This window comes from Herbiconiux oxytropis, from assembly GCF_024979315.1.
Classification (GTDB): Bacteria; Actinomycetota; Actinomycetes; order Actinomycetales; family Microbacteriaceae; genus Herbiconiux; species Herbiconiux oxytropis.
This window is the reverse complement of record NZ_JANLCK010000008.1, coordinates 1-55923: the sequence shown is the minus strand read 5'-3', so window position 1 is coordinate 55923 and position 55923 is coordinate 1. Positions and strand designations below refer to the sequence as shown.

The 55923-nt window shown below is 70.8% G+C and carries 55 protein-coding genes, 1 tRNA gene and 1 pseudogene (1 of these 57 only partly in view); 22 read left to right on the top strand and 35 right to left on the bottom strand.

Annotation, left to right across the window (positions count from 1 at the left end; genetic code table 11):
* From N1028_RS14210 to N1028_RS14185, 6 genes are all read right to left on the bottom strand, one after another.
* Positions 1-199, bottom strand: the 5' portion of a protein-coding gene (locus N1028_RS14210) for a Dabb family protein (RefSeq protein ID WP_259530022.1). It extends 101 nt beyond the left edge of the window; the window shows 199 of its 300 coding nt (coding positions 1-199); its start codon is at positions 197-199; the stop codon falls past the left edge of the window.
* Positions 196-459: a glutaredoxin family protein gene (locus N1028_RS14205; protein ID WP_259530021.1), complete on the bottom strand. Its 264-nt coding sequence runs from the start codon at positions 457-459 to the stop codon at positions 196-198. Before N1028_RS14205 ends, N1028_RS14210 begins: the two co-directional genes overlap by 4 nt.
* Before the next feature lie 36 nt (positions 460-495).
* Positions 496-804 (bottom strand): hypothetical protein, encoded by a 309-nt coding sequence (locus N1028_RS14200; protein ID WP_259530020.1) that lies wholly within the window; start codon positions 802-804, stop codon positions 496-498.
* 86 nt (positions 805-890) lie between these two features.
* Positions 891-989, bottom strand: a complete 99-nt coding sequence (locus N1028_RS14195; RefSeq protein WP_003792170.1) for a 30S ribosomal protein bS22 — start codon at positions 987-989, stop codon at positions 891-893.
* Between the two features lie 83 nt (positions 990-1072).
* Entirely contained in the window at positions 1073-1267 is a 195-nt protein-coding gene (locus tag N1028_RS14190; RefSeq protein WP_259530019.1) for a helix-turn-helix domain-containing protein, read from the bottom strand.
* Between the two features lie 78 nt (positions 1268-1345).
* Positions 1346-1807: an ArsR/SmtB family transcription factor gene (locus N1028_RS14185; RefSeq protein WP_259530018.1), complete on the bottom strand. Its 462-nt coding sequence runs from the start codon at positions 1805-1807 to the stop codon at positions 1346-1348.
* 192 nt (positions 1808-1999) lie between these two features.
* On the opposite strand from N1028_RS14185, the gene N1028_RS14180 reads away from it, so the two are divergent.
* Entirely contained in the window at positions 2000-3406 is a 1407-nt protein-coding gene (locus tag N1028_RS14180; RefSeq protein WP_259530143.1) for a TrkH family potassium uptake protein, read from the top strand.
* A complete protein-coding gene (locus N1028_RS14175) occupies positions 3399-4070 on the top strand; it encodes a potassium channel family protein (protein ID WP_259530017.1) in 672 nt (223 codons plus the stop codon). The genes N1028_RS14180 and N1028_RS14175 overlap by 8 nt, the downstream gene beginning before the upstream one ends.
* Before the next feature lie 27 nt (positions 4071-4097).
* Here N1028_RS14175 and N1028_RS14170 read toward each other — a convergent pair whose 3' ends face one another.
* Positions 4098-4913, bottom strand: a complete 816-nt coding sequence (locus tag N1028_RS14170) for a GAP family protein (RefSeq protein ID WP_259530016.1) — start codon at positions 4911-4913, stop codon at positions 4098-4100.
* A gap of 215 nt (positions 4914-5128) precedes the next feature.
* Between N1028_RS14170 and N1028_RS14165 the strand changes: the two genes are divergently transcribed.
* A complete protein-coding gene (locus N1028_RS14165) occupies positions 5129-6451 on the top strand; it encodes a sensor histidine kinase (RefSeq protein WP_259530015.1) in 1323 nt (440 codons plus the stop codon).
* Entirely contained in the window at positions 6448-7137 is a 690-nt protein-coding gene (locus tag N1028_RS14160) for a response regulator (protein ID WP_259530014.1), read from the top strand. The genes N1028_RS14165 and N1028_RS14160 overlap by 4 nt, the downstream gene beginning before the upstream one ends.
* A 53-nt stretch (positions 7138-7190) precedes the next feature.
* Here the strand turns inward: N1028_RS14160 and proC are convergent, their stop codons facing one another.
* Positions 7191-8126 carry a pyrroline-5-carboxylate reductase gene (proC, locus tag N1028_RS14155; protein ID WP_375163438.1) on the bottom strand — a complete coding sequence of 312 codons (936 nt, stop codon included), beginning with the start codon at positions 8124-8126 and terminating at the stop codon, positions 7191-7193.
* A 50-nt stretch (positions 8127-8176) separates the two neighbouring features.
* On the opposite strand from proC, the gene N1028_RS14150 reads away from it, so the two are divergent.
* The gene (locus N1028_RS14150; RefSeq protein WP_259530013.1) at positions 8177-9139 is read left to right on the top strand and encodes a cation diffusion facilitator family transporter; all 963 of its coding nucleotides are present in this window, start codon (positions 8177-8179) and stop codon (positions 9137-9139) included.
* The gene (locus N1028_RS14145; RefSeq protein ID WP_259530012.1) at positions 9136-9939 is read left to right on the top strand and encodes a glutamine amidotransferase-related protein; all 804 of its coding nucleotides are present in this window, start codon (positions 9136-9138) and stop codon (positions 9937-9939) included. The genes N1028_RS14150 and N1028_RS14145 overlap by 4 nt, the downstream gene beginning before the upstream one ends.
* Here N1028_RS14145 and tadA read toward each other — a convergent pair.
* Positions 9918-10379 carry a tRNA adenosine(34) deaminase TadA gene (gene tadA, locus N1028_RS14140; protein WP_259530141.1) on the bottom strand — a complete coding sequence of 154 codons (462 nt, stop codon included), beginning with the start codon at positions 10377-10379 and terminating at the stop codon, positions 9918-9920. The two genes, N1028_RS14145 and tadA, sit on opposite strands and share 22 nt — an antisense overlap.
* Positions 10380-10558: 179 nt before the next feature.
* On the opposite strand from tadA, the gene upp reads away from it, so the two are divergent.
* Entirely contained in the window at positions 10559-11191 is a 633-nt protein-coding gene (upp, locus tag N1028_RS14135) for a uracil phosphoribosyltransferase (protein WP_259530011.1), read from the top strand.
* A 158-nt stretch (positions 11192-11349) separates the two neighbouring features.
* Here upp and N1028_RS14130 read toward each other — a convergent pair whose 3' ends face one another.
* Positions 11350-12885, bottom strand: a complete 1536-nt coding sequence (locus N1028_RS14130; protein WP_259530010.1) for an MFS transporter — start codon at positions 12883-12885, stop codon at positions 11350-11352.
* Positions 12886-13233: 348 nt separating this feature from the next.
* Between N1028_RS14130 and N1028_RS14125 the strand changes: the two genes are divergently transcribed.
* From N1028_RS14125 to N1028_RS14105, 5 genes are all read left to right on the top strand, one after another.
* A complete protein-coding gene (locus N1028_RS14125; RefSeq protein WP_259530009.1) occupies positions 13234-13947 on the top strand; it encodes a winged helix-turn-helix domain-containing protein in 714 nt (237 codons plus the stop codon).
* 267 nt (positions 13948-14214) lie between these two features.
* Positions 14215-15825: an amidohydrolase gene (locus N1028_RS14120; RefSeq protein ID WP_259530008.1), complete on the top strand. Its 1611-nt coding sequence runs from the start codon at positions 14215-14217 to the stop codon at positions 15823-15825.
* A gap of 90 nt (positions 15826-15915) precedes the next feature.
* Entirely contained in the window at positions 15916-16359 is a 444-nt protein-coding gene (locus N1028_RS14115) for a MarR family winged helix-turn-helix transcriptional regulator (RefSeq protein ID WP_259530007.1), read from the top strand.
* A gap of 92 nt (positions 16360-16451) precedes the next feature.
* On the top strand, positions 16452-17834 hold the full coding sequence (locus N1028_RS14110; RefSeq protein WP_259530006.1) for a cryptochrome/photolyase family protein: 1383 nt from the start codon (positions 16452-16454) through the stop codon (positions 17832-17834).
* Between the two features lie 129 nt (positions 17835-17963).
* Complete coding sequence (locus N1028_RS14105; protein WP_259530005.1) at positions 17964-19013, top strand: arsenic resistance protein; 1050 nt, start codon at positions 17964-17966, stop codon at positions 19011-19013.
* A gap of 29 nt (positions 19014-19042) precedes the next feature.
* Here N1028_RS14105 and N1028_RS14100 read toward each other — a convergent pair whose 3' ends face one another.
* From N1028_RS14100 to N1028_RS14075, 6 genes are all read right to left on the bottom strand, one after another.
* On the bottom strand, positions 19043-20554 hold the full coding sequence (locus N1028_RS14100) for a ferredoxin--NADP reductase (RefSeq protein WP_259530004.1): 1512 nt from the start codon (positions 20552-20554) through the stop codon (positions 19043-19045).
* Positions 20551-21477 carry an FAD:protein FMN transferase gene (locus tag N1028_RS14095; RefSeq protein ID WP_259530003.1) on the bottom strand — a complete coding sequence of 309 codons (927 nt, stop codon included), beginning with the start codon at positions 21475-21477 and terminating at the stop codon, positions 20551-20553. Before N1028_RS14095 ends, N1028_RS14100 begins: the two co-directional genes overlap by 4 nt.
* Before the next feature lie 2 nt (positions 21478-21479).
* Positions 21480-21980, bottom strand: coding sequence for an FMN-binding protein (locus N1028_RS14090; RefSeq protein WP_259530002.1), 501 nt, complete (start codon positions 21978-21980; stop codon positions 21480-21482).
* A gap of 183 nt (positions 21981-22163) precedes the next feature.
* Complete coding sequence (locus N1028_RS14085; protein WP_259530001.1) at positions 22164-22838, bottom strand: trimeric intracellular cation channel family protein; 675 nt, start codon at positions 22836-22838, stop codon at positions 22164-22166.
* Between the two features lie 28 nt (positions 22839-22866).
* The gene (locus N1028_RS14080) at positions 22867-24486 is read right to left on the bottom strand and encodes a carboxylesterase/lipase family protein (protein WP_259530000.1); all 1620 of its coding nucleotides are present in this window, start codon (positions 24484-24486) and stop codon (positions 22867-22869) included.
* Positions 24487-24534: 48 nt separating this feature from the next.
* Positions 24535-26142, bottom strand: coding sequence for an FAD-dependent oxidoreductase (locus tag N1028_RS14075; protein WP_259529999.1), 1608 nt, complete (start codon positions 26140-26142; stop codon positions 24535-24537).
* 100 nt (positions 26143-26242) lie between these two features.
* On the opposite strand from N1028_RS14075, the gene N1028_RS14070 reads away from it, so the two are divergent.
* The gene (locus tag N1028_RS14070) at positions 26243-26434 is read left to right on the top strand and encodes a hypothetical protein (protein ID WP_259529998.1); all 192 of its coding nucleotides are present in this window, start codon (positions 26243-26245) and stop codon (positions 26432-26434) included.
* A gap of 93 nt (positions 26435-26527) precedes the next feature.
* Here the strand turns inward: N1028_RS14070 and N1028_RS14065 are convergent, their stop codons facing one another.
* Positions 26528-27421, bottom strand: coding sequence for an SDR family oxidoreductase (locus N1028_RS14065; protein WP_310795599.1), 894 nt, complete (start codon positions 27419-27421; stop codon positions 26528-26530).
* A 50-nt stretch (positions 27422-27471) separates the two neighbouring features.
* On the opposite strand from N1028_RS14065, the gene N1028_RS14060 reads away from it, so the two are divergent.
* The gene (locus N1028_RS14060; RefSeq protein ID WP_375163437.1) at positions 27472-29388 is read left to right on the top strand and encodes a glycoside hydrolase family 15 protein; all 1917 of its coding nucleotides are present in this window, start codon (positions 27472-27474) and stop codon (positions 29386-29388) included.
* 17 nt (positions 29389-29405) lie between these two features.
* Here N1028_RS14060 and N1028_RS14055 read toward each other — a convergent pair whose 3' ends face one another.
* The 5 genes from N1028_RS14055 to N1028_RS14035 form a co-directional block, all read right to left on the bottom strand.
* The gene (locus N1028_RS14055) at positions 29406-29837 is read right to left on the bottom strand and encodes a hypothetical protein (RefSeq protein WP_259529996.1); all 432 of its coding nucleotides are present in this window, start codon (positions 29835-29837) and stop codon (positions 29406-29408) included.
* A complete protein-coding gene (locus tag N1028_RS14050) occupies positions 29827-31140 on the bottom strand; it encodes an MFS transporter (protein ID WP_259529995.1) in 1314 nt (437 codons plus the stop codon). Before N1028_RS14050 ends, N1028_RS14055 begins: the two co-directional genes overlap by 11 nt.
* A gap of 55 nt (positions 31141-31195) precedes the next feature.
* The gene (gene epsC / locus N1028_RS14045) at positions 31196-31828 is read right to left on the bottom strand and encodes a serine O-acetyltransferase EpsC (protein ID WP_259529994.1); all 633 of its coding nucleotides are present in this window, start codon (positions 31826-31828) and stop codon (positions 31196-31198) included.
* Between the two features lie 30 nt (positions 31829-31858).
* On the bottom strand, positions 31859-32797 hold the full coding sequence (gene cysK, locus N1028_RS14040; protein WP_259529993.1) for a cysteine synthase A: 939 nt from the start codon (positions 32795-32797) through the stop codon (positions 31859-31861).
* A gap of 111 nt (positions 32798-32908) precedes the next feature.
* Positions 32909-33337, bottom strand: a complete 429-nt coding sequence (locus N1028_RS14035; protein WP_259529992.1) for a DUF4190 domain-containing protein — start codon at positions 33335-33337, stop codon at positions 32909-32911.
* A 128-nt stretch (positions 33338-33465) separates the two neighbouring features.
* Here N1028_RS14035 and N1028_RS14030 point away from each other — a divergent pair, with 128 nt between their 5' ends.
* Positions 33466-34401, top strand: coding sequence for an aldose 1-epimerase family protein (locus N1028_RS14030; protein WP_259529991.1), 936 nt, complete (start codon positions 33466-33468; stop codon positions 34399-34401).
* Here N1028_RS14030 and N1028_RS14025 read toward each other — a convergent pair.
* Positions 34398-35825, bottom strand: a complete 1428-nt coding sequence (locus N1028_RS14025) for an MFS transporter (RefSeq protein WP_259529990.1) — start codon at positions 35823-35825, stop codon at positions 34398-34400. The genes N1028_RS14030 and N1028_RS14025 overlap by 4 nt on opposite strands.
* A gap of 212 nt (positions 35826-36037) precedes the next feature.
* Here N1028_RS14025 and N1028_RS14020 point away from each other — a divergent pair.
* Positions 36038-36319 (top strand): annotated as a pseudogene (locus N1028_RS14020) (TMEM175 family protein); the annotation flags it as partial.
* A 217-nt stretch (positions 36320-36536) separates the two neighbouring features.
* Here the strand turns inward: N1028_RS14020 and N1028_RS14015 are convergent.
* A complete protein-coding gene (locus N1028_RS14015) occupies positions 36537-37496 on the bottom strand; it encodes an alpha/beta fold hydrolase (RefSeq protein ID WP_259529989.1) in 960 nt (319 codons plus the stop codon).
* Between the two features lie 29 nt (positions 37497-37525).
* On the opposite strand from N1028_RS14015, the gene N1028_RS14010 reads away from it, so the two are divergent.
* Complete coding sequence (locus N1028_RS14010; protein WP_259529988.1) at positions 37526-37906, top strand: YchJ family protein; 381 nt, start codon at positions 37526-37528, stop codon at positions 37904-37906.
* Positions 37907-37936: 30 nt separating this feature from the next.
* Here the strand turns inward: N1028_RS14010 and N1028_RS14005 are convergent, their stop codons facing one another.
* A complete protein-coding gene (locus N1028_RS14005; protein ID WP_259529987.1) occupies positions 37937-39523 on the bottom strand; it encodes a helix-turn-helix transcriptional regulator in 1587 nt (528 codons plus the stop codon).
* Between the two features lie 137 nt (positions 39524-39660).
* Here N1028_RS14005 and N1028_RS14000 point away from each other — a divergent pair, with 137 nt between their 5' ends.
* Positions 39661-40005, top strand: coding sequence for a hypothetical protein (locus N1028_RS14000; RefSeq protein WP_259529986.1), 345 nt, complete (start codon positions 39661-39663; stop codon positions 40003-40005).
* 140 nt (positions 40006-40145) lie between these two features.
* Positions 40146-40790 (top strand): DUF5701 family protein, encoded by a 645-nt coding sequence (locus N1028_RS13995; RefSeq protein ID WP_259529985.1) that lies wholly within the window; start codon positions 40146-40148, stop codon positions 40788-40790.
* A gap of 101 nt (positions 40791-40891) precedes the next feature.
* Here the strand turns inward: N1028_RS13995 and N1028_RS13990 are convergent.
* Positions 40892-40968, bottom strand: a tRNA-Arg gene (locus N1028_RS13990).
* A 127-nt stretch (positions 40969-41095) separates the two neighbouring features.
* Between N1028_RS13990 and N1028_RS13985 the strand changes: the two genes are divergently transcribed.
* A complete protein-coding gene (locus N1028_RS13985) occupies positions 41096-44134 on the top strand; it encodes a DEAD/DEAH box helicase (RefSeq protein WP_259529984.1) in 3039 nt (1012 codons plus the stop codon).
* Positions 44135-44225: 91 nt separating this feature from the next.
* Here N1028_RS13985 and N1028_RS13980 read toward each other — a convergent pair whose 3' ends face one another.
* From N1028_RS13980 to ald, 3 genes are all read right to left on the bottom strand, one after another.
* Positions 44226-44765, bottom strand: a complete 540-nt coding sequence (locus N1028_RS13980) for a flavin reductase family protein (protein ID WP_259529977.1) — start codon at positions 44763-44765, stop codon at positions 44226-44228.
* Positions 44766-44783: 18 nt separating this feature from the next.
* Positions 44784-45335, bottom strand: a complete 552-nt coding sequence (locus N1028_RS13975; protein ID WP_259529975.1) for an NADPH-dependent FMN reductase — start codon at positions 45333-45335, stop codon at positions 44784-44786.
* Positions 45336-45538: 203 nt separating this feature from the next.
* Positions 45539-46645, bottom strand: coding sequence for an alanine dehydrogenase (gene ald / locus N1028_RS13970; RefSeq protein ID WP_259529974.1), 1107 nt, complete (start codon positions 46643-46645; stop codon positions 45539-45541).
* Positions 46646-46767: 122 nt separating this feature from the next.
* Here ald and N1028_RS13965 point away from each other — a divergent pair, with 122 nt between their 5' ends.
* Positions 46768-47274: an Lrp/AsnC family transcriptional regulator gene (locus N1028_RS13965; protein ID WP_259529973.1), complete on the top strand. Its 507-nt coding sequence runs from the start codon at positions 46768-46770 to the stop codon at positions 47272-47274.
* Positions 47275-47283: 9 nt separating this feature from the next.
* Here the strand turns inward: N1028_RS13965 and N1028_RS13960 are convergent, their stop codons facing one another.
* The 5 genes from N1028_RS13960 to N1028_RS13940 all read right to left on the bottom strand — a co-directional run bounded on the left by N1028_RS13960 (position 47284) and on the right by N1028_RS13940 (position 53132).
* Entirely contained in the window at positions 47284-48402 is a 1119-nt protein-coding gene (locus tag N1028_RS13960) for a bifunctional 2-methylcitrate synthase/citrate synthase (RefSeq protein ID WP_259529971.1), read from the bottom strand.
* 11 nt (positions 48403-48413) lie between these two features.
* Positions 48414-49319, bottom strand: a complete 906-nt coding sequence (prpB, locus tag N1028_RS13955; protein ID WP_259529969.1) for a methylisocitrate lyase — start codon at positions 49317-49319, stop codon at positions 48414-48416.
* A gap of 185 nt (positions 49320-49504) precedes the next feature.
* Complete coding sequence (locus N1028_RS13950; RefSeq protein ID WP_259529967.1) at positions 49505-51040, bottom strand: MmgE/PrpD family protein; 1536 nt, start codon at positions 51038-51040, stop codon at positions 49505-49507.
* Positions 51037-51807: a GntR family transcriptional regulator gene (locus N1028_RS13945; protein WP_259529965.1), complete on the bottom strand. Its 771-nt coding sequence runs from the start codon at positions 51805-51807 to the stop codon at positions 51037-51039. Before N1028_RS13945 ends, N1028_RS13950 begins: the two co-directional genes overlap by 4 nt.
* Before the next feature lie 92 nt (positions 51808-51899).
* On the bottom strand, positions 51900-53132 hold the full coding sequence (locus tag N1028_RS13940) for an ATP-binding protein (RefSeq protein ID WP_259529963.1): 1233 nt from the start codon (positions 53130-53132) through the stop codon (positions 51900-51902).
* 131 nt (positions 53133-53263) lie between these two features.
* Between N1028_RS13940 and ypfJ the strand changes: the two genes are divergently transcribed.
* Entirely contained in the window at positions 53264-54148 is an 885-nt protein-coding gene (ypfJ, locus tag N1028_RS13935) for a KPN_02809 family neutral zinc metallopeptidase (protein ID WP_259529962.1), read from the top strand.
* Positions 54149-54487: 339 nt separating this feature from the next.
* On the opposite strand, the gene N1028_RS13930 is transcribed toward ypfJ, so the two are convergent.
* Entirely contained in the window at positions 54488-55828 is a 1341-nt protein-coding gene (locus tag N1028_RS13930; protein WP_259529961.1) for an HNH endonuclease, read from the bottom strand.
* Positions 55829-55923: the final 95 nt, after the last annotated feature.

Genomic DNA, 55923 nt, shown 5'->3' with positions numbered 1-55923 from the left:
CGAGCGTCTCGTAGTCGGCCACGAGCACGACGTCCCAGTTCTTCTCGAAGTACGCCATGTTCGCGCCCACGTCGAGCTCCTTCACCGACGGCACGGTCTCGCGAAGCGCCGACAGCACCCGCACGATCTCGGCGGCGTCGGCCTCCTTCTGAGCGGGATCGGTGGCACGGAGCTTCCAGGCGACGACGTGGCGGATCATGGGGCGGCCTCCAGCAGGGCGGTTCGGAGGCGGGCCGGCTCGACCCGCCAGATGGTGTGCACGCGCCCGCCGATCGTCACGACCGGGATCTCCTCGGCGAACTCGTCGAGGAGCGCCGGGTCGTCGAGGATCGACAGCTCGGTCATCGAGACATCGACCTCCCCGTCGAGCGAGGCGATCACGGAGCGCACGACCTCGCGGGCGTCGTCGCAGAGGTGGCACCCCGGCTTGCCGATGAGGGCGAGGTCGACGGTGGGCACGGTTTCAGCCTACCGAGCGCCGCCGAGCGTTCGGCCTCACAAGGTGAAGTCGGGCTTCACCGTCCACGCCGTGGCCTCCTCGAGCCGCGCGAGCAGCGCGAGCGCGCTCATGGCGGCGTGCTCGAAGCCGAGGCCCGAGTACACGTCGAGTGCGAGCGGCGGCGGCTCACCGAACTTCGGGATCTCGATCTCGACCCGGGCACCGCTCTCGAGCTCGATGAACGGATGCACGGTGCCGGCTCCCGACACAGGCCGGTCGACGGCGAGCGCCACGATCGCGAGCGCATCGAGCTTGGTCACCGCATCGCGGACGACCAGGGTGGCGCAGTACTCGGGATCAGCCATGGAAGGAGCGTGCACCGGGAAAGCAAAAAGCGCCAGGCCGAAACCTGACGCTCTGCTCGCGTAGCGCGCGAGACGTGAGTCTGACGCTACTTCTTGTTGCGACGCTGGTGGCGAGTCTTGCGAAGCAGCTTGCGGTGCTTCTTCTTCGCCATGCGCTTGCGACGCTTCTTGATTACAGAACCCACACAAACCTCACACGTATCAGGGAAGACCGCGCAGAACCGGCGGTCAGAGGCTGAAGAGCCTCGGAGAAGTGTAGCAGGAAGCGCTACGCCGAATCGGCGATGTGGTTCTTGACCGCCGACGCCACGGCCGATTCGGGCACACGGAACGAACGGCCGAAGCGGATGGCGGGCAGCTCGCCGGCGTGCACCAGTCGGTAGACCGTCATCTTCGAGACGCGCATCATGTCGGCGACCTCGGCGACGGTGAGGAAGCGCACGTCGTCCAGGTCTTCTGCCATGGCGAAACTATAGGGCCCAGGCACCCTCACGGGCAACAGGAGTCACACAGGTCCCACAAATGAACCGCACACACGCGGTCAGCGGCGGAGCTTCGACACCAGGTCGTCGGCGACGCTCTTCACGGCGTGCGAGGTGGCGGCCGCACGACGTCCGACGTTCTGGCCGAACGACGCTGCTGCCGACTTGACGGCATCCGAGGCGTTCTCCCACAGCTCGTCCTCCTCCGCGGTGTCGAAGTCGGCGGAGAGGAACGGGATCAGCCAGTCCTCCACGTCTTCCAGCGGTGAGACGTCGATCTTGTAGAAGCGGTGCTGGCCTTCTTCTCGCACGACGACGAGTCCGGTGTCGCGCAGCACCTTGAGGTGCTTCGACACGGTCGGCTGGCTCAGCTCGAGCTGGGCCACGAGCTCGGAGACGCTGTACTCGCCGTCTCCCGCTCCCGAGGCGCTCACCTGGTCGGTGGCGACGTAGCGCTCGAGCAGCAACGACAGGAGCTGGCGCCGCGTGGGGTCGGCGATCACGGAGAAGATGTCGGCCATTCCCCAAGGCTAGTGGGGTGGCTCCCGATCCGCGCCACCGCGAGTAGCATTGCACCGTTCACCGAGGGGCGGCCGACAGCCGGCGCCGATGCCCGGCCGAGACGAGGAACTGGGATGAGCATCCGCAGCAGCGTGGCGAGCCGCAACCCGTTCAATCGCAGCCGCACCTGGGCGGGCCGTTTCCGCCAGGGCATGCGCGAGTTCTCGGAGAAGTCGCCGTCGCGGTTCGCGATCCTCATCTTCGCAAGCCTCATCGTCATCTTCACGGTGCTGTTCTCGCTGCCGATCTCGAGCGCCTCGGGCAAGGTCACCCCCCTCGCCGACTCCCTCTTCACAGCCGTCTCGGTCATCTGCGTCACGGGTCTCGCGACCGTCGACATGGCCACCCACTGGTCGGTGTTCGGTCACGTCCTCATCTACATCGGCGTGCAGATCGGTGCTCTGGGCGTGCTCACCCTCGCGAGCATCCTGGGGCTCGTCATCTCGCGCCGCCTCGGCCTCCGCGCCCGACTCATCGCGGCCAGCGACACCAACCCGCTCCGGATGCACCACGGCCCGGTCGCCGAGGGGCAGGCCGTGCGCCTCGGCGAGATCGGCTCGCTGCTCGCCACCGTGGCCATCAGCGCCCTCGTGATCGAGCTCGTGATCGCAGCACTCCTGCTCCCCCGCATGCTCATCGACGGCATCCCGGTGGGCGAGGCCATCTGGCACAGCCTCTACTACTCGGCGATGGCGTTCACGAACACCGGCTTCGCGCCCAACGCCGAGGGGCTCACGCCGTTCGCCAACGACTACTTCTTCCTCACCATCCTCATGGTGGGCGTCTTCCTCGGTGCCATCGGCTTCCCCGTGATCTACGCGCTCGCCCGCACGCTCGGCGCCTGGCGCAAGCGCAAGAAGGGGCACGGGCCGGATCTCCGGGTGCGCTGGTCGGTGCACGTCAAGCTCACGCTCGTGACGAGCGCGCTCCTGATCGTGGCGGGCGCCGTGCTCTACATCGTGCTCGAGTTCGACAATCCGAAGACCTTCGGCACCCTCAACGCGGGCGACACGGTGTTCCAGAGCTTCTTCCTCTCGGTGATGACCCGCTCGGGCGGCTTCTCGACCATCAACATCCCCGACCTCAACGGCTCGAGCCTGCTCGTGACCGACATGCTCATGTTCATCGGCGGCGGCTCCGCGTCGACGGCAGGCGGCATCAAGGTCACGACACTGGCCGTGCTCTTCCTCGCCGCCTTCGCCGAGGCGCGCGGCGTGCAGGACATGGAGTCGTTCGGCCGACGCATCCCGGGCGACGTGCTGCGCCTCGGCGTCTCGGTGGTGCTGTGGGGCGCCACGACCGTGGCGGTCTCCTCCATCCTCATCCTGCAGATCTCGAAGGCGCCGCTCGACTTCGTGCTCTTCGACGTCATCTCGGCCTTCGCGACATCGGGTCTCACGACGGGACTCACCGCCTCACTCCCCGACGCCGGGGTCTACATCATGGCGGCCACCATGTTCATGGGCCGCGTTGGTACTGTGACACTTGCCGCAGCCCTGGCCGCCAGCCAGCGCCAGCAGCTCTACAAACGCCCGGAAGAGAGGCCCATCGTTGGTTGACCGCATCAAGCACGACGCCCCCGTGCTCGTGATCGGCCTCGGCCGGTTCGGGGCCGCGACGGCAGGCGAGCTCGACCGCCTGGGGCGCGAGGTGCTCGCCATCGATGAAGACGAGCGGCTCGTGCAGAAGTGGTCCGAGCGCGTGACGCACACGGTGCAGGCGGATGCCAAGAACGTCGAGGCGCTGCGCCAGATCGGTGCCGCCGACTTCCAGGTGGCGGTCGTGGCCGTCGGCTCCTCGATCGAGGCGTCGGTGCTCATCACCGCGAACCTCGTCGACCTCCGCATCCCGCAGATCTGGGCGAAGGCGATCTCGCGCTCGCACGGCAAGATCCTCGAGCGCATCGGCGCCAACCACGTCATCTACCCCGAGGCCGAGGCCGGCGAGCGCGTGGCGCACCTCGTCTCGGGCCGCATGCTCGACTTCATCGAGTTCGACGACGACTTCGCGCTCGTCAAGATGTACCCGCCGAAGCCCATCCGCGGCCTCAACCTCACGGAGTCGGGCGTGCGATCGAAGTACCACGTGACGGTCGTGGGTGTGAAGAGCCCCGGCAAGCCGTTCACCTACGCCACGGAGTCGACGGTCGTGTCGAACCACGACCTCATCATCGTCTCGGGCAAGAGCTCGGACATCGAGGTGTTCGCGGCGCTCGGGAACTAGCCCGGCGGAACAGCCTCGGGACCTAGCTCAGCTCCCGAGCTCCGACAGCGGGCCGAACAGCCCGAGCGCCACGGCGGCGTCGCGGGCGAGCAGGAACCCGACGATGCCCACGATCCAGGCGGTCGTCGAGGCCGCGTGCTTGGTCATCCAGTCGCTCAGCCGGCTCAGGGCGGGCTCCACCGCGCGCGCCGCGACGACCCGCGCGACCAGCAGCACGAGGGCCGGGAGCACCATCACACCGCAGTAGCCGGCGAGCAGCAGACCCGTCGTGGGCCACTCGAGGCCTGAGGTCGAGATCAGGCCGATGCCCGCGAGGTACGGGATCATGCTGCCGACCTCGATGGCGGCGGCCGCCAGCGCGAGGCCCATCAGGGCGAGGAGGCCGGTGGCCTGTGGGCGTGTGGCCTGGGGGCGGGTGGCCGCGGATCCGCTGTTCGCACCGGCCTCCGACACCTCGGGCGCTCCCATGGCACGCTCGCGCCAGCGGTGCACGCGCCCCGGCCCCGCTCCGGCGGCACGGGCACGGCGCTTCGGCGAGTCGATCCAGAAGCTCACGCCGAACAGCACCACCCCGAGCGCCAGCTGCAGGATGCGGGCCGCGGGGCTCTCGAGGATCGACGCGAGACCGCCGTCGAGCACGCCCGCGAGCACCTGGGCCCCGGCCAGCAGCGCCGTGCCGACCGCGAGGTAGAACACCGCGACCGTCACGAGGAACACCATCACCCGTTGCGGCCGGATGCGTCCGGGCGCCAGCATCAGCCAGACCGGGATGAGGAGGGTGCCGAAGCTCGTGCTGTCGATGAGGGCCAGCACGACGAGGGATCCGAGGAGTTCGATGCTCATGCTCCGAGCCTCGCGGGACAGCGGCGGCCTGTCGTCGTGCGAAGGAGGCATCCTGGGCTCGGATGCCGCCGCACCTGCATCCTTCGGAGGATGCGCGGGGTGGGTCGGTGTGGTGGGATGGCGGCATGGTCGCGAGCTCTCCGGATGTCCCCGGCTCGGCGGATCCCCGGTATGTCTCGGGCGTGACCGGCTCCGCGGGATCCGGGCTCCCGAGCGTGACCAGTTCCGAAAGGCTCCACGATCCTCGGAGCGGGGCCGCCTCGGCGGAATCCGCGACCCCGACCTGGGAGGACGCGGCCTCGGCCGGGATCGTGTTCGCGCTCGGAGTGCTCCTCATCGCGCTCGGCGCATCCGGGATGTGGTCGGATGCGCCGCGCTGGCTGGGCGACGACGCCTCGCCGTGGCTGCACCTCGTGCCGCTCGCCCTGGGCTGCGGCGCGATGCTGGTGAAGCGCCGCCTCCCGCTCACGATGCTCGGCGTCGGCATCCTCGCGGTGGCCGCCGACTGGGTGATCGGCGGCAGCATCGCCATGATCGTCGTGCTCTTCGATCTGCTCTACGCGGCGACCGCCTACTCCTCGCCGGGCCGACGCAAGCTCGTCGTGCGCGGCGTGATCGTGGTCATCGTCGGCACTGGGGTGGTGCCGCTGGTCGCCGGAGCACCCCTGCAGCTCACCGTGCTGCTGGTGCTGCAGACGATCGCTCTCCTCGTCGTGCCGGTGTGGTGGGCGCTGAATGTGGTGCAGAAGGCCGAGCTCGCCGCTCTCGCCGAAGGGCGGGCGGCCCTCGAACGGGACCGCGCCGATGCGCTCGAGCGGGTCGCCGCGGCCGACCGCGCCCAGGCGGAGCAGGTGGCCGCCACCGATCGCGCCGAGGCGGTCGCCGCCGAGCGGGCACGGATGGCACGCGATCTGCATGACACGATCGCGGGGCAGCTGTCGGTGATCGCGATCCGTGCGGAGGCGAGCCTCGCGCATTCGCCCGACCCCGTTCGCGACCGGGAGAGCCTCGCCGTGGTGCGCGAGTCGGCCGTGCGGTCGCTCGGCGAGATGCGGCAGATGATCGGGCTGCTGCGCGACGGCGGCTCCGATCCGCTCGCGACGGCTCCGGGGCTCGAGCGCCTCGGGGAGCTCGTCGAGGGCTCGAGACGATCGGGCATCGACGTGCGCGTCGACCCCCCGCGGTCGTTCGCCCGGGTGGGGCCGCCGACCGCCGTCGAGCAGGCGGCGTACCGGGTGGTGCAGGAGTCGATCGTGAACGCGGGCAAGCACGCTCCCGGGAGCGTCGTGTCGGTGCGCATCACCGACGACCTCGAGGGTGGGCGGCTCGTCGTGGAGGTGTCGAACGCTGCAGGCGATCTCGAGGGCGCGTTCGACGCGGCGACCCCTGTTCGCCCCACCACGTCGTCGGGGTTCGGGCTCGTCACCATGCGCGAGCGCACTCTCGCGCTGGGCGGTGTCTTCGCAGCGGGCCGCTCGGAGGGCACCTGGGTCGTTCGCGCCGAGTTCCCCACGCGCACCCTCGGGAGCCGCGCGTGATCCGCGTGCTCCTGGCCGACGACCACGCGATGATCCGCGCCGGGCTCCGGCTCATGCTCGAGACGGCCCCCGCCATCACGGTCGTGGGCGAGGCCGGCGATGGCGCCGAAGCGGTGCGGCTCGCGCGGAGGCTCGCTCCCGACGTCGTGCTGATGGACGTGCGGATGCCTGGGACCGACGGTATCGAGGCCACCCGGCGCATCGTGGCGGAGCGGCTCGCCGAGGTGATCGTGCTCACGACGTTCGATCTCGACGAGTACGTCTTCGGTGCCATCAGGGCGGGGGCGGCCGGGTTCCTCGTGAAGACCGCCGAGGCGTCGGCGGTGGTGACGGCCGTCGAGCGCGTGGCCGCCGGCGAGGGGATGCTCTCGCCCGAGGTCACGCGGCGCGTGCTGCGTGCGGCTGCCGGCGGCGGCGGTGACGGTGAGGGAACGGAGACCGGCGTGGGTGCACCGGTCCCTGCGTCTGCGCCTCGTACTGCCACCCCCTTCGACGAGCTCACCCCCCGCGAGCGTGCGGTGCTGGGCTGCCTCGCCGAGGGCCTCAGCAATCAGCGCATCGCGGAGCGCCTCGTCATCGAGGAGACGACCGCCAAGACCCACGTGAGCCGGGTGCTCGCGAAGCTCGGATGCTCGTCGCGGCTGCAGGCGGCGATGCTCGCCCGGGACGCGCGCTTCGAAGCCTGAGGCGACGCCCGACGGTGGTCTGAGACGGCGGTCCGTCTCAGCCCGCGTCCACCTCAGCCCGCGGCGAGCTCGCGGGCGCGGGCGAGTGCGGCGTCGGTGGCACGGCCGAAGAGCTCCGGGAGATCGGCCTCCTGCAGCACCGCGAGGGCGCGCTCGGTGGTGCCCTTCGGGCTCGTGACTTGGATGCGGAGGTCGGTGGGGGTCTCGCCGCTCCGCACGAGGAGCTCGGCGGCTCCCGCGAAGGTGCCGTTGACGAGCTCGGCGGCCTGCTCGGCGGTGAACCCCTTCTGCACAGCCGCCTCGGTCAGAGCCTCTATCAACAGATACACGTAGGCGGGGCCAGAGCCGGAGATGGTGCTGAGAGCATCGAGCTGTGATTCCGGCACCTCCACCACAGTCCCCACCGTCTCGAAGAGCGAGCGCACCAGGGCGAGCTCCTCCGCGCTCGAGCGGGTCCCCGCCGAGAGGCCGGTCACGGCCCTGCCCACGACAGCCGGCGTGTTCGGCATCGAGCGGATGACGGAGACCGAGGCGGGCAGGTGCTTCTCGAACGTGCTCACGGTCACCCCGGCCGCCACGCTCACCACGATCGCGCCGTCGTCGAGGGCGTCGGCGATCTCGTCGAGGAGGTCGGGGACCATGGCGGGCTTGACCGCCACGAGCACGATGGCAGCACCCGAGACGGCCTTGCGGTTGGCCTCGGGGTCGTCGTCGGTGGCGAACGCGGTCACGCCGGCCGTGCCGTCGAGGTCGGCGGCCTTGGCGGCCGAGCGGTTGGTCACGCGGATTCCGCCCTGCACCTCGACACCCGGCGCGAGCAGCCCGCTCAAGATGGCGCGGCCCATCGATCCGGCACCGAGGAGTGCAATCGAGGGGAGCGCTGTCGAGGGGAGCGCTGTCGAGGGGAGCGCTGTCGAGGGGAGCGCTGTCGAGGGCAGCGCTGTCGAGGGCGCGTGGTCGGACTCGTCGGTTGATGCGGCGGGGCTCATGCCCCCATCCTAGAATTGGCCGATCATCCGGCGACGAGGAAGAGGATTTCGTGAGCGCATCAGGTGGCACGAGAGCGATCATCGCGGCACTGCTGGCCAACATCGGCATCGCCATCGCCAAGTTCGTCGCGTTCCTCATCTCGGGCTCGTCGTCGATGCTCGCCGAGAGCGTGCACTCGCTCGCCGACTCGGGCAACCAGCTGCTGCTCCTGCTGGGCGGCCGCAAGGCGAAGAAGAAGGCCGACAAGGAGCATCCGTTCGGCTACGGCCGGGAGCGCTACGTCTACGCCTTCGTGGTGTCGATCATCCTGTTCTCGGTCGGCGGCGTGTTCTCGATCTACGAGGGCATCGAGAAGATCGAGAACCCTCACCCCATCGAAGCGCCGTGGGTGCCGATCGGGGTGCTCCTGATCGCGATGGTGCTCGAGGGGCTGTCGCTGCGCACAGGCATCAAGGAGTCGAACCACCACCGCGGCAAGCAGACCTGGGTGCAGTTCGTGCGCCGGGCCAAGGCGCCTGAGCTCCCCGTGGTGCTGCTGGAGGACACGGCCGCGCTCTGTGGCCTCGCGTTCGCCCTCGTGGGCGTGAGCCTCTCGGTGCTCACGGGCGACGGGCTGTGGGACGGCATCGGCACGCTCTTCATCGGCGCACTGCTCGTGCTCGTGGCCATCATCCTGGGCATCGAGACCAAGAGCCTGCTCGTGGGCGAGGGCGCGAGCGATGCGGATGCGGCGGCCATCGAGGCGGCCGTCGCCGGCACGCCCAAGGTCGACCGTGTCATCCACATGAAGACTCTTTATCTGGGGCCCGACGAGCTCCTGGTGGGGGCGAAGATCGCGCTCGCACCCGAGTCGGAGCTGCGCGACGTGGCGGAGACGATCAACGAGGTCGAGCGTCGCATCCGGGCGGCGGTGCCGGTGGCCCGCGTGATCTACATCGAGCCCGACGTGTTCGTGGAACCCCTCGAGGTCGAGGCCAACACCTCGGCCATCATCATCAAGAGCGCGGATTGAGCGCGGACGCGAGCGTGCGGGCCTCCCGCCGCGCCGCGGTCGTGCAGCACTCGGCGGCCGTGGGGCTCGGCAACTTCGGGCCCGTGCTGGAAGCGCGCGGCTACGAGATCGAGATCGTCGAAGTGCTGGTGGGCCACTCGGCCGACGAGGTCGGTGCGGCCCTCGAGCGCGTCGCCGACGCCGAGGTGCTCATCGTGCTCGGCTCGACGGCAGGCGTGTACGAGGCGGATCGGCATCCGTTCATCGCGCCAGAGATCGCCTTCGTGCGGGCGAGGCTCGAGGAGGAACGGCCGACCCTCGGGGTGTGCTTCGGCGCCCAGGTGATCGCGGCGGCTCTCGGCGAGGAGGTGCGACAGGGGCCTTCACCGGAGGTCGGCTACCGGTCTGTCGAACCGACCGCGGCCGGGCGGTCGTCGCCGGTGCGGCACGTGACCGGCATCCCGATGGCGCAGTGGCACGGCGACACCTTCGACCTGCCGGCTGCGACCACTCTGCTGGCGTCATCCGAGGCGTACGAGAACCAGGCCTTCGGGATCGGTGACTGGCTGCTGGCGGTGCAGTTCCATCCGGAGCTCACGGATGCGATGCACGAGGAGTGGCTGGCTGCCGACGCGGCCTACCTCCGGCGGCACGGGATCGACGCCGACTCGCTGCGGGCGGAGCGCGCCCAGTACGGAGCGGGGCAGCAGGTGGCGTCGGCGCGTCTGCTCGCCGAGTACCTCGACGGGCTCGAGCAGGGCGAGCGCGATGGGCGTGGCGGTCCCAGCGATTCGCGTACTCACCGGTCACCGGCGTCGTAGCCGAGGCCCCTGCCGGGCTCGCGGAAGAAGCGCGTGAGGAGGTCGCCGCACTCGTCGGCTTCGATGCCCGCCACCACCTCCACGCGGTGCTGCAGGCGGCGGTCGCGGAGGAGGTCGTGCACCGACCCCGCGGCTCCCGCCTTCTCGTCCCACGCGCCGAAGACCACCCTCGGGATGCGAGCGGCCAGGATGGCGCCCGCGCACATGACGCAGGGCTCGAGGGTCACCACGAGGGTGGCGCCCGGCAGCTGCCAGTCGCCGGTCGCGGCAGCGGCCTCGCGCAGGGCGACGACCTCGGCGTGGGCGGTCGGGTCGCGGTGCAGCTCGCGCTCGTTGCGTCCGCGGCCGATCACCGTCCCGTCACGATCGAGCACTACCGCGCCGACGGGCACGTCCCCGGTCGAGAGTGCGGAGCGGGCCTCCGCCAGCGCGAGCGCCATCCACTCGCCGAGCACGGCGTCGGAGGGCAGCGGGGGCACGGCGGCGGGCCCGCGCCCCGGTGCCTCGGCCGCAGATCCGCCACCCGTCGCCTCCGCCACGGGCCCGCGGCCAGATGCCTCTGCGGGGGCCGGATCCTCTGCCACAAGGCCCTCCCTCCGCCGTCCAGTAGATTGAGCCTATGCGAGTACACGTTGCCGATCACCCGCTCATCACGCACAAGCTCACCGTGCTGCGCGACAAGACGACCCCGTCACCCACCTTCCGCGCTCTCGCCGAAGAGCTCGTGACCCTCCTGGCCTACGAGGCCACGCGCAACGTGACCGTCGTGCCCGTCACGGTGAACACCCCCGTCTCGGAGGCGCAGGGCGTCGCCATCGCCGAGCCGCGGCCGCTCGTGGTGCCGATCCTCCGCGCGGGTCTCGGCATGCTGGAGGGCATGGTCAAGCTCGTGCCGAGCGCCGAGGTCGGCTTCCTCGGCATGGTGCGGAACGAGGAGACCCTCGAGCCCACCACCTACGCCGAGCGACTCCCCGACGACCTCTCTGACCGCCAGTGCTTCGTGCTCGACCCCATGCTCGCCACCGGCGGCTCGCTCTCCGCGGCGATCGAGTTCCTCTTCAAGCGCGGCGCTCAGGATGTCACCGCCATCTGCCTGCTCGGTGCCCCCGAAGGCGTCGCCGCCCTCGAGAAGGCCACCGAGGGCCGCGACGTCACCCTGGTCCTGGGCGCCCTGGACGAGAAGCTCAACGAGAAGGGCTACATAGTCCCAGGCTTGGGCGACGCCGGAGACCGGCTCTACGGCACGGTCTGACACCGCTCACGGTCGCGGCTCCAGAAGATCCCACAAAGCCGCGGGCCGTACCCGACGACCCAGAGTGAGGGCGCGGCCTCGAAGCGACCGCACCCGAACATGTGGCCCGCGCCGCAGAGGCGGCGGCGCGGAGAATAAGCGCGCGCGTCACCCGTCACTCATTCATCCGTAGCCACGGGATCCGCCACCGGCACCCCCGGCGCCGTGTCCGAGTCGGACGCGTCGTCCTCCGGGTCGTCGTCGGCCGCGCGCTTGCGGCGCAGCAGGTCGACGAGGCCGATCGCGAGGGCCACCAGGATGAGGCCGAGGGTCACGAAGAAGGCGTTGCGGAAACCGTCGTGGTAGACCTCGACGTTGTCGGGGTTGCCCGGGCCCTCGCTGTAGAGGGTGGCGAAGAAGATCGACGAGGCCGCAGCCACTCCCACCGCCGTGCCGACGCGCTGCCCCACCTGGGCCATCGAGCCCGCCACACCGCCCTCGGTCACCGGGATCTCGGCGAGCGTGAGCGTCTGGTTCGGCGAGATGACGAATCCGCCACCGGCCCCGGCCACCGCCATCGCCCCCGCCATGAACCAGATCGAGTACTCCGCGGGCGGCAGCACGGCGCCGAGCAGCACGAGCACGAAGCCGACGAACGCCACCACGAGCCCCATCACCACGAGCGAGCGCCCGTACTTCGAGACCAGTCGCCCACCGATCAGCGCCGTGGCGGCCGAGGTCAGGGCGAACGGGATGCTCACCATGCCTGCGAACACCGGCGCGTAGCCGAGGCCCTCCTGCAGGAACAGCGTGGTGAGCAAGAAGACCGCCGGGATCGCGGCGAAGTAGGCCGTGGCCAGCAGCAGACCGTTGCGGTACGAACCGAGCGAGAACAGCGCGAAGTGGATGGCGGGAGACTTGCCCGCCGCCTCGTAGCGCCGCTCCCAGGTGATGAAGAGCACCACCGCGACCGCGCATCCGAGAAGCGAGAGCCAGCGCCAGGGACTGTCGTCCGGCCCGCCCGTGGTGAGCACGAACGGCAGCATGAAGGCGAACACCGCGATGCCGAGCAGCACGATGCCGATGAGATCGAGGTTGCGGGCGCCCGGCTGGTGCGGCTGCGCCTTCGGCAGCAGCCAGGCGGCCAGGGCGAGCGCGATCACGCCGAGCGGCACGTTCATCCAGAACAGCAGCCGCCAGCCGTCGGTGGGGCCGCCGACCGCGATCAGGAGGCCACCGAGCGTGGGCCCGAACGCGGTCGAGATCCCGATCACGGCGCCGAAGAGCCCGAACGCCCGGCCCCTCTCCTCGCCTTGGAAGAGCTGCTGCACGAGCCCGAGCACCTGCGGCATCTGCACGCCGGCGGCGACTCCCTGCAGGATGCGCGCGATGAGCAGGGTCTCGATGTCGGGGGCGATCGCGCAGAAGACGCTCGCGAGGGTGAACCCGCTCAACCCGATGATGAACATGACCTTGCGGGAGTACAGGTCGCCCAGCCGGCCCGCCGGCACGAGCGCGAGGCCGAAGGCGAGCGCGTAGCCGGCGACGATCACCTGCAGAGCGGTCGAGTCGGCGCCGAGCGACTTCTCGATCGACGGCAGGCCCACGTTGACCTTCGACAGATCGAGGATCGTGAGGGCGGCCACCGCCACGCAGACTCCGAAGGCTTGCCAACGGGCGCGGGGCGAGATCGACGGGACCGCGGGTGAGCTCATACGGCAGACCCTATACCGGTGCTAACTATCCCGGATGCGCTCGGAGGGTTGACAATGCGCGCTCTGTTCCGGTTAGCTTCTACGCATGACTGACAACGTGCACGCCCTGACCTCCTTTGAGGCCCTCGGGGATGCCGGCATGATGATGGCCGGCAGCGTCGTCATGTGTTGTCGAATGTGTCGCTGACGAGAATCTCGCCCGCGCCGACCCCTCAGCCCTGACCGGGCTCAGCGAGAGTCGCGCTCTCGGTCCCTCTCTCGGGGCCGCTTCCGATCCGCATCCGGATCACGAGTACTGACACATCTTCCGGCCCGCATCTCCGGGCCGCTGCCTGAAGGACAACTCCCATGTCGATCGCCCACCTCGCCCCCCGCCCCACCGCCCTCTCGACTGCGGACGCCGCCTCCGCCGCCGTCGCTTCCGCCGCTCCCTCCGCTCCTGCCCGTATCCGCGCCGTGCCCGAAGGCACCGAGGCCCGTGGCTTCGTGCTCTACGTCGGCATCGACGAGGACAAGGCCGGCGCCGACGGCACCGACCTCGGCCGCATCGTCGAGGCGCTGAAGGCCCTCGCCGCCGAGATCGCCCCCTCGTCCGAGACCTACGCCGCCGTGGCGCTCGCCCCTCGCGGCGCCGGTGGCCGCGACGTCGACGTGGTGCGGCTCGCACTGCAGGATCCGGCCGCCCTCGCCAAGCAGCGCCAGGCCCCCGACGAGCAGGACCGCGCCCGCGACGGCGTTGTCGTCGACCTCTCGCGCAAGCGCGTGCTGCTCGACAACAACCCCGCCAACCTCACCTACAAGGAGTTCGAGCTGCTGCAGTACCTCGTGCTCCGCGAGGGCCGCACCATCGAGCGCGCCGAGCTCATCACCTCGCTCTGGAGCGCGGGCGACGACGAGGTGCCCAACGAGCGCACCATCGATGTGCACGTGCGGCGCCTGCGCTCGAAGCTCGGCGACTACGAGGACATCGTGCGCACGGTGCGCGGCGTCGGCTACCGCTTCGACCGCCACGCCGACGTCTCGGTGCGGCACACGTCGACCCCCTCCCCCGACCTGTTCTGAGCGGCGCGCCGGGGTCCTGGGCACCCCCCGAACGGGGCGCACAGCTGATTCCCAGAAAAATAACGTTTTGGTAACTAGCGCTCCGTTACCAGACCGTTATATATTCGAAGAGCGGAAGTTGTTTGCTGTGGCAGCTCCCGCGGAATGTGATTGCAGGACACTCTTGGTGCAAGGGAGAGGGCCCGTCGTTAGCCTCTACGACGGGCCCTCAATCATTTAACAGGCGCCGCACCCACACCGTGCCCGCCCGGCCGATACAGTCGCGGCATGACCTCCGAGACCCTCTTCGTGGGAACCGTCCTGACCGTCGACGACGCGCATCCCCGCGCCGGGGCCCTCCTCGTGCGCGACGGCACGATCGCCGCCGTCGGCACCGAGGCCGACGTGCGAGCCGCCGTCACCACGGGCGACCATCTCGATACCGTCCTCCTCGGCGAGCGCGCCCTCCTGCCCGGCTTCGTCGAGGCGCACGGGCACCCGAGCGACACCGCCGTGGTGCTCAGCCACTTCATGATCGACATCCGCCCCGTGACGCTGCCGACGGCCGAGGAGGTGCGCGCGGCGATCCGCGACGGCGTCGCCGCGCATCCTGAGGGCGTCGTGTTCAACGGCTGGGACGGCCTCCTCCAGACGGGCCTCACCGACCCCACCCTCGCCGAGCTCGACGACTGGGGTCGAGGTGCACCTCTCGTCATCCTGCACAACTCGGGCCACGTGGTCTACTTCAACTCGGCGGCTGCGGCCCGCTCGGGCATCACGCGCGACTCCCCCGATCCCGTGGGCTCGCACTGGGACAAGGACGCCGCGGGCGAGCTCACGGGCAAGGGCTTCGAGGTGGGCGCCGTGTTCGCGCTGCTCAGCCCGGTGCTCGGCGAGGCGGCCCACGAGCTGCCCGCGCTCCTCGCGCAGTACCTCGGCTCGTTGAACGCCGTCGGCATCACGACGGTGAGCGACATGAGCTGGGACCACGCGAAGCAGCCCGCGATCGACGCGACTCGCGCCGCCGGTGGCCTCACCGCGCGCCTGCGCCTCTACGAGATGTCGGCGCCCGGAGCGAGCGCCTCCGTGCCCCTGCCCAACGGCGATGCCCTCGTGCGGCAGACCGGGGTGAAGACGTGGGCCGACGGATCGCCGTGGGTCGGCAACATCCTCATCTCGTTCCCCTACCTCGACACCGACGGAACCCGCTCGATCGGGGTCGAGCCCGGATCGCACGGCTCGGCCAACTACAGCCGGGCCCAGCTCGACGAGGTGGTGGAGCAGTACTTCCCGGAGGGCTGGCAGCTCGCCTGCCACGTGCACGGCGATCTCGCCATCGACCGCGTGCTCGACACCTGGGAGGCGATGCTCGAGCGGCATCCGCGGAGCGACCACCGGCTGCGGATGGAGCACGTGGGCGCCATGACGCCCGCCCAGTTCGCGCGGGCGGCCGCACTCGGCGCCACCGTGAGCCTGCTCATCGACCACGTGTACTACTGGGGCGAGGTGCTCGTCGACGAGCTGTTCGGCGCCGAGCACGGTGGGCCATGGGCGAACGCGCGGGCCGCGCTGGACGCCGGGCTCGAGATCTCGCTGCACAACGACGGCACCGTGACCCCCGCCGAGCCGCTCCGCAACATGGCGGTGGCGATGACGCGCACGACCCGCGGCGGACGACGCCTGCCCGGAGCCGACGGCGTGAGCTTCGACGAGGCGCTGCGGGCGCAGACGCTCGGAGCCGCCTGGCAGCTGTTCAGCGAGCACGAGGTGGGCAGCCTCGAGGTGGGCAAGCTCGCCGACCTCGTGGTGCTCTCGGCCGATCCCTCCGCCATGACCGTCGAGGAGCTGCCGCAGCTCACGGTCGAGCAGACCTGGCTCGGGGGCGTGCGGGTGCACTAGCCGTGGTGCAGGCGAGTCGGTGAGCCGGCGCATCCGCTGGGCCGTGCCAGAATGTAGGCCATCCCTTTGCACCGAGTGTCAGGAGCTGCGATGTCGCCGGAGATCTCGCCCGTGGCCGCCTGGGAGTCGCTGTTCCGCGCCCAGGTCACCGTCATGCGGCAGCTGGCCGCCGAGTTCCCCACCGACATCGTGTCGCTCAACGAGTACGACGTCATGTTCAACCTGTTCATCCAGCCGGACAAGGTGCTGCGCATCCGGGACCTCGGCGAGAAGGTGCTGCTCACGCAGCCCTCGATCAGCCGGCTGGTCGATCGGCTAGCGGCCCGCGGCATCCTGGAGAAGTGCGGTGATCCGTCGGACGGGCGCGGCACGCTCGTGGCGCTCACCGAGCACGGGGTGAGCGTGTACCGGAAGGCGGCGGTGCTGCACGCCGAGTCGATCACGGCGCACATGTCGGGGCACCTCGCGCCCGACGAGCTCGAGCTGCTCGCGCGGCTCTGCGACAAGCTGCGCACGGGGGTCGCGGGGCAGTAGGGTCGGCCGGCGTCGGGCGGGGTGCCGAAGCGGATGCGCCTGGCTGCGTGCACGTGCGGGCGGGATCGGCGACGGTCGGGTTGACTGGGGGGATGAGCTCCTCCCCCACCACGATCGTCTGGCTGCGCGATGACCTGCGGGTGCGCGACAATCCCGCGCTGCACGAGGCCGTGCGGCGGGGCGACCCGATCGTGGTGCTGTACGTGCTCGACGACGAGAGCTCCGGCATCCGGCCCCTGGGGGCCGCCTCGCGGTGGTGGCTGCACCACAGTCTCGAGGCGCTCGCGGCCGAGCTCGGCGAGGTGGGCCTCGCTCTCACCCTGCGTCGCGGGCCGGCCGAAGCGGTGGTGCACGCCGCGGTCTCGGAGACGGAGGCCACCGCCGTGCTGTGGAACCGGCGCTACGGCGAGGCCGAGCGCACCGTCGACACCGCGCTGAAGAGCTCGCTGCGGGAGGCCGGGCTCGAGGTCGAGAGCTTCCAGGGGTCGCTGCTCGCCGAGCCGTGGACCGTGCTGACGGGGCAGGGCGGGTGGTACAAGGTGTTCACGCCCTTCTACCGTGCCGTGCTCGCGAAACCGGCCCCGCGCGCACCGCTGCCGGCCCCGACGGCAGAGGACGGGCTGCAGGGCCGACGGCTCGACTCGGACGAGCTCGCCTCGTGGGGGCTGCTGCCCACTGCGCCCGACTGGGCCGGGGGGATCCGCGAGCGGTGGCGGCCGGGGTCGGCGGGGGCGCACGAGCGGCTGAGCGCGTTCCTCCGCTCGGGGATCGACGACTACCCCGACGAGCAGGACCTCCCGGCCGAGGACGGCACCTCCGGGCTCTCGCCGCACCTGCGGTTCGGGGAGGTCAGTCCGTTCGAGCTGTGGCAGGCGGTCGACAGGCACCGGGCCAGGCGCGGGGCGGGCTCGGGGGCGGCGGCAGGGTCGTCGGCGTTCCTCCGGCAGCTCGTCTGGCGGGAGTTCGCCTATCATCTGCTGTTCCATCTGCCCTCCATCACGACCGAGAACATGCGGCCGGAGTTCGACCGGTTCCCGTGGCAGTCGCTGCCCGATTCGGAGCTCGAGCGCTGGAAGAAGGGACGCACCGGCATCCCGCTCGTCGACGCCGGCATGCGGGAGCTCTGGCAGACGGGGGTGATGCACAATCGGGTGCGGATGGTGACCGCGTCGTTCCTGGTGAAGAACCTGCGGGTCGACTGGCGGGTGGGCGAGGCGTGGTTCTGGGACACGCTCGTGGACGCGGATCCCGCGTCGAACGCGCTCAACTGGCAGTGGGTGGCGGGGTCGGGGCCGGATGCGGCGCCGTACTTCCGGGTGTTCAACCCCGAGCTGCAGGCGTCGAAGTTCGATGCGGCGGGGCAGTACGTGGCGCGCTACGTGCCCGAGCTCGGCACGGAAGCGTACCCGGCGCCGATGGTCGACCTGAAGGCCTCGCGGGCGGCGGCGCTCGATGCGTACGCGACGATCCGATAGGGGCGCCCGGCTCGGCCCTGCCCTCCTCGCCCACTTGACACAAGATGTGTCACGTCGAGCGATGTGGGCGCGTCTAATGTCACGTCGGTGAGGGGATGGGGTCGCGGGTGGCGCGCTTAGGCTGGGGGCGTGCCGGGGGTCGTGGGGTGGTGGGATCGTCGTCAGGTGGCGGTGTACGTGGGCGCCATCGCGGTCGGAGCCGGCGTGGGGCTCGCGGTCGGCGCAGGGCCCGCGGCTGACGTCGCGGGAGCGGCGATCGAGCCACTGCTCATGGTGCTGCTGTTCGCGACGTTCCTCGGGGTGCCGCTCGCGGCGGTGGGACACGCGTTCCGGGATGGGCGATTCCTCGGCACACTGCTCGTGCTGAACTTCGCGGTCGTGCCCATCGTGGTGTTCGGGCTGTCGCGATTCGTGGCCGACGACCCCGCGCTCCTGATCGGGGTTCTGCTCGTGCTGCTGACACCGTGTGTGGACTACGTGATCGCCTTCACCGGACTCGTGGGCGGCGACCGCGCCCGGCTGCTCGCGGCCACACCGCTGCTCATGCTCGCGCAGATCGTGCTGCTCCCCGCGTATCTCGCGCTCTTCTCGGCGCTGACCCCCGGCGAGGCGGTGGCCGGCGGCCGTGCTGCACCGCTCGAGGTCGAACCGTTCGTGCGTGCGTTCGTGCTCCTCATCGTGGTGCCGCTCGTGGCGGCCGCGGTCGTGCAGGTGGTGGCGCGCGGTGCACGGCGACCGACGCCCGGTGACGGGGTTCGGGCCACAGGCCCGGCTGCACGCGTCGCCCAGGGGGTCATCGCGGCGGGGGCGGCGGCGATGGTTCCCGCGATGGCGGCCACGCTCGCCGTGGTCGTGTGCTCGCAGATCGCGGCGGTCGGGGCCGAGGTCGGAGCCCTGGCACGCGTGGTGCCGCTCTACGTCGCGTTCCTCGTGATCATGCTCGCGGTGGGGATCGGCGCGGGGCGCGCCGCACGGCTGGGGGTGCCGCGCAGCCGCGCCGTCGTCTTCAGCGGCACGACCCGCAACTCGCTCGTCGTGCTGCCGATCGCCCTCGCGCTGCCCGAGGGCTACGCGCTGGCGCCGCTGGCCGTCGTGACACAGACCCTCGTCGAGCTCGTGGGCATGGTGGTGTTCGTGAGGGTCGTGCCGCTGGTCGTGAGGGCCCGCCGCGCAGGATGACCCCCGACAACCGGGGTGGGTGTCGTCGCTCAGTACCCGGCGAACTGGTCCGTGCGGATGCGACGGGCGCCGGCTTTGCGGAGCTCGGCGGAGACGTGGTCGACGTAGCCGGGAGGACCCGACACGTAGGCGCGCCGCGACGTCACATCGCCCACCGCCGTGCGCAGCAGCTCGGCGGTCACCCGGCCCGGGCCGAGGTACTCCCAGTGCTCGGGCAGCCCCTCCGGCCGCGTCGGCGCCGTGACGAGCACCCGGATGCCCGTGGCCGCGAGGCCGGGAAGGAAAGCGAGCTCGTCGGGCCCTGACACCGAGTACACCAGCACCACGTCGGACGGCCTCGACCCGCCTTCGCGCCCCAGGAGCTGCGACACGAACGGGGTGACACCGATGCCGCCGGCCGCGAGCAGCAGCGGAACGGAGGTGTCGGCCGGCAGCAGGAAGTCGCCGCCCACCCACGTCGCCCGCACCGACGCACCCGGTTCGAGACCCACGAGCGCCGTCTTGAACGAGCTCGACGGATCCGAGAGCTTGACTCCCACACTGAGCGGAGCAGTCACGGCCGACGCACCCGACGCGATGCTGAACATGCGGCGCGTGCCCCGCGAGTCGACCTTCCGGTGCGGCAGCGTCAGCTCGAGGTACTGCCCCGGCACGAACCGCACCGGCGCCGTCGGCTCGAAGTCGAATGCCGCGCTCGTGGGAGTCAGCGCCCGCGATCCCAGGTAGCGCATCCGCACGCCGCGCCGCTGCCCGAAGACGAACGCCACGATGTTGCCCACCACGAGAGCGATCTCGGGCGAGGAGTAGACGGGCCCGATCTGGAAGGGGATCGACAGCAGCACGGACACCACCCCCGCCACGACGAACTGCTGCCACCGCCTCGGCGGCAGGGTGAGCGGCTCGCTCAGCATGAAGCCGGCGAGGAAGACCACCGGGAACGACCCCACGGCGAGCCACAGCGCATCGAGCACCGGGGTTCCGAGCATGAGCATGCGCCCCGTGATGAGCACGGTCGCCACGACGATGAACCCGACGCCGAGCGTGAGCTTGCGCGTGCGGTACAGCACGAGGAACGCACCGATGGCCACGAACGGCAGCAGCAGCGGTGTCGCCACCCACCAGCCCGAGGGGTTGAGCGTGGTGACCGACATGACGACCGCGGCGGCCGCCACCGGGTTCAGCAGATGCCGGCCCCGGATGGCGATGAGGAACTTCGACGCCGACGCCACGACCGCCGCGAGCGCGAGCAGCGCGAGGCCGCCGGGCTCGGCGGTGGGGATGAAGACGAAGAAGATCAGCAGCCCGGTGATGACCGCCGACGGCAGGTGCGGCGCTGTGCGGAACAGCCGCGCGAAGAGCCAGCTCGAGATGACCGTGGCGATGACGGCCACCGCGATGCTCGCCAGCAGCGCGAGCGGGCTGTAGAAGATCTGCCCCGCGAGGCTGCCGATGAGCGCGACCGCCGCGATGGCGACGAGCACACCCACGATGAGGTTGTACATCGTGACGCGGCCGATCAGCGTGTCGAGTCGTGCTTTCATGTGAAGAGCTCCCCTGGGAAGTCGCGCGAGATCTCTGCGCGGCCGTCGGCGTACATGCGTACATAGCTGAAGTGGAATGTCTCGGCGAGGCGGTGCGCGCCGGTGAAGAAGAGGGCGGTGGCGAGCCCGTCGGCGAGGGCCGTGGGGGCCGCTCCGGTGCCGTTCGTCACGACCCAGGTGGCGATCACCTCGCGGGCCGGGCTGCCCGTGCGGCCGTCGACGATGTGGTGGAGCCCGTCGCCCCAGGCGCGGCGATTGCTCGCGGATGCGCAGAGCGAGGCGTTCTGCAGGGTCGCGACCCCGATGGCCTTCGTGGGGTCGAGCGGATGCTCCAGGCCGATCCGCACGGATGCCGGGCCCGCGTGCACGAGGTCGCCACTGGCATCCACCACGAACTCGGTGCGGCCGTGCTCGCGCAGCACGCCCGCCACGAGGTCGACCAGGTAGCCCTTGCCGGCGGCGCCCACGTCGATCACCGCGGGCGCCGTAGTGAGCGTGCGGCCGCGACGGGCGACATCGGCGGTCCAGGTGGCGCGCGCGGATGCGCCCGCCACTGGTCTCAGCGCAGGGTTCGGCGCAGGGCTCGGCGCCGGCCGCAGCGAGTAGTCGCGGTCGTACCCCAGCAGTTCGAGGTCGCGCCCCACGAGTGGGTCGACGGCACCGGCCGTGGCCGCCGCGAGCCGGTCGTAGAGCTCGAACAGCACGTCGGAGTCGGCCGGGAACTCGTAGCTGCCCACCGCCTCGGCCGAGGCGATCGCCGTGACGAGCGAGTCGCCGCGGAAGCGCGAGTACACGCGGTCGAACTCCTCGATGCGCGAGAGCACGGCGCTCTGCTCAGCGGGGCCGAGCGGCACCGGGGTCTCGATCTGCCACGAGGTGCCGATCGCCTCGAACGCGAAGACGGACGCCGCCGGGCCGGCCACCGCTAAGACGCCTCGCTCTTGATGGTCTCGACGGCCTCGTTGAAGCCACCGCTGGTGAGGCTCGAGCCCGCCACGCGCGAGACCTCGATCTCGTCGATGCTCTGGCCGACCACGACCGCCGCGATGCCGTCGGCGAACTGGTTCTGGTAGTTGACGGAGTTGGGGTTGGTGGCCTCGGGGGTCACGGTCACGGCGGTGATGATGTCGCTCTCGAGCGTGATCGAGACGTCGACCTCCTCCTGGCCGTTGGGCGAGGTGTAGCTGCCGGTGGCCTCGTAGGTGCCGTCGGTGTAGGCGCCTGAAGCCTCCGCGGGCGCATCCGATGCGCCGGTGGGAGCGGGGGTGCCGGCCGGGGTGCTCGGCGCACTCGTGGCCGCGCTCGTGGGTGCGGAGTCGCTGTCGGCGGTGGAGGCGGTGGTGTCGGTGGCGCACCCGGCGAGGGCGACGCCGATGGACAGGCCGGTCATCGAGGCGAGGGCGATCTTCTTGTGGCGGATGTTCATGATGCTCCCTGTCGTGCTGCGGTCGGTCGGTCGGTCGGTGACGGATTCGAACGTATTGATCGAGGCTGGCAGGCCACTCCGAGGGGTCGATGCGTTCTCTGTGACACCTCGGAGCCGCCGTCGTCCTCATTCCGGGTCAACGGGCCGCGATGCGAAAACGTTCAGTGCGGATTCGGCGCGGGTTCAGTCGCCCGACCTGCGGCGCAGTCGCAGGCGTCTCAGCGTGCTGATGGCGCGCTGCTCGGGCAGGCTCCAGCCGAAGCGCACCGCGAGCAGCCGGATGACCGTGGTCACGATCACGCAGCCGACCCCGCCGAACTCGATCGTCATCCCGGCTGCCGTCGACACGGCGAGGAACACCGCCCCGGCGCCCGCCGCCACGGCGTAGAGGGAGCCGACGTGCATGACGCCGATCGGCATCCCGAGCAGCATGTCGCGCAGGATGCCTCCCCCCACCGCGGCCACCATGCCCACGAAGATCGCGGGCACCATGGGCAGCCCGAGGGCGAGCGCCTTGCTCGTTCCGATGGCGCAGAAGAGACCGAGGCTCACGGCGTCGAGGATGGTGATGGCGACGTTGAGCCGCGAGAACAGGCGCTCGAGCAGCATGCCCACGAGGGCGGCGAGCACGGCGACGGGGATGAACCAGTTGTTCGACAGCGACACCGGGGTCTGGTTGAGCAGCAGGTCGCGGAGCATGCCGCCGCCGGTTCCCGCCACGAGGCCGATGACGCCGACTCCCAGCAGGTCGAGCCGGCTGTCCTTGAACTGGGCCGCGAACATCGCACCCTGCACGCTGCCGAGGCCCGTGGCGGCGAGGTCGAGCCAGAACGGGGTGATGAACTGCTCGGCGACCATGCTCCATGAATAGCACGGTGACGCCCGATCAGCGGAATGCGACGATCTCCGGGCCCCAGGCCTCACGCACGGCACCGTCGGGATCGTGCTCGATCACGTCTTCACGGTCGATGATGAGGGTGCTGCGCGTCGCCTCGTCGTAGGGCGGCCACGGTGCCTCACCCATCCCGACCGCCTCGAGCGCGGACCGGTCGTCCGGAACCCCCGTGCGCGCGAACGCGAGCCAGTGCGCCTGCATGCGCTCGCTCACCCGCAGGGCCTCGGCCCGGCCGCCGAGCCGGAACACGAGATCCTTGCCCCAGGGAGCGAACGAGCCGAAGACGTAGGCGAGCTCGGCCGCGTGCGTGGCCCCGATGCCGGTGATCCGCAGGAGCGGTGTGGCGTGGTCGAAGCGGTACATCCAGGTGGGCGCGTGGCGGCTGTGCGCCTCGGCCAGCCAGATGGAGGGCATCCGGAACCCGGCGTCGCGCGAGACCTCGGCGGGGGTCGACCGGCGCGGGTAGGCGGGGTAGGCGGCGGTGATGCGCTCGGCGGCGTCTTCGAACTCGGGCCGGTCACTGGCGATCTCGAGGAACATCTGCTTCACCGCCTCGGGCGTGATCGGCAGCAGCGGCGAGCGCATGAGCTTGAAGAACGACGACTCGTCGCGGTTGGTGCCGATGATGAGCGGGATGCGCGGGGCCCGCCCCTCGCGGAAGACCGTGAGCGGGTACTCCGGCAGCACGTCGTCGCCGTGCACCGGCGCGAGCGCGAGCGTTCCCGGCACCTGGCCGGAGACCTCGTGCACGAGCTCGCCCCCGGCGTCGACGAGGGCGAACGGATCGAGCTCCTGCAGCCGGTGGGCGTCGGCGGGCTCGATGCCCACGATGTCGAGGAAGCGACGGGCGACGGCGGCCGCCCGGTCGCGGCCGTAGACGCTCGTGACGGGGGCGCTCTGCGCGATGGCGCGGTGGAAGAGGCCGTCGGCGAGCGGGGACGCCATGAGTGCGATGACGCACGCTCCCCCGGCCGACTCCCCGAACAGCGTGACGTTGCCCGGATCACCGCCGAACGCGGCGACGTTCTCGCGCACCCACTCGAGGGCGGCGATCTGGTCGCGGAGGCCGAGGTTGGAGTCGAACGCCGGGCTCTCAGCGACCGTCGTGAAGTCGACGAACCCGATCACCCCGAGCCGGTAGTTGAGGCTCACCACCACGACGTCGCCCTCGGAGGCGAGGTTGCGGCCGTCGTAGAAGCGCTGCGCCGTGGAGCCCTGGAAGTACCCGCCGCCGTGGATCCACACCATCACGGGCTTCGACCCCGGCAGAGCGCCCGCGGGCGCCCAGACGTTGACGGTGAGGCAGTCCTCCGAGATGGCGACCCCCGGCACGACCTCCATCGACTTGAGCACGCGCTGGGGCGCCATCGGCCCGAAGCGGGTGGCGAGGCGCGTGCCCTCCCAGGGCTCAGGGGGCTGCGGCCGCCGGAAGCGGAGGGGGGCGACGGGAGCCGCCGCGAAGGGGATGCCCTTCCAGCTCAGCACCGTGCGGCCCGGATCGGCGTGACCCGTGGCCTCCCGGTCGCGGGGGTCGCGCTTGCGCTCCCGCATCCCGCGCACGGCCCCCGCCGTGGTCTGCCGGATCAGGGACTCCGTGCCCGCTCGCGTCATGTCCGAATGCTATCGAGCGCGCCTGGACGGACGGAGAGCACTCCGCCCTCAGCGCGTGCGCGGCAGCACCGGCAGGTCCGTCACCGCCGGCCCCTCGATGCGCGCTCCGTCGGCCGCGAACCGCGAGGCGTGCAGCGGGCAGTCCCAGCTGCGCTCGGCGTCGTTCCACTCGAGCACACCTCCGAGATGCGGGCACACGGCCCGCACGGCGCAGGTGACCCCGTCGACCGTCGAGATCCCCACGGGCACTCCCCGGGAGGCCGCCACGACACCCTCCCGCTCGGCCGGCCTTCGAACCGGGGTCGGCCGCGTCGAGGCGCCCAGCCAGCCGCGCGTCATCGCGACACCGACTGTCGCACCCTCCTTCGCCCCGCGGCCGAGGTCGGCGGGCTTCGTGATGCGGGTGCCGAGCACGCGATGCCAGTGCCGGCGCTCGTCCCGGGGCACGCCCAGGATCTCGTCGCGCAGCCGCAGCGCCGCCGCGACACCGTTCGTGAGCCCCCACTTGGCGAAGCCCGTGGCGAGGTAGACCCGGCCACGACCTCGCGGCAGGAGGCCGACGAACGGGATGAGGTTGTGCGACTCGTAGTCCTGCGCCGACCAGCTGTGGGTGAGCCGGGCCTCCGGGTAGAGCGACCGGGCGAACTCGGCGAGGTCGTCGAGGCGCTCCTGCTCGCTGAAGTCACCCGGGCGGCCCACCGGATGCCCGTTGCCGCCGAGCACGAGGAGGTCGCCCGAGTCGCGCCCGATCAGGCGGGCCGGCGCGGTGCGGATCGAGCGGGAGCGATCCGGGTCGTCGTCGCCGATCGAGAGGAACATGCCCTCGGGGAGGCCGTCCGCACCGGCGTCCGGCACCTCGAATGAGGCTCCGTACGAGCGGAGGCCGTGCGTCTTGGAGAAGTAGAGCCCGCGGTCGAGGATGGGCGTGGCCGTGGCGAGCACGACCGTGCGGCCCTCGACCTCGCCGCGCGTCGTGCGCACCCGGCAGGGGTCGGAGGCGGTGACCCCCAGCACGCGCGTGCCGTCGTGGATGCGGCCGCCGGCCGCGACGAACGCCGCCGCGAGCGCCTCGAGCGCCTCCATGGCGTCGAACTGAGCCTGGCCCGGCAGCGCGACGCCGTAGGCGAACGGGAACGGCACGTCGATCTCCTGACCGCCCTCCACGATCGTGGCCGCGAGGCCCGCCTCCCGGGCGGCACGGTGCTCGGCCTCCACCGCCGAGGCCGATCCGCCCCCGGCGTGCTGCGCGTAGCTGTAGGCCGTGCGGCGCTCGACCTGCACGCCCGCACGGTCGCAGAATTCCAGCAGCCACTCCTGGCCGTCGCGGTTGCTGTCGACGTAGGCCTCGAGCACCCGCTTTGAGTGGTGGCGGCGGATGGTGGAGAGCCGGCTGCCCTGCAGCAGCGAGATCTTGCCGGTGGTGTTGCCCGTGGCGAGGGCGCCCACGTCCTCCGCTTCGAGCACGACGACCGATCGCCCCGCCTCGGCGAGCATGAGCGCGGTGCTGAGGCCTGTGATGCCGGCGCCGACCACGACGTCGTCGTAGACGATCCCCGGCACGATGGGCTGGGTGGGGATCGGCCCCCGCCCGTTCCGCCACAGCGATCGGGCCCGGAAGAGGGCGGTGCCGGTGCGGGCGTCGGAGTCTGTGGTCATCTCCCCAGTGAACTCCCGCCTCGCCCCGAGCGGGACGGCTCGCCACCGCCTCCCGATCGTGTCTACGGTGGAACCGCACGCCACGACCTGAGGAGACACCATGTCCGATCCCATCGACCGCGCCGACGAGGACATCCTCGACAGCCCCATTCCCGAAGACCCCGAGTCGGTCGACCCCGGCGAGGCCGAGGACATCGACGACGACGCCACCGTGACCGACGAAGAGGACGTCGACCCCGTCTTCGACGACGACGTCGAGGTCCTCAACGACAACCTCGGCTACGAGGAGTAGGCGGCATTACTTCGCGCACTCGCCCCGGACGGCGCGCTGGCCGCCCGGGGCGTGGTGAGCTGGGGGCCGCCGACCGCGCCCTGGTTGTCCTGCCTAGTGCGTGGGCGTTCCGCCCGTGACCGCCACGGTCTCGCCCGAGACGTAGCTCGACTCCTGCGAGGCGAGGAAGACGAACGGCGGCGCGAGTTCCACCGGCTGGCCCGCCCGGCCGAGCGGCGTGTCCTCGCCGAACGACTCGATCTTCTCGTTGGGCACCGACGAGGGCTGCAGCGGCGTCCAGATGGGGCCGGGCGCCACGCCGTTGACCCGGATGCCGCGCTCGGCGAGCTGCTGCGCCATGGCGCGGGTCCAGTTGGCGATCCCCGCCTTCGAGACCGCGTATTCGGCGAGCGAGGGCGAGGGCACGTAGCCCTGGATGCTCGAGCAGGTCACGATCGAGGCGCCGGGCTTCAGGTGCGGCGAAGCCGCCTTGGTGAGCCAGAAGAGCGGGTAGATGTTGGTCTTCAGCACCCGGTCGAGCTGCTCGGTCTCGAAGTCGTCGATGCTGTCGACGGTGGGCATGACCCCGGCAATGATGGCGAGGATGTCGATGCCTCCGAAGGCCGACACGGTCTCGGCGATCACGCGCTCGTTCTGCGCCTCGTCCTGGAGATCTCCGGGAAGCAGCAGGGCAGTCTGCCCGGCCTCCCCGATGAGAGCGGCCACATCCTCGGCCTGGGCCTGCTCCTCGGGGAGGTAGCTGAGGGCGACGTCGGCGCCCTCGCGGGCGTAAGCGATGGCGACGGCGCGACCGATCCCGGAGTCGGCTCCTGTGACGAGGGCCCTGCGCCCGGCCAGACGGCCGTTGCCGATGTAGCTCGTCTCACCGTGGTCGGGAGCGGGGTCCATCTCGCGCACGTCGCCGGGTGCCTCCTGCTGCTGGGGAGGGAACGGGGGGCGCGGGTACTGGGTGGTCGGATCCTGCGGGGTGTACATGTTCGTAGCCATGCACCCGACCGTACGACGGGGTCTGCCCGGCCGCGCGGGGCTTGCCGGGGATGCCCAGTGGGCGTAGTCAGGAGAGAGTGACCCGATCCGACATCGCGCCGTCGCGCGCCTATCTTCCCCTGCGCGACTACGCCGCGATCGGCGACGGGCGCACGGTCGCGTTGATCGCCTCCGACGGACAGGTCGACTGGATGCCCGTGCCTGCCCTGCACACGCCGCCCGTGTTCGCCGGGCTCGTCGACGCGGCCGGCGGTGGCCGGATCGAGCTGCGCCCGCAGGAGGATGACTTCGTGACCTCCCGCGAGTACGTGGGCTCGAGCAACGTGCTCCGCACGACCTTCCGCACCTCGACCGGCACGGTGACCGTGACCGACGCCCTGGTGACGGGTGTGGCCGGGCGACTCCCCTGGCTCGAGCTCGCCCGCCGCATAGACGGGGTCGAGGGCGAGGTGCCGATGCGCTGGGCCGTCGTGCCCGGGAGCATTTTCGGCGACGGCGACAGCGACGCCATGGGCACCGGCAGAGCGCCCGTGACGCGGGTCGACACCGTGCACGGTCCGATCCTGCGGGCCGGTCACATCGACCTCGTGCTCGTGGGCTTCGAGCACGGCAGGCTCGATCCGCACGAGCCCTCCGACGGCTTTCCGGACGGCCCGCTGTCGTTCTTCGGAGCGTTCACGACCGCGCCGGGATCCCGTCACCTGTTCGCCCTATGCGGCACCGACGACGAGCCCATCCACGTGCCGGACCCCCACAACGTCGACCGGGGCATCGACCGTACCGTCGCGAGCTGGGAGGGCTGGTTCGACGAGTTCGGCTATGAGGGCCCCTGGTCCGACGCGGTGGTGCGCAGCGCGCTCGCGCTCAAGCTGCTCATCTTCAGCCCCACCGGGGCGATCGCCGCCGCCGCCACGACCGGCTTGCCGGAGAACGTGCTCGGCGGCAAGAACTACGACTATCGCTTCGCCTGGGTGCGCGACCTCGCCTACACGGTCGGCTCCCTCATCCGCTTCGGTCTGCGCGAGGAGACCCACGCCGCCGTGTCGTGGGTGCTGAAGACGCTCAAGGACTTCGACGGCGACCTGCACATCTTCTTCGAGCTCGACGGCACCGTGCCGGAGGGCCCGGGCAAGGGCGAGGTGCGCGAGGTGACGGCCGAGGGCTGGATGGGCATCGGGCCCGTGGTCGAGGGCAACGACGCCTCGAGCCAGCTGCAGCTCGGAGTGTTCGCCGACGTGGTGGGCATCATGCGGCGCTACGTCGAGGCCGGCAACATCCTCGACGAGCGCACGAGCGAGCTCCTCGTGGCCTTCACCGACGCGGCCTGCCGCAACTGGCAGAAGAAGGACTCCGGCATGTGGGAGCTGCCCGAGGAGCACCACTACACCTCGAGCAAGATCGGCTGCTGGCAGGCCATCACCGACGCCCTGCACCTCGCCTCGATCGGCGAGATCAAGCCCACCGACGACGACCTCGAGCACTGGCGCCGCAATCGCACCCTGATCGAGGAGTGGCTGGCCGAGGAGGCCTGGTCGCCGGAGCGCGGTGCCTACACGATGCATCCGGACACCGAGGCCCTCGACGCGTCGATCCTCCTGCACGCGGCCCGCGACTTCGGCCCCCGCGAGCGGCTCGAGCAGACCGTCGCCCGGATCGACGAGGAGCTCTCGGCCGGCCCGCTGCTCTATCGCTACTCCGGGATGTCGGAGGAGGAGGGCACCTTCGTGGCCTGCGCCTTCTGGCTGGTGGAGGCGTTCGCCCGGCTCGGCCGCGCCGACGAGGCCCGGCTGCGGATGGACGAGCTCGTCGCGCTGGCGAACGACGTGGGGCTCTACGCCGAGATGATCTCGGCGGAGGACCACTCGTTCCTCGGGAACCTGCCGCAGGGGCTCAGCCACCTCGCCCTGATCGACGCCGCGGTGGCCCTCCGCGACGTGCTCGACGGGCAGGAGCCCCAGGAGCGGTAGCTCCGACGATCGGCCTCTTACGGCCGGGCTTCGTGCCCGGGCTCGCCGTGGGTGCGGCGCGCCTCCTTCATCTCGGCCTCGAAGATGTGCCGGCGCCCGTCGGCGAGTGCCTCACGGGCGGACTGGTCGGCGGCGCGGAAGGCGGCGTAGTAGCCCGCGTCGTACTCCTCGACGATCTGGAAGGTCCAGCGGCCCTCGAGCACATTGCGGCCCACGAGCGTGCGGTCGATCTGGTCGGCGAGCGCCCCGTGGCCCGCAGCGCGGAGCCCCTCGACCGCCTCACCGAGCGCGAGGTCGGCCGTGCCGGTGAGGCGATGGAACCCGTAGAGCATGCCGCGGGCCTGCTCCACCACCTCGAACGCCTCGGAGAGCTTGCCGAGGGCGGCGACCGTCTCGTCGCTCACCCCCGGTGGGCGGCGTGCGGCGGGAGTGCGGGCTTCATCGGTCATGCATCTGAGCCTGCTCCACCGCGGCCCCTTCCGGCACCCCCTTGCCGTCTTGCTCGCCCCCATCCGTGTGCTGCGTGGCGTTCGCGGCGCGGATGGCGGCGCGGCCCGACGGCAGCAGGATGGCCACCACCATGACGACCACCGTGGCGACCCCTCCGATGATGAGCAGCAGCTGCACGCTGATGACGTCGGCGAGGGGGCCGAACACGGTCATGCCGATGGGTGTCGCGAGTGCCATCACGATGCCGACGTAGCTGAAGACACGACCGTGCTTGTCGGGATCGACCGTCTCCTGCACGAGGGTCATGAACGGCGCCGAGAACAGGGGCACTCCGAGGCCGAATACGAACATGAAGGCGTAGAACACCCAGAGGTTCGGGCTCAGGCCGAGCCCCACGTTCGCGACGGCGAACCCGAAGGTGGAGCCGATGATGAGGCCGATCCGGCTGCGCTTGGCCAGCACGGTCGACACGAGCACGCCGCCGAGCATCATGCCGATGCTGAAGGCGACCTCGAGCACGGTCACCATCCACACCTCGCTGCCGAAGCTCCGCGCCACCATGAGCGGCGTGATGAACGAGGGCGCCACGGTGAGCAGGAAGATGATGGCGAAGACGACGAGCAGCCAGCGCACGATCCGGTGCGTCCAGATGTAGCGCATGCCCTCCACGAGGTCTTCCCGGTAGCTCGAGGTCTTCTCGGCGATCGTGGCGAGGGTGGGCACCGCCACGAAGGCGAGGAAGACGATCCCGATGACCGCGGTGACGACGTCGATGAAGAACACCGGCACGATGCCGAAGAGACCGAACACGGCACCGGCGGCCGCGGGCGCGAGCAGCGCCATGGCGGACTGGATGGTCTGGAACAGCCCGTTGACCCGCATGAGCTGCGCCTCGGGCACGATCTGCGGGATCATCGCCTGCACCGCCGGGGTCTGCACCCCCGCCCCGATGGAGCGGGCCGCGACCGCGAGCAGGATGATCCAGAGATCGGTGACCCCGTTGAGCATGAGGAAGGCGAGCACGAGCGTGACGGCGGCGATGGTGCCGTCGGCCAGCATGACGAGGACCCTGCGGTTCATGCGGTCGGCGAGCACTCCGCCGAAGATCGACACGACCCCCTGCGGCAGGAACGCCGCGACCGCGTAGAGCGCGACGGCGAGGCCAGACCTGGTCTCGAACGTCACATACCACATGACCGCGTACTGCACGATCATGGAGCCGAAGAGCGAGACGGTCTGCCCGCTGAGGAACAGCGCGACGTTGCGCTTCCAGTGCTCCTGGACGGTCTGGTCTGCAGTCATGTGAACAGCGTACACATGACCCCCGACACCGGTCGATGGCAGGCTGACGGAAGCGTCAGATGTAGATCGCCGGATCGAGGTAGAAGGCCGGATCGGTGAGGGACTCGCGGCGAGGCGGCTGCGATTCGGGGCTGGACTCGGCCGAATGGGCCGGCAGGTGGGTGATGTCCCGGGCGGGGATGCCGACGAGCACGGCACCCGGCCGCGCATCCTTCACCACGACCGCGCCGGCGCCCACGCTCGCATCGGCGCCGATCACGACGGGGCCGAGGATGGTGGCCCCGGCTCCCACCACCACGCGGTCGCCGAGAGTGGGGTGCCGCTTCTCGCGCCGGGTGCTGCGGCCGCCGAGGGTCACCCCGTGGTAGAGCATGACGTCGTCGCCGATGACCGCGGTCTCGCCGATCACCACTCCCATGCCGTGGTCGATGAAGAGGCGGCGGCCGATCCGGGCACCGGGGTGGATCTCGACACCGGTGAGGAACCGTGCGACCTGCGAGAGCAGGCGCGCGGGAAGAGCGAGGCCAGGGCTCCGCCACCAGCGGTGGGCGATGCGGTGCATCCAGACCGCGTGCACGCCGGGGTAGCCGAGCACGATCTCGAGGGAGCTCCTGGCGGCGGGATCGTGCTCGCGGGCGGCACGAACGTCCTCGCGGACGCGCCGCACGATCCGCCGCAGCGCGCTCACGCGCTCACCGTCAGCTGCACAGCGCCCGGCTCAGTCGGCGAGCCCCGCCCACAGCGGGGTCGAGATGTAGCGCTCACCCAGGTCGCACACCACGGCGACGACCGTCTTGCCGGCGTTCTCCGGGCGCTTCGCGACCTCGATGGCGGCCCACAGGATGGCGCCGGAGGAGATCCCGGCCATGATGCCCTCCTCGCTCGCGAGACGGCGGGCGGTGTCGAGCGAGTCGTCGAGGCTCACGTCGATGATCTCGTCGTAGACCTCGCGGTCGAGGATGGGCGGCACGATGTTGGCGCCGATACCCTGGATCTTGTGGGGGCCCGCGACCCCCTGGGTGAGCAGCGGCGAGTCGAGCGGCTCGACGCCGACGACCTGCACGCCGGGCTTCCGCTCCTTCAGCACCTGGCCGACGCCCGTGATGGTGCCGCCCGTGCCGATGCCGGCCACGAAGATGTCGACCGCGCCGTCGGTGTCGGCCCAGATCTCCTCGGCCGTCGTGGCGCGGTGCACGGCGGGGTTCGCCTCGTTCTCGAACTGCCGGGCGAGGATGGCGCCGGGAGTCGAGGCCACGATCTCGTCGGCCTTGGCGAGAGCGCCCTTGATGCCCTCGGAGCCCGGGGTCAGCACGAGCTCGGCGCCGTAGGCGCGCATCACCACACGGCGCTCGGCCGACGCGGTCTCGGGCATGGTGAGGACGACCTTGTAGCCGCGGGCGGCGCCGACCATCGCGAGCGCGATGCCGGTGTTGCCGCTCGTGCCTTCCACGATGGTGCCGCCTGGCCGCAGCTCGCCCGACTTCTCGGCCGCGTCGACGATGGCCACGCCGATGCGGTCCTTCACGCTGTTGGCGGGGTTGTAGAACTCGAGCTTGCCGAGAACCGTGGCTCCGGCCCCCTCGGCGAGACGGTTGATGCGCACGAGGGGCGTGCGGCCGACCAGAGCGGTGACGTCGTCGTAGATGCGAGCTGCCATGGGAGCGGATCCTTCTCGAGTGGTGGGCGTACGCCTTCCACAATAGTTCGGGCCCGCATCCGTGCGTCTGAATGTGACGTGGGATGCGGGCCCGGGCGGCTCGGTGCGCTATCAGCTGCAGGTGTAGGTGACTCCGTCGATGACGTGGGTGCCCGGGCCGAGGTCGCCGCACTGGCCGACCACGGCGGCGATCACCACGACGAAGATGATGATGCCGATGATGCTGAGCACGACGCCGATCACACCCAGCACGATGCCGACCGTGGCGGGGGTGTTCTTCTCGACTCCGCCCTTCTTCGACTGCGACTTGGCGATGGCACTGACGATGATGCCGGCGATGTGGCCGATGAACGGCACGATGAAGAACGACACGATCGAGATGATCATGCCGACGAGGCCGAGCGTCTTGCCTGGCACGGTGGCGGGCTGCTGGCCGTAGCCCTGCTGGCCGTAACCCTGCTGGCCACCCTGCGGGTACTGGTTCACGGGCGGCGCGGCTTGGTACTGCGGCGGAACCGGGGGCTTGTTCTCGTCGGTCATGAGTGATTCCTCTTCTCTGCGGCGTCCAGGACCTATTCAGGCTACCGCGACGGCCTCCCGACGGCCAGGAACCGCGGCGGCCTGGCGAGCCGCTAGCGTGGAGGCGAACCGCCCCCGAAGGAGCCGACGTGACCGCATCCGCCCACCCCCTCTCCGGCACCCGTGTCGACCTCGAGCACGGCGCCTACCGCGCCTCGCTCGCGAGTGTCGGCGCGAGCCTGCGCGTGCTGCAGCACGAGGCCCGCGACCTGGTGGTGCCCTTCGACGCCGACGAGGTGCGCCCCGCCTACCGCGGTGTGACCCTCGCGCCGTGGCCGAACCGCGTGGTCGACGGCCGCTACTCGTTCGCCGGCGCCGAGCGGCAGCTCTCGATCACCGAGCCCGACCGCGGCCATGCGCTGCACGGCCTCGCCTGCTGGCTCGACTACGAGGTCGTGAGCCGCGAGGTCGACGAGGTCGTCTTCGCCGCCGTCGTCCCGGCCCAGGCCGGCTACCCGCACCGGATCGCGCTCGAGGTGACCTACCGCCTCGACGACGAGGGACTGCAGCAGACCGTGACGGCCACGAACACCGGCCGGGAGCCCGCCCCGTACGGGACCGGGCCGCATCCGTACCTCGTGGCCGGCCCCGCACCGCTCGAGGAGTGGACGCTGTCGCTGCCCGCCGACGACGTGCTCGCCGTGACTCCCGACCGCCTCATCCCCCTCCAGGTCACGAGCGTCGAGGTCGACGAGGGCGGCGCCTTCGACTTCCGGGAGCCCCGCCCGCTCGGCGACACCGCCATCGACCACGCGTTCACGGGGCTCGACCGGCGCCGGGATGCCGAGGGCACCGCGACCGTGACGGTGACGGATCCGGGTGGCACGGGCGTGCAGGTGACCTTCGGCCGCGAGTGCGGCTGGGTGCAGATCCACACGGCGGACTCCGATCCGGTGCGGCCCCGCCTGGGGCTCGCAGTGGAGCCGATGACGTGCGCTCCGGATGCGTTCAACTCGGGGCTCGACCTCATCGTCATCCCGGTCGGCGGCAGCACCACCGCCTCCTGGCGGATCGCGGCGGTCTAGCGGTCGCCGGCCTTTGAGAGGTCGGCAGCCCGGGTGTCGTCCGCATCCGGGAGGCTCGCCTTGGTGTAGGCGCGGTGATGACGTGGGATGAACACGGCGATCAGCACGCCGGCCACGGCGGCCGCCCCCGAGATGATGAAGGCGAGCTGGAACCCGTCTGAGCTCGGCGTGGCGGTCTCGCCCGAACCGATCAGGTGCGAGGCGAGCACGACTCCGAGCACAGCACTCGCGAGCGTGGAGCCGAGCGTGCGCATGACCGAGTTGAGGCTGTTCGACGCGGCGGTCTCGGTGGCGGGCACGGCCGCCATGATGAGGGTCGGCATGGCCGCGTAGGCGAAGCCGACCCCCGCGCCGACGGCCGTGGCGATGAGCACCATGTGCCAGATCTCGGTCATCAGGAACACCGCGATGAGGTAGGCCACCGCGATCACCGCGATGCCGAGCACGAGGCTCGTGCGGGCGCCTCGCGCGCGGGTGAGGCGCGTGGCGAGGGGTGACATCGCCCACATCACGAGCCCGGAGGGCATGAGGCACAGGCTCGCCACGAGCATCGGCTGCCCGAGTCCCACTCCGGTCTCCGGCGGCGCCTCGAGCAGCTGCGGCAGCACCACGGTGCTCGCGAAGAAGGCGAAGCCCACCGTCACGGAGGCGAGGTTGGTCAGCAGGACCGTGCGCCGGGCTGCGACGCGCAGGTCGATCAAGGGGCTGGAGATGCGCCGTTCGAACACGCCCCAAGCGAGGAGCACCAGCAGACCACCACCCAGGCAGCCGAGTGTCAGGGGGCTGTCCCAGCCCCAGCTGTTGCCTTTGGAGATGCCGAGGAGGATGCCCACGAGCGCCACCCCGAGTCCGATCGCGCCGAGCACGTCGAAGGTGCCGGAGGCGCGCAGGGTGCTGACCGGGATGAACACGAGCACGAGCACGAAGCCCACGGCCGCGAGCAGTCCCGAGAGCACGAACAGGAAGTGCCAGTCGAGGTACTGCGAGATGGCGGCCGCCACCGGCAGGCCCACCGCACCGCCCACGCCGAGGGTGGCGCTCACGAGTGCCACGGCGCCGCCGAGGCGATCGCGGTGCAGCACGTCGCGCAGGATGCTGATGCCGAGCGGGATCACGCCGATGCCCGCCCCCTGCAGCGCGCGGCCGACGATCAGCGGGAGCAGCCCGTCGGCGAAGAAGGCGACCACCGAGCCCGCGAGCACGAGGACGAGGAGGATGAGCACCATGCGGCGCTTGCCGTAGAGATCGCCGAGCCGGCCCGCGATGGGCGTGGCGACCGCCGCCGCGAGCAGGGTGACCGTGACCGCCCACTGGGAGTCCTCGGCCGAGACGTTCAAGATGGCGGGGAGGGAGGGCACGAGCGGGGTGAGCAGCGTCATCATGAACGCGGTGACGAGACCCGTGAAGGCGAGCGTGAAGACCACGCCGCGCTGGCTGATGGGGCGGCGCAGGCGCGCTCGCTGAGCATCGGTCAGCCAGGGCGTGGCTGCCGTGTCGACACCCAGCTCTATGGTGCGGTGCTCGCTGTTCCGGTCATCACTGTTGCGGTCTGAGATGGTTACCCCCTGCTAAATACTTTAGCGTGCAACGCCTCGAGGTGCTCGGGCATTCCCGCGCGCCTGGCGATAATGGGCAGATGCACACGGAGCGCGGATTCGACCGGCTGGTCAACTTCAGCGACGCCGTCGTCGCGATCGCGATCACCCTGCTCATCCTGCCCCTCGTCGACAGCGCGAAGGACCTGGCGACGGTCGATCTCGCCGAGCTGATCGAGCGCGACGGCGCGAGCCTGTTGGTGTTCGTCGTCAGCTTCGCGGTGATCGGCCGCTTCTGGCTGGCCCACCACCGCTCCTTCGAGCAGTACATCGGCTACAACTCGGCGCTGCTCTGGGTCAACCTCTTCTGGCTGCTCACGATCGTGTTCCTGCCGTTCCCCACCGAGCTCATGGCGCAGGGAGGCAACACCTCGCAGGCGACCGTGCTGCTCTACATCGGCACGATGGTGCTCACGAGCGCCACGGCGTGCCTGTCGCAGTGGATCGTCATGAGGCATCCCGAGCTGCAGGCTCCCGAGGTGCGGGGCACCCTCACCCTGGTGCCGTCGCTGATCGCGCTGGCCATGCTCACGACCGCGCTCATCGTCTCCCAGATCGTCCCGGATCTCGGGCTGTACTCGCTCTTCCTCCTGCTGCTGCTCGGACCGATCCAGGTGGTGCAGCGCCGGGCGAAGCGGCGAGCTGCCGTGACGGGGCCTGCAGGAACTCCACCGCCGCCTGCTTGAACACCCGCGAGGTGACGGCGCTCACATGGTCGCGGCCGGGGAGCTCGAGCGCCGTGGCGTGCGGGAGCCGCTCCGCCAGGGCGCGCACCGCGGGAGCGATGCCGTCGTCGGCGCCCGTGACGAACAGCATCGGCTGGGCGGGAACGCGGGCTTCCGGCACGAACGGGCTCCGGCGCACGGCCTCGGCGAGGCGCACGAGCGCGTGCGGGTCGTTGCCGGCGACCGTCGCCGCCATCCGCAGGTAGCGGGCGGTCTCCGGATCGAGCGTGCCGGGATCCGCAGCACCCGCCAGGTCTCGCGGCCCCGCGAGCACGGCGAGCGCCGCGGTGTGGTCGAAACCGGCGAAGGAGCCCTGCACGGGAGCACCGCCGAGCACGAGCGAGAGCACGCGGTGCGGATGGCGGAGGGCGAGGTCCCAGGCCAGGCGCGCGCCGAGCGAGTAGCCGATCACGTGCGCCGAGGGCGCTCCGGCTGCGTCGAGCACGGCGAGCAGGTCGTCACGGAAGCGGGGCAGCGCGTAGGCGGCGAGGGTTCGCGGCTTCGAGCTCTCGCCGTGGCCGCGCAGGTCGAGGGTCAGCATCCGGAACCCGGCCTCGGTGAGCGGCTCGGCCCAGCGCGTGCGCAGCCAGTTGCCCGAGCGGCTCGAGGCGAAGCCGTGCACGAGCAGCACCGTGGGCGGCGCTGCCGGCTGCGGGACCGCCGGTGGGATGGACTCCCACGCGATGCGCACGCCGTCGGGCCGCTCGAGCACACCCGTCTGCGCCGCGGCCCGGGCACCCGTCTGCACCGCCGCACCGGTCCCCGTCTCCACCACGCGCCAAGCCTAGGCTCGATAATGGGCGCATGACGACGATCGCCGATTCCGTGCGGTGCCCGTGCCTGAGCGGATCGCCCTACGGCGAGTGCTGTGCGCCGTACCACCGGGGCGAGGCGACCGCCCCCACGGCGGAGCGGCTCATGCGCTCGCGCTACTCGGCCTTCGCGGTGGGCGATGCCGCCTACCTGCTGGCGAGCTGGCATCCGAGCACCCGCCCGGCCTCGCTCGACCTCGACGACGACGTGCGCTGGTACCGCCTCGACATCCTCGGCCGGAGCGCCGGTGGCGTGCTCGACACGGAGGGGGTCGTGGAGTTCAGCGCCCGCTTCGCGCCCGGCGGCGAAGTGCGCGAACGCAGCCGCTTCGTGCGGGAGGACGGCCGCTGGCTCTATGTCGAGGCGCTCTGAGCGCAGCCCGCGATCACTGCGCTCCCTGCATCACTGCGAGCCCGGGTGCATCCCGTGACGAGTGGCGAGGTCGCTGAGCTCGGCCCGGGAGTTGACCCCCGTCTTGCGGTAGATGCTCTGCAGCTGGGTCTTCACGGTGTTGGTCGAGACGAAGAGGCGCTCGGCGGCTCGCGCCACGCTGTCGAGGGCCAGCACGGTGGCGAGCACCTCGCGCTCCTTGCCGCTCAACCGCGCGAAGGGGTCGACATCGCCGGCCGGGGCGAGGGCGCGCAGAGTGGCGAGCACCGGTGCGGGCAGGGTCTCGGGGGTCAGCGAGGCGAGCCTCGCGAGATCGTCGCCGGGCAGGATGCTGAGCGCGTAGAAGGAGCGGTTGGTGGTGGCCAGGCTCGCCGCCATGGCGAACCGTTCGCCGGCCTGCCGCTCGTCGCCGTCGTGGAGTTCGTGGGCTGCGATGATCGCCAGCACGGCGATCGCCGTGCGCGGTGACGAGATGGATCGGCCGTGCAGGGGCGAGACCATGCGCGCCGCCGTGACGTGGTTGCCGAGACGGGCCTCCGAGGCCGCGCGCAGGCACAGCAGGATCTGGCCGGCCAGGGTGCTGCGGTCGGCGTCCGGGGCCAGCAGCGCCGCGCGCGCCTCGACGGCGTGGCCCGAGGTGGCGAGAAGGAACGAGCGTGCGATGGCGACCACCGCTCCCGTCGTGCCCTCCTTCATCACCCTGCTCGGGAGGCCCGCCGACGACGTGTCGATCTGGGTGAGGAGCTCGAAGGCCGCGAGGGGGTCGGTGGCGGTCATGGCGGCCAGGAGCTTCTGGAACGGCCAGCGCTCCGGGTACTCCTTGAGGTCGACCTCGGCGAGCACCGTGCGGGCCTCGTCGAAGCGGAACTCGTCGACGAGCAGGAGGGCCCGTGCGAGCTGGGCCGGGATGACGGCCCGGCGGTACCACCACTGACCCTCGTCGCCGGTCACGCGGTCGAGCCAGTGCCTGGCCTGGATGCCGCGGCCCGCGAGGGCGTGGATCCACGCGACGGATGCGGCGGCGGTGGTTCCGATCATCGTGTTGCCGACCACGAGGGCGGCGTCGAAGCAGTCGACGTACTCCTGCACCGCGCGGTCGGCGTCTCCCGCGTACTCCCACACGAGCCCCCACTGCAGTTCGAGGTCGGGCAGCCCCTGCGCGAGCTGGTCGCGCGCCTTCGCGTTGCTGTCGTCGAGGATCGACCTGGCCTCGTCGACGGCGGCCACGGCCTCGGCGAGCCGCCCGTCGGCCCTCGCCACCGCCGCGTGGCTGGTGAGCTGCGCGAGCGTGTCCATGAGGCTCACGGGTGGGGCCGGCGGAGCCGAACCGCGGAAGCGGGTCGTGGTGCGGTCGTTGGAGAGCCTCCGCAGATACTCCACGGCGAGGACCAGCCGCGGGTTCTCGGCGAGCACGTGCGGCGGAAGGCGCGGCACCGTCTCGCGGAGCAGGGCCGGCTGGGTCGAGATGAGGAGTGACCAGTGCTCGTCGAGCATGCGGATCACGAGGGGCCACTCCTCGGCCCGCATGGCGGCTTCGAGAACGGCACCGGGATCCGACCCGTCAGAGGCGGACCTCTCACTACCGGCGTCGATCAACACATATCGATCCTAGGGGTGGCACCCCCCTGTTGTGGGGGTGCCTCCGAACGGAATCCCCTGTCGCCGGATCGACTGGGCCGCCCGCGCCCGCCGTCGTAGGCTCGCGCGAAAGACCTCACGACGACGAACGGAGCCCCATGAACGCGGCAGCCCACGATGACACAGCAGCCCCCGACGGGGCGGCCCACGACGCGGATGCGCCCGACCAGGATGCGCCCGACCAGGATGCGCCCGACCAGGGCAGGGATCCGAACCGCGACGAGTACACCTACGAGCAGCGTGTGGCCGATCCTGACGATCCCGACGCGATGACGGTCGCCGGCGAGGGCCTCGAGCCGGAGTCCTCCGCCGACGAGCACGCCGACAGCCCGAACCCCGACGCCGACGGCACCGGGAGCACGGGCAGCACGGGTGCCACAGCCGCGAGGGACGCCGCGCGCGGCACCTCCGACACCGCGGGCCCCGGCGGCTCGGGCGCCTAGCCGCGCGACGTTCGAAACCGCACCCCTGACGGCATCCGGGCCGCTCTGCAGCTCCGCTGCCGTCTCCTGTGCACTTCTCAACCGGAATAGCGGATGCCCCTTCGGCGTTGGGCTGTTCATCCGGCACGAGAGGCACCACCATGTCCTTGACCTTCACGACCGACGCCACGACCCGCACCCCCACCATCTCCGAACAGCTCGCGCGCCTGATCGACCTGGGTCTGCCCGAGGCCGCGGGCGTCAGCCCGGAGGAGCTCCGCAGCTACGCGGGCAAGCTCCGAGCGCGCCCCGACTCGATCCTCGTCGTCAACCCCTGCATCGCGCCGCCCTCGGCCCTCGCGCCGCTGCTCAGCCGCGGCGGCAAGCGCGGATTCGTGGTGGCCGACATGACCGACCTCGACGACTTCGCGCCCCTCGACGAGCTCGACCTCCCCGCGCAGCCCCTCTACCTCGTGCACGGCATCGAGCGCGGCGACGACCTCGCCAACCGCTCCCCGAACGAGGCGCTGCCTGAGCTCCGCGCCCGCGGCCGCCGCCCCCTCACCATCAACGAAGGCCTCAGCTGGCTGCTGCAGCAGCCCGACCTGCTCGAGCCCGGCCACTGCTTCATGACCATCGGATCGCGCAAGCGCATCGCCGACGGGCTCGACACCCGCACGCCGGCCATCTGGATCTCGGGCGGCAGCGGCCGCGATGGCCGCCGTCGCCGCGGAGCTCCCAAGGTGGGCTGGTGCTGGGCAGGCAACCGTCACACCTGGCTCGGCTTCGCCTCGACCCCGATGTGAGCCGTTCCGAGCTCGGTGGTCCTCTCGGAAGCCACGCCCTGGCTCAACGAAAACACTCCCCGGCCGCGTGATGCGACGGGGGAGTGTTCTGGTGGTCTTACTGGTGCGCCCTAAGGGATTCGAACCCCTGGCCTTCTGATCCGTAGTCAGACGCTCTATCCAGCTGAGCTAAGGGCGCATGGTGCGGATGACTTCTCCGCACGAACATCAGAGCCTAGCACGCAGATCGATCCACCTCCAAGTCGAGGCCGGGCCACGGCGTAGCGGGTGACAGCGCCGTCGGTGGCGGATGGGAGCATGGAGGCATGGTGGGCAGCAGCTGGCAGGCGGTGATGGGCGAGGTCGTGAGCGCCGCGCCCGGCCCCGCCGAGCCCACCACACCGATGGGTCTGCAGTTCGAGGTGCGCGAGCTCACCCCGCGCACCCACGACCGCTGGCGTGGCCCCACCTCGAAGACCGCGGAGGCCAGCGGTGACGACGGCGACAGCGCCGACAGCAACAGCAACAGCAACCCCGCTGGGCCCGGCACCCGCCGCCTCGCCGTGCGGCCCGTCATCCGCTCGTCGTCCGGCGCCTTCGTGAAGGCCAACGTGACCTGGGGCACGTTCACCCACCAGGTCAACCGCCTCAACCTCGACCCCGAGCACCACCGGTGGTTCGCCCAGTTCGCGGCCCTGCACCGCGCCACCCGCACGGGTCTCACCGCCCCCGAGACCGACTGGCTGGCCCTCGACGACTTCACGAGCCCCCTGCTCTGGCAGCTTCTCGACGAGGCCGGCCGCCTCGGCATCCAGCTCGTCACCTCCGCCCGCCACGGGGTCGTCACGCTGGCCCGCGGCGCCACCGTGAGTCTGGATGCCCGCCGGGGCCCCGACGGCACGCTCCACCTCGAGCCCGTGGTCACCTTCGATGTCGGCCAGCGGGACCACACGGGGCACGACCCCCGCTCCACCGGCTCCACCGGCACGCACGGCCTCTACACCTACCGCCTCGCCGCCCCCGGCCGGCGCGCCTCGGTGGTGCTCGGCCCCGCCCTGCGCGACGGCTCGCCGCATCCGCTCTCGCCCGAGCAGCTCGCCCTGCTCGGGCGCGCGCCGCTCGAGATCCCGCCGACCGAGACGAGGCAGTTCTTCGACGAGTACTTCCCGACCCTCCGCCACGGCGTCGGGATCGAGTCGGCCGACGGCTCGGTGTCGTTCCCCGAGGTGCCTCCGCCCGAGCTCCTGCTCACGGCCCGCTTCCGGGCCGACGACCTGCTGCAGCTCGACTGGGAGTGGCTCGGCGTGCGCGACCCCGAGGCCGAGCGCACCATCGTCGAGCACACCGTGATCGAGCTCGACGCCGTGCTGACCCGCTTCTCCACGACCGTCCCGCCCCTCACCCGCGACCTCGCGCCCGTCACCCTCCGCGGAGTCGACGCCGCCGCCTTCGCCGAGAAGGCCCTGCCGATGCTCGACGCCCTCGAGGGCGTGCGCGTGGAGGTGATCGGCCCTCGCCCCGTCTACCGCGAGCTCACGGGGCATCCAGAGGTCACCCTGACGACCGTCGAGACCCTCAAGCGGGACTGGTTCGACCTCGGCATCGTGGTGAACCTCGGCGGCTACAGCATTCCGTTCGGCCCGCTCTTCAAGGCGCTCTCGAAGGGCTCGAAGAAGATGCTCATGGTCGACCGGACCTATCTCTCACTCGACCACCCCGCCTTCGACCGGCTGAAGGAGCTGCTCGAGGAGGCCGGCACGCTCGACGAGTGGGAGACCGGCGTACGGATCGCGCGCCACCAGCTGAGCCTGTGGGCTGAGTTCGACGACCTCGCCCATGAGAGCGTGGAGGCGGTCACCTGGCGCGAAGCCGTCGAGGGCCTCCGCGACATCGAGCACGTGCCCGCGACCGCCCTGCCGGCGGGAGTGGCGGCCGAGCTCCGCCCCTACCAGAAGAGCGGATTCGACTGGCTGGCCTTCCTCTGGCGCCACCGGCTGGGCGGGGTGCTGGCCGACGACATGGGCCTCGGCAAGACCCTGCAGACCCTGGCGCTGATCGCACACGCCCGAGAGCAGCACGAGCAGCAGGCCCGCGATCAGCCCGCCCACGACCACCGGCCCGCGACCGCTCCCCCGCCCTTCCTCGTGGTGGCCCCCACCTCCGTGGTCGCCACCTGGGCCGACGAGGCGGCCCGCTTCACCCCCGGTCTCGTCGCGCGCACGGTCACGGCCACCGAGGCCGCCTCGGGCCGCACGGTGGCCGACGCCGCCAAGGGCGCCGACCTCGTGATCACGAGCTACGCCCTCTTCCGTCTCGACGCCGACGCCTACCGCCGCACGGCGTGGGCGGGCCTCGTGCTCGACGAGGCGCAGTTCGTGAAGAACCACCGCTCGCGTCTGCACGCCGCCGCCCGGGAGCTCGACGTGGAGTTCACCCTCGCCGTCACGGGCACACCGCTCGAGAACGACCTGATGGAGCTGTGGGCCCTGTTCGACCTCACCGCCCCCGGCCTCTTCCCCTCCCCCACGCGCTTCGCCGAGACGTTCCAGCGGCCCATCGAACGCGGCCTCGACACGCGGGCCCTCGAGACGCTGCGCCGGCGCATCCGCCCGTTCCTCCTGCGGCGCACCAAGGAGTCCGTGGCGCCCGAACTGCCGCCCCGGCAGGAGCAGGTGCTGCAGGTCGAGCTCGCGCCCGCCCACCGCCACCTCTACGACACGGTGCTGCAGCGCGAGCGGCAGAAGCTCTTCGGGCTGATCGAGGATCTCGACCGCAACCGCTTCATCGTGTTCCGCTCGCTCACGCTGCTGCGCCTGCTGAGTCTGGATGCTACGCTCATCGACCCGGCGCACGCCGGCATCCCCTCGTCGAAGCTCGACGTGCTCGTGGAGCAGCTCGGCGAGCTCGCGGCCGAGGGCCACCGCGCGCTCGTGTTCAGCCAGTTCACGAGCTACCTCGCGAAGGTCGCCGACCGGCTGGAGGCCGAGGGGATCGCCTTCGAGCACCTCGACGGCTCCACCCGCAACCGGCCCGAGGTCGTCGAGCGCTTCCGCGGCGGAGACGCCCCGGTGTTCCTGATCAGTCTCAAGGCGGGCGGGTTCGGCCTCACGCTCACCGAGGCCGACTACGTGTTCCTGCTCGACCCGTGGTGGAACCCGGCGAGCGAGGCGCAGGCCGTCGACCGAACGCACCGGATCGGGCAGACCAAGCCCGTGAACGTCTACCGGCTCGTGGCCACCGGCACCATCGAGGAGAAGGTGATGGAGCTGAAGCGCCACAAGGCGAAGCTGTTCGACGCCGTGCTCGACGACGCCGGCTTCGACGCCGCGCTCACCGCCGACGACATCCGCGCGCTGCTGGACTGACGACCCTCCCACCTCCCCACCACCGGCGAGACGTCACTTTCCGCGCGAAGATCGCTGGGAATGCGTGGAAAGTGACGTCTCGGCAGAGTGCTCAGCCCGCGAGGGCGTCGAGGTCGCGGAGGTGGCGGTACTGGCCCTTGAAGTAGAGCAGCGGCTCCTCCTTGTGCCACGAGGCCGGGCTCATCTCGTTGACGCGCCCGATGACGATGTGGTGGTCGCCCGCCTCGTGCTCGGCCCAGATGTCGCAGTCGAGCCACATCAGGGTGTCGGCGATCACGGGGTTGCCGGCCGCGGTCGGCGTCCAGTCGATGCCGGCCCACTTGTCGGTGCCCTTGCGCGCGAACTGGTTCGAGACGGTGTGCTGATCGTGCGCCAGCACGTTGACGGCGAACTTCCCGGTCTCGCGAACACGCGGGTAGGTGGTGGAGTTCGTCATCACGCTGAACGACACCAGCGGGGGCTCGGTCGAGACCGAGTAGAACGACTGGCAGGTGAACCCGATCGGGCCCTCCTCGTCGATCCCGCTGATGATGGTGATGCCCGAGGCGTAGTGCCCCAGGGTGTCGCGGAACACGCGCGGGTCGAACGCGGGCCCGGAGACGAGGTCGGGGGTTTCAGGGGTGAGTGTCATTGTCAGCTCCAGATGCGGTTACGAGACCGGCGCGGATGCGGGAGTGAGGGAGCGGGCGGCACCCGCCACCGCGGCCAGGCGGCCGAGGTTGGCGATGTACTCCTGGGCGGCGGCCTCCACGATCTCGTCGAGGCGGTCCATCTGGCCCGCCACGAAGTAGAACCCGCGCCCGGGAACCGTGGCGCCGAGCTCGACGAGCAGCGGTGCGAGGTTCACGGTGGGCCCCATCGAGTGGGTGAGATCGGCTCCGGTGAGCACCGGGATGGCCGTCACCCCCGAGAGTCCGTTCGCCGGATAGCGATCGAGGAACGCCTTGAGCAGCCCCGTGTAGGTCGCCTTGTAGGTGGGAGACGCGAACACCGCGAGGTCGCTCCCGGCGACCCGCGCGTTCAGCGCCGCCATCTCCTCCGAGGGCCAGGCGAAGATCTCGGCCGTGTGGTCGGCCAGATCGATCACCTCGAGCTCGTAGGAGCCCTCGACGAGCAGCTTCTGCACGAGGGTCTCGGCCACCTTGAGGGTGCGCGACCTCGGCTTGGGGTTGCCCACCACGATCGTTGCTTTCAGTGCCATGCTTCTCACTTCATACCGGTTGTCAGGACATGAGGAGAGCCGGAGCTGCCGCGGGCCGCACGATGCATCGCAGGCCGAAGGCAGGGACACCGACATCCCTCACACACCACCGAGATCTTGTGGCCCGGTGGGCCCGCAACGGCTTACGTTGCTCCACCAGTATGCCCGCCGTGCGTTACGGGCGTATTTCGCGTGTCGCGCTGTTACAGCGACGCGAGCTCGGTGAATCCGAATCGAGGGAAGGCCTCGGCCGTGCCCGCGTGCGTGAGGTGCCCGTCGACGGTCGAGACAGCGGGCACGAGCGCCGGGTTCGCCGCCACGGCCGCACGCCAACCGAGGTTCGCGAGCTGCACCACATAGGGCAGCGTGGCGTTCGTGAGCGCCGAGGTGGACGTCGAGGAGACGGCCCCGGGCATGTTCGCCACGCAGTAGAAGATCGAGTTCTCGACCGGGTACGTGGGGTCGTCGTGCGTGGTGGGGCGCGAGTCCTCGAAGCAGCCGCCCTGGTCGATCGCGATGTCGACGAGCACCGAGCCCGGCTTCATCCGCGAGACCAGGTCGTGCGAGACGAGCTTGGGTGCCGCGGCGCCGGGCACGAGCACGGCACCGATCACGAGGTCGGCCTCGAGCACGCTCTGCTCGAGCTCGAAGGCGTTCGACACGACGGTCTTCACGCGACCGGCGTAGACCTCGTCGAGGTGGCGGAGGCGCGGGATGCTGAGGTCGAGCACGGTCACGTCGGCACCCGCCGCCACAGCCTGCTGCACGGCGTTCTCGCCGGCCATGCCGCCGCCGATCACGGTGACCTTCGCCGGGCGCACGCCGGGAACGCCGCCCAGCAGCACACCGCGGCCGCCCTGGGAACCCATCAGGTGGTAGCCGCCGACGAGCACCGAGAGGCGCCCGGCGACCTCGCTCATGGGGGCGAGCAGCGGCAGCGATCCGTCGACCAGCTGCACGGTCTCGTAAGCGATGGAGGTGGCCTTCGAGGCCAGCAGCGCCTCGACGAGCGACTCGGCCGCGGCGAGGTGCAGGTAGGTGAAGAGGAGCTGGCCCTCGCGCAGGCGGTCGTACTCGGGAGCGATCGGCTCCTTGACCTTGACGATCATCTCGGCGCCCCAGACGGCGTCGACGTCGACGATCGTGGCGCCCGCGGCCTCGTACTCGGTGTCGGCGATCGCGGCACCCGTGCCGGCCTGGGCCTCCACCATCACGGTGTGCCCGTGCCGCACCAGCTCGAACACGCCGGAGGGCGTCATCGCCACCCGGAACTCGTTGTTCTTGATCTCTTTCGGAACTCCGATGATCACGTGATCTCCTCCACGTCGTGTGTCCTCAGAAGTATGGAAGCGATTCCGGATGCTGTCACGAAGTCCGAATATAATTTGGTCTGTGCGCCAGAAGGCGTATCCGGATTCGGGAGAACGCACGCATGGGCACCATCGATGAAATCGACGAGCGGATCGTCTGGGAGCTCTGCCGCGAGGGGAGGCTGCCCAACAAAGAGCTCGCGGAGCGCGTGGGGATCGCGCCGTCGACGTGCCTCATGCGCGTGCGGGCGCTGCAGGCCAGCGGGGCGCTGAGGTCGTTCCACGCCCAGCCCGACTGGGCGTCGATGGGGCTGCCGATCGAGGCGATCGTGGCCGTGCGCCTCAAGGCCCAGGCCCGTGCGCAGATCAAGACCTACGCGCAGCGGGTGATCACGCTGCCGAACGTGCTCAACGTCTTCTTCCTGGGCGGTGCCGACGACTTCCTCATCCACGTCGCCTGCTCATCGACCGGGCAGCTGCGCGACTTCGTGGCGACCGAGCTGAGCCTCGACAGCTCGGTCGCCTCGACCCAGACGAACATCATCTTCGACCACCTGATCGGCGTGGAGCACATGGACGAGGGCAGCACCTGGGGCCGCATCCGCGACGCCGTCCCAGGTGAGCACTGACACCGGGAGTCAGGCCTGCACGTGCCGCTCGTCCGGGCCGTTGTACTCCGAGAGCGGGCGGATGAGCGCGTTCGAGGCGAGCTGCTCCCGGATGTGCGCTGTCCAGCCCGTGATGCGCGACGCCACGAACAGCGGCGTGAACAGCTCGGTGTCGAACCCCATGAGGTGGTAGGCCGGCCCCGACGGGTAGTCGAGGTTCGGCTGGATGGCCTTCCGCGACTGCATCGCCTCGTTCAGCGCGTCATAGAGCGCGAGCAGGTCGGGCCGGTCGTACTCCTCGATCAGGGTGTCGAGCGAGGCCTTCATGGTGGGCACGCGCGAGTCGCCGTTCTTGTAGACCCGGTGGCCGAAGCCCATGATCTTCTTCTTGTTCGCGAGCGCATCCTCGAGCCAGCCCTCTGCGGCGTCGGCCGATCCGATCTCGTCGAAGATGTGCATGACCGCCTCGTTCGCACCGCCGTGCAGCGGGCCCTTGAGGGCGCCGATGCCCGCGACGACCGCGGAGTACAGGTCCGAGAGCGTGGAGGTCACCACGCGGGCCGTGAAGGTGGAGGCGTTGAAGGAGTGCTCGGCGTAGAGGATCATCGACACGTCGAAGGCCTTCACGACCACGTCGCTCGGCACCTCGCCGAAGGTCATGCGCAGGAAGTTCGCCGAGTAGCCGAGCGAGGCATCCGGCTCCACGACGTCCTGACCCCGGCGTCGGCGCTGGTCGTAGGAGACGATCGCGGGGATCTTGGCCAGCAGCGCGACCGACTTGGCGAGGGTTCCGGCGGCGCTCGCGTCCTCCCACTCGGGGTCGAGGGCGCCGACGACGCTCACGGCGGTGCGCACCACGTCCATCGGATGCGCCGTGAGCGGCAGCTCGTCGATCACGCGCGTGACCGCCGGGTCGAGTGCCCGCTGCGAGCGCTCGAGCTGCTCGAAGGCCTCGAGCTCGGGCGCGCTCGGCAGCTCGCCGTTCCAGAGCAGGTAGGCGACCTGTTCGAACGAGCACGAGGCCGCGAGCTCCTGCACGGGGTAGCCGCGGTAGAGCAGCGAGTTGGTCTCGGGGTTGACCTTCGAGATGGCGGTGTAATCGACCACCACCCCGGCGAGGCCCTTCTTGATGTCGGACGGTTCGGTCATGTCAGCACTCCTCAGCGAGCGGTGGGGACGTCGAAGTTGAACACGGATGTGTCGAACGAGTTGTAGGAGGGATAGTCGAGCAGTTCATAGAGCCTCGCACGGGTCTGCATGCCTGTGACCTCGCTCTTCAGTGAACCTTCGGCGACGAGTGCGTCGAGACCGCGCTCGGCCGCGCCCATGGCGATGCGCAGGAGCGACACGGGGTAGATCACGAGGTTGATGCCCACATCGGCCAGCTGCTGGTTCGAGAACAGCTCGCTCTTGCCGAACTCGGTCATGTTCGCCAGGATCGGCACGTCGACGGCCTTCCGCACGGCCTCGAACTCGGAGAGATCGGCCATCGCCTCGGGGAAGATCGCGTCGGCCCCGGCGTCGACGAGCTGCTTGGCGCGGTCGATCGCGGCTCCGAGCCCGTCGTTCGCCCGGATGTCGGTGCGCGCCATGATGAGCAGGTTCGGGTCGCGCCGCGCATCGACGGCGGCCCGGATGCGCTTGACCGCGGTGTCGGCGTCGACCACGGCCTTGCCGTCGAGGTGACCGCAGCGCTTGGGGTTCACCTGGTCCTCGATGTGGAGGCCGGAGACCCCGGCGTCTTCGAGGGTCTGCACGGTGCGCGCCACGTTCATCGGCTCGCCGAAGCCCGTGTCGGCGTCGATGAGCGTCGGCAGGTTCGTCATCCGGGAGATCTGGCCGCCGCGGGCCGCGACCTCGGTGAGGGTCGTCAGGCCGATGTCGGGAAAGCCGAGGTCGGCCGCGATGACGGCGCCCGAGATGTAGACGCCCTCGAAGCCCTTCTCCTCGATGAGGCGGGCGCTCAGCGGGTTGAACGCGCCGGGCATCCGCTGCAGCTCGCCGCTGTCGAGGGCGGCCCGGAAGGCGGCGCGCTTCTCGTGGGCCGGAACGGTGGAGTACAGCATCAGAAGAGTCCTGTCTTTCGAGCTTCGCGAGTGGTGAACGTCGACGTCGCCGAGTACAGCATCAGAAGAGTCCTGTCTTTCGAGCTTCGCGAGTGGTGAACGTCGACGTCGCCGAGTACAGCATCAGAAGAGTCCTGTCTTTCGAGCTTCGCGAGTGGTGAACGTCGACGTCGCCGAGTACAGCATCAGAAGAGTCCCTTCGGGAGCGGAAGCGCCTCGAGGAGGCCGGGGCGGGCCACGACGTTGAGCTCGCGCACCTCGTCGACGGTGAGTTCGGGCAGGCGTTCCACGAGCTCGAGGAAGCGCACGATCTCGGCCTCCTCGATCACGCCCTCGGCCAGGGTGCGGAACTTGCGCACGTAGTCGGCGCGCGCGAACGGCCGTGCACCGAGCGGATGCGCATCCGCCACCGCGATCTCGTCGGTGATGGTGGAGCCGTCGTGCAGGATGATCTCCACGCGGCCGCCGAAGGCCTTCTCGGCCGGGTCCTCGGAGTGGTAGCGGCGGGTCCACTCGTCGTCCTCGAGGGTGCGCACCTTGTTCCAGAGCTCGACCGTGTCGGGGCGGCCCGCACGCTCGGGGGCGTAGGAGTCGACGTGGTGCCACGCGCCGTCCTGCAGCGCCACCGTGAAGATGTAGGGGATGGAGTGGTCGAGGGTCTCGCGGCTCGCGGTGGGGTCGTACTTCTGCGGGTCGTTCGCGCCCGAGCCGATCACGTAGTGGGTGTGGTGGCTGGTGTGGATGGTGACGCTGCCGACGTTCGCCGGGTCGGCGAGCTCGGGGTGCTCGCCGTGGAGCTTCCTGGCGAGGTCGATCCAGGCCTGAGCCTGGTACTCGGCCGAGTGCTCCTTCGTGTAGGTGTCGAGGATGGCGCGCTTGGCCTCGCCCTTGGCCGGCAGCGGCACCTCGTAGCGGGCGTCTGGGCCGTCGAGCAGCCACGCGATCACGCCGTCCTCACCCTCGTAGATCGGGGTGGGGCTCGTCTGGCCGCGGAGCGCCCGGTCGACCGCTTCGACGGCCATCTTGCCGGCGAAGGCCGGAGCGTGCGCCTTCCAGGTCGAGATCTCGCCCTTGCGGGACTGCCGGGTGGCGGTGGTGGTGTGCAGGGCCTGGCCCACCGCCTGGAAGATGGTCTCCTCCGGGAGGCCCAGCATCGTGCCGATGCCGGCGGCGGCCGATGGGCCGAGGTGGGCCACGTGATCGATCTTGTGCTTGTGCAGGCTGATCGCCTTCACGAGGTCGACCTGGATCTCGTAGCCGGTCGCGATGCCGCGCACGAGCTGGCCGCCCGTGCAGCCCACGTGCTGGGCCACCGCGAGGATGGGCGGGATGTTGTCGCCCGGGTGCGAGTACTCGGCGGCGAGGAAGGTGTCGTGGTAGTCGAGCTCGCGCACGGCCACACCGTTGGCCCAGGCGGCCCACTCCGGGCTGTAGCCTCCGGTGACACCGAAGACCGAGGCGCCGTGCCGGCCGAGGGCCTCGCTCGGGCCGTGCTCGTAGGGGTGGTCGAGGGCCTGGGCCCTGGCGGCGATGCCGGGGCCGCGGGTGATGCTCGCCACGGCGACGGCCGCGTTGTCGATGACCCGGTTGATCACCATGTCGGTGACCTCGGGGGTCACGGCCACGGGGTCGGCGGCGACCTCGGCGATCTTCCAGGCCAGCTGGCCCTCCCGGGGGAGGTTCTCCTCGGACTTGTGGACGCGGACTTCGTGGAGGTTCATCGCGCGGGAGCGCCCTTCTTCTGGGGGTCGGGGGTCGTGTTCGTCGTCGTCGTGGGATCGGGGGTCGTGGGATCGGGGGTCGTGGTCGTTGTGGGATCGGGGGTCGTCGACGTCGTGGGATCGGGGGCCAGCGTCAGCGAGTCCAGGGTGGAGCGGAGGCTCCGGTGCAGGTGCACCCGGGTGGCGTCGGCGGCAAGACGGGCGTCGCCGTCGATGATCGCGTCGACGATCAGCAGGTGCTCGCGAGCGGCCTCGAGCAGGCGGGCGGGATTGTCGCGGGAGAGGCGACGGATGCGGGCGAGGTGCGTGCGCACTCCCGTGAGCGCCTGCACGAGGAACGGATTGCGCACCGCGACGTCGACGGCCTCGTCGAAGCGGGCCACGAGCTCGTAGTAGGAGCGGTGGGCCGGATCGGGGTCGGCCAGCAGGGCGGGCACCTCGCGCAGCTCGTCCTGCAGGGCGAGGAACGGTGCCGGGTCGCGGCGTTCGGCGGCGAGCGAGGAGGCCTGGGCCTCGAGGGCCTGGCGGAGCTCGAACAGCTCGACGACGTTCTCGGCCGAGACGGCCGTGACCACGAGACCGCGACCGCCGAGGGGCTCCACGAGGCCGTCGGCGACGAGCCGGGCCAGGGCCTCCCGCACCGGGGTGCGGGAGATGCCGAGCCGTTGCGAGAGCTCGACCTCGGCCAGCACGGTGCCGGGCGGCAGCTGCCAGGCGATGATCTCGCCCCGGAGCGCGGCGTAGGCCGTGTCGCTCGCCCGCGCCATCATCGCATCCGCTCTGTATACATCGAAGCCAGACTATCCCCGAAAGCCCGACGATTCAAGGATTTCAGCTCATCTCTGTATACAGAGGCTGGTCATCCGCGTCTGAGCGGGATCGGGACGTCGACTCCACCCTCGGGCGTGAGGCGCTCCCCCATGCGCACCACCGAGGGCGAGCCGGCGAAGCCTCCCGCGAAGAGCGCCTCGCCCTGCCGGAAGAGCGGTGCCCGCTCGAGCAGTTCGCGCGGCGCGTAGCCGAAGACCTTCGCGAGCTCGTCGAGATCGAAAGGCGAGCTCATCTTCATGAGGGCCAGGTTGTCGCACTGCGACAGGATCGACGGGTGCACGCGCGACGGGCGCTGGGTCGACAGCAGCAGCCAGAGGCCGAATTTGCGGCCCTCCGCGGCGATCTGCACGAGGCGGTCGCGCACGGCGGCTCCGAGCGGCGAGTCCTGCTCCGGGGCGCAGAGGTTGTGCGCCTCGTCGATCACGATCAGCAGGGGGCGGCGCTCCTCCCGGCGCCGCCAGACGTGCTCGAGCACCGAGAGGGCCACGACGAGGTACTCGTCGGGGTGCGCGAAGCCGCCGATGTCGAGCACGGTCGCGTCGGGCCGCTCGGGGGCGACGAGGAGGTCGGTGACCGCCACGTCGTCGCCGGCCCAGACCTCCCAGTCCATGATCTGGAGGTTCTCGATCCGGAGGGCGAGATCACGGGCTGCCGCATTCTCGCTGTCCTGAAGGCGGGCCGCGATCTCGTAGGCGTCTGAGCTCGAGAGCTCGCCCTCGAGGCGCAGGAGGGCGTTGTACTCGAGGCGGTCGCGGAGCGGGTCGATGCCGAGCACGGCGGCCTTCGAGCGGGTGGAGAGCTCGACGAAGCGGGCGCGGAGGGGGGTGGGGGTGGTCGCAGCGGCGCTGGTCTCGGGCACGCCGGTCTCGGGCACGCCGGTCTCGGGCACGCCGGTCGCAGCCGCGCTGGTCTCGGGCACGCCGCCCCAGGGCGCCGGGCGGAGGATGCGGATGTCGCGCGCCGCCAGCGCGTCCCGCTCCGCGGCGCGGCCGGGCGCATCCGGAGCTGCGGTGCGGAGCTCGGCCAGGCGCACGAAGTCGGCGTTGGGGTCGAAGACGAGCATCGGCAGCGCGGTCTCGATGAGGAGCTGCTCGAGCACGACGCCGAGGGCGTAGGTCTTGCCCGATCCGCTCTGGCCGCACCAGAACGTGTGCCGGTTGAACTTGGCGGCGAGCAGTTCGGCGGGGTCGTCGCCCTCGTCGCTCTGCAGCGTGCCGATGCGGAGCGTGCCACTCGTCGCATCCGGATGTGCCGTGCTCATGCCGCCCCCTCGTCCGCCGGGTGTCGCCGGTGTCGCCGGTGCTCCGATGGTAGCGCCGCGGGCGCATCCGCTCAGCCGGCATTCGCCAGCTCGGGATTCGCGACCGCGCGGGCTGGAGTAGGTTCGCGGTCATGACGTTCAACCGCGGCTCGAGGATCGACTCGGGCAAGGTCTCGAAGAGGGGGCGGAACGCCGCCATCGGTGGCGGGAGCGCCGTGGTCGTGGTGGGGCTGGTGCTGCTGTCGCAGCTCGTGGGTGTCGACCTGTCGGGATTCGCCGGGCTGCTCGGTGGCGGAGGCGGTGGCCAGAGCTCGCAGTCGGAGGAGGCGCTCGACTGCCGGACGGGTGAGGACGCGAACGAGAACGTGGAGTGCCTCATGGTGGGCGCGGCCACCTCGCTCGACGTCTACTGGGCCGAGGAGGCGCCGAAGCTCGGCCTCTCGTATCGCTCGCCCACCGACTTCGTGCTCTTCCCGCAGTCGACGGGCACCGGATGCGGCCAGGCCTCGAGTGCGACGGGCCCGTTCTACTGCCCCTCGGACGAGACCATCTACCTCGACACCTCGTTCTTCGACGAGCTGCGGTCGCGCTTCGGTGCGAGCGGGGGCACGCTCTCGGAGATGTACGTGGTGGCGCACGAGTGGGGTCACCACATCCAGCAGCTCTCCGGGGTGCTCGGGTCGATCGACCACTCGGACACCGGGCCGGACTCGGACTCGGTGCGCACCGAGCTGCAGGCCGACTGCTTCGCGGGGGCCTGGGTGGGAGCGGCGTCGACGATCGAGGACGAGAACGGCGTCGTGTTCCTCGAACCCGTCACCCAGGCGCAGATCGCGGATGCGCTGAGCGCGGCGTCGGCGATCGGTGACGACCGGATCCAGGCGCAGTCGGGCAGCGTGAACCCGGAGTCGTGGACCCACGGATCGAGCGAGTCGCGGCAGCGCTGGTTCGAGACCGGGCTCGCGTCGGGTGCGGGGGCGTGCGACACGTTCGCGGTGGCGGGCTCGGAGCTGTAGCCCGTCGGCTGCAGTTGCGGCGAGCGTGGTCGGTGCCGCCGCGCTGACGTGGGGGGTGGTCGGGCCGGTGGGCTGACGCGAGTGGTCGAGCCCGCGGGCTGACGTGGGGGGGTCGAGCCCGCGGGCTGACGTGAGTGGTCGGCCGGCGGAGGCCGACGGGCTGCCGCGCGCTCCGCGCTTGCCGACCAGGACGTAGGTGAGTCGCAAGAGAATCGCGGAAGACCGACACCCACAGGGCGGCGTTTCGAATCTCGAGGAGCCGCCGGCGGCTGGCGATCACCGCGACAGACTGCGCGCGGGCTCCCTCGGCGATGTCGTGCCTTCACCCGCCGGCGGCGCTCAGAAGGGCGGTGGGTCAGTGGAACGAACACGGGGTGGTGGATGGTGATGGGCACTTTGCAGCTCGCGCACACCACCTTGTGTGGGTGGGGTGGTGCGGTAGGTGGCGCCGAGAGGTGATCGCCACTCGAGGGTGCGGGATGCGGGCCCGGTGTCGGGTGGGCGGGCGACCTGCCAGCCGCCCTCGTGTTTCAGGTGATGGTGGCTCGTGCAGAGGTGGGCGAGGTTCGACGCGGTACTTCGACCCCCGTGCGCCCAATCCACCGTGTGATCGAGCTCGCAGCGGGCGGCCCGGCGCCCGCACCCGGGGAAGCGGCAGTGCTCATCGGCCACGACCAGCACCTCGCGCAGTGCGGTCGGGATGCGGTACCGGCCCGCGGTCTCGATCACGTCGCCCGTGACGGGGTGGGTGAGCACGCGCAGGAACGTGGGAGCGGCTGCGGCGATCCGGCGCGCGGTGCCGGGGTCGATAGGGCCGTAACCGTGCAACTCCGCGTGCGGATCACCCGGGGTGGATGTGGCTGGGGTCGTGGGTGCTGATTCGCACCCGGCCAGCACCACCGCCGGCACCGTCACGATCACACTGGGCGTGAACCCCAGCAACCCATCAGCACGACCCAGGATGCGGTCCGCGAGGATGTCCGAACGCAGCTGCGCCTGCGTGCGCGGTTCGGCGTCGCTTCGTGCGGCGCGGGCCGCCTGGTCGATCACGTCATGAATCGCCAACGCATCCACCGCCGGCAGATGGTGATGGAGGGTCGCCATGCCATCACGCTCCGCATCCAGCCACACGGCACGCTCTTCACGCGCGAGCACGGCACGGCGGGTGATGGAGTCGGGGTGGTGCACCTCGCGGAGATGCCGGGCGGCGTCGTCGAAGCGGGCCGGGTTCTTCTCCCGCGCCTGCGGAAGCACGGCATGCTCGAAGCCAGCACGCGCCTCGATCGGGAGCGAGCCGGCGTGGACCACCACCGAGCGGGCGTGGGCGTAGGACACCTCACCCGCCTCAAGGGCAGCGAGCGTCGAAGGCAGATCCTCCACCAGCGTCTCCGCATCCGCGATCAGCCGCGACACCGCACCCTCCGAACGCCGCGCAGCGCACGCCACCTCGGCCCGCAACGACCGCCTGGCCCACTCCCGCACCTTCGGCGTCAACCCACCCTGCAGCAACTCCGCCCGAGACTCCGCCAACCCCACCGCCCGCGCCAACCGGCGCGCCTGCCGGGCCTGCAGCTTCGCGATCTCCCGCTCATCCCGCACGAACCCCGCCACCTCATCCGAGATCGCCCGCGCCAACCCATCCAGGGCCGCCCCAGGCGAGGATCCGAACGTCGTCTTCATGAGGTTTATTCAACCAGCACCCACCGACACTGGCCTCGTGACCCGCACCACGACCCTCGAAGGCAAGCGCGCAGCGCGCGGCAGCCCTGTCGACA

Coding starts and splice junctions, on each gene's coding strand:
- N1028_RS13930 (WP_259529961.1), bottom strand. CDS start 55,828: ATGAAGACGACGTTCGGATCCTCGCCTGGGGCGGCCCTGGATGGGTTG.
- N1028_RS13985 (WP_259529984.1), top strand. CDS start 41,096: ATGGTGGGCAGCAGCTGGCAGGCGGTGATGGGCGAGGTCGTGAGCGCC.
- N1028_RS14075 (WP_259529999.1), bottom strand. CDS start 26,142: ATGACCACAGACTCCGACGCCCGCACCGGCACCGCCCTCTTCCGGGCC.
- N1028_RS14060 (WP_375163437.1), top strand. CDS start 27,472: ATGCCCAGTGGGCGTAGTCAGGAGAGAGTGACCCGATCCGACATCGCG.
- N1028_RS13945 (WP_259529965.1), bottom strand. CDS start 51,807: ATGGCGCGGGCGAGCGACACGGCCTACGCCGCGCTCCGGGGCGAGATC.
- N1028_RS14065 (WP_310795599.1), bottom strand. CDS start 27,421: ATGGCTACGAACATGTACACCCCGCAGGATCCGACCACCCAGTACCCG.
- N1028_RS14085 (WP_259530001.1), bottom strand. CDS start 22,838: ATGGTCGCCGAGCAGTTCATCACCCCGTTCTGGCTCGACCTCGCCGCC.
- N1028_RS13975 (WP_259529975.1), bottom strand. CDS start 45,335: ATGGCACTGAAAGCAACGATCGTGGTGGGCAACCCCAAGCCGAGGTCG.
- N1028_RS14115 (WP_259530007.1), top strand. CDS start 15,916: ATGTCGCCGGAGATCTCGCCCGTGGCCGCCTGGGAGTCGCTGTTCCGC.
- N1028_RS13960 (WP_259529971.1), bottom strand. CDS start 48,402: ATGACCGAACCGTCCGACATCAAGAAGGGCCTCGCCGGGGTGGTGGTC.
- proC (WP_375163438.1), bottom strand. CDS start 8,126: ATGAGCCCCGCCGCATCAACCGACGAGTCCGACCACGCGCCCTCGACA.
- prpB (WP_259529969.1), bottom strand. CDS start 49,319: ATGCTGTACTCCACCGTTCCGGCCCACGAGAAGCGCGCCGCCTTCCGG.
- upp (WP_259530011.1), top strand. CDS start 10,559: ATGCGAGTACACGTTGCCGATCACCCGCTCATCACGCACAAGCTCACC.
- N1028_RS14000 (WP_259529986.1), top strand. CDS start 39,661: ATGAACGCGGCAGCCCACGATGACACAGCAGCCCCCGACGGGGCGGCC.
- N1028_RS14070 (WP_259529998.1), top strand. CDS start 26,243: ATGTCCGATCCCATCGACCGCGCCGACGAGGACATCCTCGACAGCCCC.
- N1028_RS14190 (WP_259530019.1), bottom strand. CDS start 1,267: ATGGCAGAAGACCTGGACGACGTGCGCTTCCTCACCGTCGCCGAGGTC.
- cysK (WP_259529993.1), bottom strand. CDS start 32,797: ATGGCAGCTCGCATCTACGACGACGTCACCGCTCTGGTCGGCCGCACG.
- N1028_RS13950 (WP_259529967.1), bottom strand. CDS start 51,040: ATGAACCTCCACGAAGTCCGCGTCCACAAGTCCGAGGAGAACCTCCCC.
- N1028_RS14200 (WP_259530020.1), bottom strand. CDS start 804: ATGGCTGATCCCGAGTACTGCGCCACCCTGGTCGTCCGCGATGCGGTG.
- N1028_RS13980 (WP_259529977.1), bottom strand. CDS start 44,765: ATGACACTCACCCCTGAAACCCCCGACCTCGTCTCCGGGCCCGCGTTC.
- N1028_RS14185 (WP_259530018.1), bottom strand. CDS start 1,807: ATGGCCGACATCTTCTCCGTGATCGCCGACCCCACGCGGCGCCAGCTC.
- tadA (WP_259530141.1), bottom strand. CDS start 10,379: ATGGCGCTCGCGCTGGCGGAGGCCCGCTCCGCACTCTCGACCGGGGAC.
- N1028_RS14090 (WP_259530002.1), bottom strand. CDS start 21,980: ATGAACATCCGCCACAAGAAGATCGCCCTCGCCTCGATGACCGGCCTG.
- N1028_RS14170 (WP_259530016.1), bottom strand. CDS start 4,913: ATGAGCATCGAACTCCTCGGATCCCTCGTCGTGCTGGCCCTCATCGAC.
- N1028_RS14120 (WP_259530008.1), top strand. CDS start 14,215: ATGACCTCCGAGACCCTCTTCGTGGGAACCGTCCTGACCGTCGACGAC.
- N1028_RS14130 (WP_259530010.1), bottom strand. CDS start 12,885: ATGAGCTCACCCGCGGTCCCGTCGATCTCGCCCCGCGCCCGTTGGCAA.
- N1028_RS14110 (WP_259530006.1), top strand. CDS start 16,452: ATGAGCTCCTCCCCCACCACGATCGTCTGGCTGCGCGATGACCTGCGG.
- N1028_RS14010 (WP_259529988.1), top strand. CDS start 37,526: ATGACGACGATCGCCGATTCCGTGCGGTGCCCGTGCCTGAGCGGATCG.
- N1028_RS14050 (WP_259529995.1), bottom strand. CDS start 31,140: ATGACTGCAGACCAGACCGTCCAGGAGCACTGGAAGCGCAACGTCGCG.
- N1028_RS13940 (WP_259529963.1), bottom strand. CDS start 53,132: ATGAGCACGGCACATCCGGATGCGACGAGTGGCACGCTCCGCATCGGC.
- N1028_RS14180 (WP_259530143.1), top strand. CDS start 2,000: ATGCGCGAGTTCTCGGAGAAGTCGCCGTCGCGGTTCGCGATCCTCATC.
- ypfJ (WP_259529962.1), top strand. CDS start 53,264: ATGACGTTCAACCGCGGCTCGAGGATCGACTCGGGCAAGGTCTCGAAG.
- N1028_RS14055 (WP_259529996.1), bottom strand. CDS start 29,837: ATGACCGATGAAGCCCGCACTCCCGCCGCACGCCGCCCACCGGGGGTG.
- N1028_RS14035 (WP_259529992.1), bottom strand. CDS start 33,337: ATGACCGACGAGAACAAGCCCCCGGTTCCGCCGCAGTACCAAGCCGCG.
- N1028_RS13995 (WP_259529985.1), top strand. CDS start 40,146: ATGTCCTTGACCTTCACGACCGACGCCACGACCCGCACCCCCACCATC.
- N1028_RS14100 (WP_259530004.1), bottom strand. CDS start 20,554: ATGAAAGCACGACTCGACACGCTGATCGGCCGCGTCACGATGTACAAC.
- N1028_RS14080 (WP_259530000.1), bottom strand. CDS start 24,486: ATGACGCGAGCGGGCACGGAGTCCCTGATCCGGCAGACCACGGCGGGG.
- N1028_RS13965 (WP_259529973.1), top strand. CDS start 46,768: ATGGGCACCATCGATGAAATCGACGAGCGGATCGTCTGGGAGCTCTGC.
- N1028_RS14125 (WP_259530009.1), top strand. CDS start 13,234: ATGTCGATCGCCCACCTCGCCCCCCGCCCCACCGCCCTCTCGACTGCG.